The sequence below is a fragment of the Novosphingobium huizhouense genome (genome assembly GCF_020179475.1).
In the GTDB taxonomy this organism is placed as follows: domain Bacteria; phylum Pseudomonadota; class Alphaproteobacteria; order Sphingomonadales; family Sphingomonadaceae; genus Novosphingobium; species Novosphingobium huizhouense.
This window is the reverse complement of the sequence record NZ_JAILXZ010000002.1, coordinates 223886-277566: the sequence shown is the minus strand read 5'-3', so window position 1 is coordinate 277566 and position 53681 is coordinate 223886. Positions and strand designations below refer to the sequence as shown.

The 53681-nt window shown below is 67.3% G+C and carries 67 protein-coding genes and 1 pseudogene (2 of these 68 running past the window's edge); 20 read left to right on the top strand and 48 right to left on the bottom strand.

Going from position 1 to position 53681, the window contains the following annotated elements:
* Positions 1-206, top strand: the end of a protein-coding gene (gene topA, locus K3A85_RS09670) for a type I DNA topoisomerase (protein WP_225206303.1). 2413 nt of this gene lie to the left of the window's left edge; the window shows 206 of its 2619 coding nt (coding positions 2414-2619); its start codon lies beyond the left edge, outside the window; the stop codon is at positions 204-206.
* 27 nt (positions 207-233) lie between these two features.
* Here the strand turns inward: topA and K3A85_RS09665 are convergent, their stop codons facing one another.
* From K3A85_RS09665 to lepB, 5 genes are all read right to left on the bottom strand, one after another.
* Complete coding sequence (locus K3A85_RS09665) at positions 234-1781, bottom strand: hypothetical protein (RefSeq protein ID WP_225206302.1); 1548 nt, start codon at positions 1779-1781, stop codon at positions 234-236.
* 76 nt (positions 1782-1857) lie between these two features.
* Positions 1858-2625, bottom strand: a complete 768-nt coding sequence (locus tag K3A85_RS09660; RefSeq protein ID WP_225206301.1) for a bestrophin-like domain — start codon at positions 2623-2625, stop codon at positions 1858-1860.
* 75 nt (positions 2626-2700) lie between these two features.
* A complete protein-coding gene (era, locus tag K3A85_RS09655) occupies positions 2701-3594 on the bottom strand; it encodes a GTPase Era (protein ID WP_225206300.1) in 894 nt (297 codons plus the stop codon).
* 48 nt (positions 3595-3642) lie between these two features.
* On the bottom strand, positions 3643-4356 hold the full coding sequence (gene rnc / locus K3A85_RS09650) for a ribonuclease III (RefSeq protein ID WP_404822926.1): 714 nt from the start codon (positions 4354-4356) through the stop codon (positions 3643-3645).
* Positions 4329-5198 (bottom strand): signal peptidase I, encoded by an 870-nt coding sequence (gene lepB, locus K3A85_RS09645; protein WP_404822919.1) that lies wholly within the window; start codon positions 5196-5198, stop codon positions 4329-4331. Before lepB ends, rnc begins: the two co-directional genes overlap by 28 nt.
* Before the next feature lie 170 nt (positions 5199-5368).
* On the opposite strand from lepB, the gene pgi reads away from it, so the two are divergent.
* The 5 genes from pgi to K3A85_RS09620 all read left to right on the top strand — a co-directional run bounded on the left by pgi (position 5369) and on the right by K3A85_RS09620 (position 10488).
* Positions 5369-6889: a glucose-6-phosphate isomerase gene (gene pgi / locus K3A85_RS09640; protein WP_225206298.1), complete on the top strand. Its 1521-nt coding sequence runs from the start codon at positions 5369-5371 to the stop codon at positions 6887-6889.
* 4 nt (positions 6890-6893) lie between these two features.
* A complete protein-coding gene (locus K3A85_RS09635; protein WP_225206297.1) occupies positions 6894-7226 on the top strand; it encodes a hypothetical protein in 333 nt (110 codons plus the stop codon).
* 63 nt (positions 7227-7289) lie between these two features.
* Positions 7290-8660, top strand: coding sequence for a glutathione-disulfide reductase (gene gorA, locus K3A85_RS09630; RefSeq protein WP_225206296.1), 1371 nt, complete (start codon positions 7290-7292; stop codon positions 8658-8660).
* 64 nt (positions 8661-8724) lie between these two features.
* Complete coding sequence (locus K3A85_RS09625) at positions 8725-9447, top strand: SDR family oxidoreductase (RefSeq protein ID WP_225206295.1); 723 nt, start codon at positions 8725-8727, stop codon at positions 9445-9447.
* A 12-nt stretch (positions 9448-9459) separates the two neighbouring features.
* On the top strand, positions 9460-10488 hold the full coding sequence (locus K3A85_RS09620) for an SDR family oxidoreductase (protein WP_225206294.1): 1029 nt from the start codon (positions 9460-9462) through the stop codon (positions 10486-10488).
* Between the two features lie 15 nt (positions 10489-10503).
* Here the strand turns inward: K3A85_RS09620 and K3A85_RS09615 are convergent, their stop codons facing one another.
* The 8 genes from K3A85_RS09615 to crtY form a co-directional block, all read right to left on the bottom strand.
* Positions 10504-11253 carry a molybdopterin-binding protein gene (locus K3A85_RS09615; RefSeq protein WP_225206293.1) on the bottom strand — a complete coding sequence of 250 codons (750 nt, stop codon included), beginning with the start codon at positions 11251-11253 and terminating at the stop codon, positions 10504-10506.
* Positions 11250-11975 carry a cytochrome b/b6 domain-containing protein gene (locus K3A85_RS09610; RefSeq protein ID WP_225206292.1) on the bottom strand — a complete coding sequence of 242 codons (726 nt, stop codon included), beginning with the start codon at positions 11973-11975 and terminating at the stop codon, positions 11250-11252. The genes K3A85_RS09615 and K3A85_RS09610 overlap by 4 nt, the downstream gene beginning before the upstream one ends.
* A gap of 79 nt (positions 11976-12054) precedes the next feature.
* Positions 12055-12612 (bottom strand): VOC family protein, encoded by a 558-nt coding sequence (locus K3A85_RS09605; protein ID WP_225206291.1) that lies wholly within the window; start codon positions 12610-12612, stop codon positions 12055-12057.
* Positions 12609-13706 carry a 4-hydroxyphenylpyruvate dioxygenase gene (gene hppD / locus K3A85_RS09600; protein ID WP_225206290.1) on the bottom strand — a complete coding sequence of 366 codons (1098 nt, stop codon included), beginning with the start codon at positions 13704-13706 and terminating at the stop codon, positions 12609-12611. Before hppD ends, K3A85_RS09605 begins: the two co-directional genes overlap by 4 nt.
* Before the next feature lie 88 nt (positions 13707-13794).
* Positions 13795-14769 (bottom strand): phytoene/squalene synthase family protein, encoded by a 975-nt coding sequence (locus K3A85_RS09595; protein WP_225206289.1) that lies wholly within the window; start codon positions 14767-14769, stop codon positions 13795-13797.
* An 11-nt stretch (positions 14770-14780) separates the two neighbouring features.
* Positions 14781-15362 carry an LOG family protein gene (locus tag K3A85_RS09590; RefSeq protein ID WP_225206288.1) on the bottom strand — a complete coding sequence of 194 codons (582 nt, stop codon included), beginning with the start codon at positions 15360-15362 and terminating at the stop codon, positions 14781-14783.
* Positions 15359-16837 (bottom strand): phytoene desaturase, encoded by a 1479-nt coding sequence (locus K3A85_RS09585; RefSeq protein ID WP_225206287.1) that lies wholly within the window; start codon positions 16835-16837, stop codon positions 15359-15361. The genes K3A85_RS09590 and K3A85_RS09585 overlap by 4 nt, the downstream gene beginning before the upstream one ends.
* An 11-nt stretch (positions 16838-16848) precedes the next feature.
* Positions 16849-18048: a lycopene beta-cyclase CrtY gene (gene crtY, locus K3A85_RS09580; protein ID WP_225206286.1), complete on the bottom strand. Its 1200-nt coding sequence runs from the start codon at positions 18046-18048 to the stop codon at positions 16849-16851.
* A gap of 225 nt (positions 18049-18273) precedes the next feature.
* On the opposite strand from crtY, the gene K3A85_RS09575 reads away from it, so the two are divergent.
* The gene (locus K3A85_RS09575) at positions 18274-19797 is read left to right on the top strand and encodes a flavin-containing monooxygenase (RefSeq protein WP_225206285.1); all 1524 of its coding nucleotides are present in this window, start codon (positions 18274-18276) and stop codon (positions 19795-19797) included.
* Positions 19798-19865: 68 nt separating this feature from the next.
* On the opposite strand, the gene K3A85_RS09570 is transcribed toward K3A85_RS09575, so the two are convergent.
* The 4 genes from K3A85_RS09570 to K3A85_RS09555 all read right to left on the bottom strand — a co-directional run bounded on the left by K3A85_RS09570 (position 19866) and on the right by K3A85_RS09555 (position 25922).
* Positions 19866-21233, bottom strand: coding sequence for a flavin-containing monooxygenase (locus K3A85_RS09570; RefSeq protein ID WP_225206284.1), 1368 nt, complete (start codon positions 21231-21233; stop codon positions 19866-19868).
* A 34-nt stretch (positions 21234-21267) separates the two neighbouring features.
* The gene (locus K3A85_RS09565) at positions 21268-22503 is read right to left on the bottom strand and encodes a cytochrome P450 (protein WP_225206283.1); all 1236 of its coding nucleotides are present in this window, start codon (positions 22501-22503) and stop codon (positions 21268-21270) included.
* 66 nt (positions 22504-22569) lie between these two features.
* Positions 22570-23835, bottom strand: a complete 1266-nt coding sequence (locus K3A85_RS09560) for a PepSY-associated TM helix domain-containing protein (protein WP_225206282.1) — start codon at positions 23833-23835, stop codon at positions 22570-22572.
* On the bottom strand, positions 23835-25922 hold the full coding sequence (locus K3A85_RS09555) for a TonB-dependent siderophore receptor (RefSeq protein ID WP_225206281.1): 2088 nt from the start codon (positions 25920-25922) through the stop codon (positions 23835-23837). The genes K3A85_RS09560 and K3A85_RS09555 overlap by 1 nt, the downstream gene beginning before the upstream one ends.
* A gap of 328 nt (positions 25923-26250) precedes the next feature.
* On the opposite strand from K3A85_RS09555, the gene thiC reads away from it, so the two are divergent.
* The 5 genes from thiC (at position 26251) to K3A85_RS09530 (ending at position 30049) form a co-directional block, all read left to right on the top strand.
* Entirely contained in the window at positions 26251-28131 is a 1881-nt protein-coding gene (gene thiC / locus K3A85_RS09550; RefSeq protein ID WP_225206280.1) for a phosphomethylpyrimidine synthase ThiC, read from the top strand.
* Between the two features lie 110 nt (positions 28132-28241).
* Positions 28242-28469 carry an AbrB/MazE/SpoVT family DNA-binding domain-containing protein gene (locus K3A85_RS09545; RefSeq protein WP_225206279.1) on the top strand — a complete coding sequence of 76 codons (228 nt, stop codon included), beginning with the start codon at positions 28242-28244 and terminating at the stop codon, positions 28467-28469.
* Between the two features lie 6 nt (positions 28470-28475).
* On the top strand, positions 28476-28877 hold the full coding sequence (locus tag K3A85_RS09540; protein ID WP_225206278.1) for a type II toxin-antitoxin system death-on-curing family toxin: 402 nt from the start codon (positions 28476-28478) through the stop codon (positions 28875-28877).
* Between the two features lie 213 nt (positions 28878-29090).
* Positions 29091-29483 (top strand): nuclear transport factor 2 family protein, encoded by a 393-nt coding sequence (locus K3A85_RS09535; protein ID WP_225206277.1) that lies wholly within the window; start codon positions 29091-29093, stop codon positions 29481-29483.
* Positions 29484-29575: 92 nt separating this feature from the next.
* Positions 29576-30049: a hypothetical protein gene (locus K3A85_RS09530; RefSeq protein ID WP_225206276.1), complete on the top strand. Its 474-nt coding sequence runs from the start codon at positions 29576-29578 to the stop codon at positions 30047-30049.
* Between the two features lie 63 nt (positions 30050-30112).
* Here the strand turns inward: K3A85_RS09530 and K3A85_RS09525 are convergent, their stop codons facing one another.
* The 18 genes and pseudogenes from K3A85_RS09525 to K3A85_RS09440 form a co-directional block, all read right to left on the bottom strand.
* A complete protein-coding gene (locus K3A85_RS09525) occupies positions 30113-30394 on the bottom strand; it encodes a hypothetical protein (RefSeq protein WP_225206275.1) in 282 nt (93 codons plus the stop codon).
* A gap of 348 nt (positions 30395-30742) precedes the next feature.
* Positions 30743-30988, bottom strand: a complete 246-nt coding sequence (locus K3A85_RS09520) for a helix-turn-helix transcriptional regulator (RefSeq protein ID WP_225206274.1) — start codon at positions 30986-30988, stop codon at positions 30743-30745.
* Positions 30988-31233 carry a DUF2312 domain-containing protein gene (locus tag K3A85_RS09515; RefSeq protein WP_225206738.1) on the bottom strand — a complete coding sequence of 82 codons (246 nt, stop codon included), beginning with the start codon at positions 31231-31233 and terminating at the stop codon, positions 30988-30990. Before K3A85_RS09515 ends, K3A85_RS09520 begins: the two co-directional genes overlap by 1 nt.
* Positions 31234-31356: 123 nt before the next feature.
* Positions 31357-31521 (bottom strand): annotated as a pseudogene (locus tag K3A85_RS18020) (DNA translocase FtsK); the annotation flags it as partial.
* Between the two features lie 79 nt (positions 31522-31600).
* The gene (locus K3A85_RS09505; protein WP_225206273.1) at positions 31601-31864 is read right to left on the bottom strand and encodes a hypothetical protein; all 264 of its coding nucleotides are present in this window, start codon (positions 31862-31864) and stop codon (positions 31601-31603) included.
* Positions 31865-32104: 240 nt separating this feature from the next.
* Complete coding sequence (locus K3A85_RS09500) at positions 32105-33271, bottom strand: phage Gp37/Gp68 family protein (RefSeq protein WP_225206272.1); 1167 nt, start codon at positions 33269-33271, stop codon at positions 32105-32107.
* A complete protein-coding gene (locus K3A85_RS09495) occupies positions 33268-33822 on the bottom strand; it encodes a hypothetical protein (protein ID WP_225206271.1) in 555 nt (184 codons plus the stop codon). The genes K3A85_RS09500 and K3A85_RS09495 overlap by 4 nt, the downstream gene beginning before the upstream one ends.
* On the bottom strand, positions 33819-34127 hold the full coding sequence (locus K3A85_RS09490; RefSeq protein WP_225206270.1) for a hypothetical protein: 309 nt from the start codon (positions 34125-34127) through the stop codon (positions 33819-33821). Before K3A85_RS09490 ends, K3A85_RS09495 begins: the two co-directional genes overlap by 4 nt.
* Positions 34124-34858: a methyltransferase domain-containing protein gene (locus K3A85_RS09485; RefSeq protein ID WP_225206269.1), complete on the bottom strand. Its 735-nt coding sequence runs from the start codon at positions 34856-34858 to the stop codon at positions 34124-34126. The genes K3A85_RS09490 and K3A85_RS09485 overlap by 4 nt, the downstream gene beginning before the upstream one ends.
* The gene (locus K3A85_RS09480; protein WP_225206268.1) at positions 34855-35001 is read right to left on the bottom strand and encodes a hypothetical protein; all 147 of its coding nucleotides are present in this window, start codon (positions 34999-35001) and stop codon (positions 34855-34857) included. The genes K3A85_RS09485 and K3A85_RS09480 overlap by 4 nt, the downstream gene beginning before the upstream one ends.
* Positions 34998-35534 carry a LuxR C-terminal-related transcriptional regulator gene (locus tag K3A85_RS09475; protein WP_225206267.1) on the bottom strand — a complete coding sequence of 179 codons (537 nt, stop codon included), beginning with the start codon at positions 35532-35534 and terminating at the stop codon, positions 34998-35000. The genes K3A85_RS09480 and K3A85_RS09475 overlap by 4 nt, the downstream gene beginning before the upstream one ends.
* Positions 35531-35755 (bottom strand): hypothetical protein, encoded by a 225-nt coding sequence (locus K3A85_RS09470; protein ID WP_225206266.1) that lies wholly within the window; start codon positions 35753-35755, stop codon positions 35531-35533. The genes K3A85_RS09475 and K3A85_RS09470 overlap by 4 nt, the downstream gene beginning before the upstream one ends.
* Before the next feature lie 106 nt (positions 35756-35861).
* Complete coding sequence (locus K3A85_RS09465) at positions 35862-36062, bottom strand: hypothetical protein (protein WP_225206265.1); 201 nt, start codon at positions 36060-36062, stop codon at positions 35862-35864.
* A complete protein-coding gene (locus tag K3A85_RS09460) occupies positions 36059-36436 on the bottom strand; it encodes a hypothetical protein (RefSeq protein WP_225206264.1) in 378 nt (125 codons plus the stop codon). The genes K3A85_RS09465 and K3A85_RS09460 overlap by 4 nt, the downstream gene beginning before the upstream one ends.
* Positions 36436-36651: a hypothetical protein gene (locus K3A85_RS09455; protein ID WP_225206263.1), complete on the bottom strand. Its 216-nt coding sequence runs from the start codon at positions 36649-36651 to the stop codon at positions 36436-36438. Before K3A85_RS09455 ends, K3A85_RS09460 begins: the two co-directional genes overlap by 1 nt.
* A 104-nt stretch (positions 36652-36755) precedes the next feature.
* Complete coding sequence (locus K3A85_RS09450; RefSeq protein WP_225206262.1) at positions 36756-37157, bottom strand: ogr/Delta-like zinc finger family protein; 402 nt, start codon at positions 37155-37157, stop codon at positions 36756-36758.
* A 5-nt stretch (positions 37158-37162) separates the two neighbouring features.
* Positions 37163-37612 carry a hypothetical protein gene (locus tag K3A85_RS09445; RefSeq protein WP_225206261.1) on the bottom strand — a complete coding sequence of 150 codons (450 nt, stop codon included), beginning with the start codon at positions 37610-37612 and terminating at the stop codon, positions 37163-37165.
* The gene (locus K3A85_RS09440; RefSeq protein WP_225206260.1) at positions 37609-37974 is read right to left on the bottom strand and encodes a transcriptional regulator; all 366 of its coding nucleotides are present in this window, start codon (positions 37972-37974) and stop codon (positions 37609-37611) included. The genes K3A85_RS09445 and K3A85_RS09440 overlap by 4 nt, the downstream gene beginning before the upstream one ends.
* Before the next feature lie 48 nt (positions 37975-38022).
* Here K3A85_RS09440 and K3A85_RS09435 point away from each other — a divergent pair, with 48 nt between their 5' ends.
* The 4 genes from K3A85_RS09435 (at position 38023) to K3A85_RS09420 (ending at position 39924) form a co-directional block, all read left to right on the top strand.
* Complete coding sequence (locus K3A85_RS09435) at positions 38023-38397, top strand: helix-turn-helix domain-containing protein (RefSeq protein ID WP_318248079.1); 375 nt, start codon at positions 38023-38025, stop codon at positions 38395-38397.
* 345 nt (positions 38398-38742) lie between these two features.
* Positions 38743-39018, top strand: a complete 276-nt coding sequence (locus K3A85_RS09430) for an excalibur calcium-binding domain-containing protein (protein WP_225206259.1) — start codon at positions 38743-38745, stop codon at positions 39016-39018.
* Between the two features lie 17 nt (positions 39019-39035).
* On the top strand, positions 39036-39383 hold the full coding sequence (locus K3A85_RS09425) for a hypothetical protein (RefSeq protein ID WP_225206258.1): 348 nt from the start codon (positions 39036-39038) through the stop codon (positions 39381-39383).
* 10 nt (positions 39384-39393) lie between these two features.
* A complete protein-coding gene (locus tag K3A85_RS09420; RefSeq protein ID WP_225206257.1) occupies positions 39394-39924 on the top strand; it encodes a DUF2939 domain-containing protein in 531 nt (176 codons plus the stop codon).
* A gap of 81 nt (positions 39925-40005) precedes the next feature.
* On the opposite strand, the gene K3A85_RS09415 is transcribed toward K3A85_RS09420, so the two are convergent.
* The 13 genes from K3A85_RS09415 to K3A85_RS09355 form a co-directional block, all read right to left on the bottom strand.
* Entirely contained in the window at positions 40006-41037 is a 1032-nt protein-coding gene (locus K3A85_RS09415) for a contractile injection system protein, VgrG/Pvc8 family (RefSeq protein ID WP_225206256.1), read from the bottom strand.
* The gene (locus tag K3A85_RS09410; protein ID WP_225206255.1) at positions 41034-41408 is read right to left on the bottom strand and encodes a phage tail protein; all 375 of its coding nucleotides are present in this window, start codon (positions 41406-41408) and stop codon (positions 41034-41036) included. The genes K3A85_RS09415 and K3A85_RS09410 overlap by 4 nt, the downstream gene beginning before the upstream one ends.
* Positions 41409-41419: 11 nt before the next feature.
* Positions 41420-43582: a phage tail tape measure protein gene (locus tag K3A85_RS09405; RefSeq protein WP_225206254.1), complete on the bottom strand. Its 2163-nt coding sequence runs from the start codon at positions 43580-43582 to the stop codon at positions 41420-41422.
* Between the two features lie 12 nt (positions 43583-43594).
* The gene (locus K3A85_RS09400) at positions 43595-43720 is read right to left on the bottom strand and encodes a GpE family phage tail protein (protein WP_225206736.1); all 126 of its coding nucleotides are present in this window, start codon (positions 43718-43720) and stop codon (positions 43595-43597) included.
* A 14-nt stretch (positions 43721-43734) separates the two neighbouring features.
* Positions 43735-44070 carry a phage tail assembly protein gene (locus K3A85_RS09395; RefSeq protein ID WP_225206253.1) on the bottom strand — a complete coding sequence of 112 codons (336 nt, stop codon included), beginning with the start codon at positions 44068-44070 and terminating at the stop codon, positions 43735-43737.
* A 129-nt stretch (positions 44071-44199) separates the two neighbouring features.
* Positions 44200-44709: a phage major tail tube protein gene (locus K3A85_RS09390; protein WP_225206252.1), complete on the bottom strand. Its 510-nt coding sequence runs from the start codon at positions 44707-44709 to the stop codon at positions 44200-44202.
* Positions 44710-44764: 55 nt separating this feature from the next.
* Complete coding sequence (locus tag K3A85_RS09385; RefSeq protein ID WP_225206251.1) at positions 44765-45874, bottom strand: phage tail sheath subtilisin-like domain-containing protein; 1110 nt, start codon at positions 45872-45874, stop codon at positions 44765-44767.
* A gap of 13 nt (positions 45875-45887) precedes the next feature.
* Positions 45888-46253, bottom strand: a complete 366-nt coding sequence (locus tag K3A85_RS09380) for a GPW/gp25 family protein (RefSeq protein ID WP_225206250.1) — start codon at positions 46251-46253, stop codon at positions 45888-45890.
* A gap of 10 nt (positions 46254-46263) precedes the next feature.
* On the bottom strand, positions 46264-46815 hold the full coding sequence (locus K3A85_RS09375; protein WP_225206249.1) for a phage baseplate assembly protein V: 552 nt from the start codon (positions 46813-46815) through the stop codon (positions 46264-46266).
* Positions 46816-46902: 87 nt separating this feature from the next.
* Complete coding sequence (locus K3A85_RS09370) at positions 46903-47142, bottom strand: hypothetical protein (protein ID WP_225206248.1); 240 nt, start codon at positions 47140-47142, stop codon at positions 46903-46905.
* Positions 47143-47159: 17 nt separating this feature from the next.
* Positions 47160-48680 (bottom strand): hypothetical protein, encoded by a 1521-nt coding sequence (locus tag K3A85_RS09365; protein WP_225206247.1) that lies wholly within the window; start codon positions 48678-48680, stop codon positions 47160-47162.
* Between the two features lie 4 nt (positions 48681-48684).
* Positions 48685-49245: a phage tail protein I gene (locus K3A85_RS09360; protein WP_225206246.1), complete on the bottom strand. Its 561-nt coding sequence runs from the start codon at positions 49243-49245 to the stop codon at positions 48685-48687.
* Entirely contained in the window at positions 49242-50156 is a 915-nt protein-coding gene (locus tag K3A85_RS09355; protein ID WP_225206245.1) for a baseplate assembly protein, read from the bottom strand. The genes K3A85_RS09360 and K3A85_RS09355 overlap by 4 nt, the downstream gene beginning before the upstream one ends.
* A 191-nt stretch (positions 50157-50347) precedes the next feature.
* Here K3A85_RS09355 and K3A85_RS09350 point away from each other — a divergent pair, with 191 nt between their 5' ends.
* The 4 genes in view from K3A85_RS09350 to K3A85_RS09335 are tightly spaced (at most 13 nt apart) and all read left to right on the top strand, a layout consistent with a single transcriptional unit that may run on beyond the window.
* On the top strand, positions 50348-50935 hold the full coding sequence (locus K3A85_RS09350; RefSeq protein WP_225206244.1) for a lysozyme: 588 nt from the start codon (positions 50348-50350) through the stop codon (positions 50933-50935).
* Between the two features lie 13 nt (positions 50936-50948).
* Positions 50949-51170: a hypothetical protein gene (locus K3A85_RS09345; protein WP_225206243.1), complete on the top strand. Its 222-nt coding sequence runs from the start codon at positions 50949-50951 to the stop codon at positions 51168-51170.
* A 4-nt stretch (positions 51171-51174) separates the two neighbouring features.
* Positions 51175-51549, top strand: coding sequence for a hypothetical protein (locus K3A85_RS09340; RefSeq protein ID WP_225206242.1), 375 nt, complete (start codon positions 51175-51177; stop codon positions 51547-51549).
* A 12-nt stretch (positions 51550-51561) separates the two neighbouring features.
* Positions 51562-53681, top strand: the 5' portion of a protein-coding gene (locus K3A85_RS09335) for a beta strand repeat-containing protein (protein ID WP_225206241.1). Its footprint extends 1099 nt past the window's final position; only the first 2120 of its 3219 coding nucleotides appear in the window; the start codon lies at positions 51562-51564; its stop codon lies beyond the right edge, outside the window.

The following is a 53681-nucleotide window of genomic DNA, read 5'->3' as shown; positions in this document are numbered from 1 at the left end:
AAGAGGCCATCGCCTTGATCGACGCGCGCGCCGCCAAGGGCCCGGCCAAGGGCAAGAAGAAGGCTCCGGCCAAGAAGGCGCCCGCCAAGAAGGCCGCCGCGAAGGACGGAGCCGAGAAGAAGCCTGCGGCAAAGAAGCCCGCCGCGAAGAAGGCATCGGCCAAGCCCAAGGCCGCGGCCAAGGCTGCGAAAGGCGACGAGTCCTGATCCGCGCCGCTTTCGGCGGGCGTAACGTCACGTCCGCCGGCGGCGCCACAGCCCGTACTGGTGCGTGCCCATCTTCAGGCTCGCATAGTGCTCGTAGTCGCGCCGCAGGAAGTCGGCGACGATCGCCCGCGTCTCCCAGTTTGGCAGGTAGAACGGCCACCACTCGGCGGTGACCACGACATCGGGATGCGCCAGCATGATCCGCGCGACCTCGAGGTTCGGGTCGACGTCGAGCGCCTCCGCCTCGGTCCAGGTGTTGAGGTGGTTGGGAAAGGCATAGCGGCTCGGCAGGCAGCTCCCCGACATCCGGTAGAACGCGGGCTCCCCGTCGAACACGAAGGCGCAGCCGCCGTGCAGCTCCTCCTCGATCGCGCCGGCGATCCGCTCGGCCTGCGCGCGCGTGCCGTGGCGGCGGATGTTGTCGAGCAGCACGACCATGCAGGCGGCAAGGCCGAAGCCGAGCAAGGCGATGCGCCAGACGGTCGCCCCCCGCATCGTGCGCGACAGCGAAGGCGCGACCAGCACGCAGAGCGGCACCAGCACCGGCGTAACGTAATGGTCGTACCACGACCCAAAGGCGAGGAACGCGGCGAAGGCGACCGCCGCCCACCAGCGAAACAGCACCAGCGCTTCGCGGCCATCGCCCGCAAGCCGTGCCCTCGCGCCCAGCGCGAGCGCGATCCAGAACGGCGTCAGCGCCGCCAACTCGCTGGCGAGGCGCGTCCACGAGGCCATGCCGTCGGCGCGCCGGGCGAAGATCGACACGAAGTTGCTCTGGAGGAACTGCGCTTCGTGCCCGGTGGCGGCATAGGCGATGCACACGCCGAGCGTCGGGGCGAGCGCGAGGCCGCACCAGGTCGTCGCGTAACGCAGCAGGCGGCCCGGCGGCAGCCGCAGCGCCGCGGCGCGCGACAGCAGGACGAGGCCGAACCCGGCGCCTTCGAACACCACGGTGTACTTGATCTGGGCGGCAAGCCCGACCAGCGCCATCGCCTTGGCGCCCTCGGCCAGCAGTCCGGTCGCGTCCGGGCGCCGCCAGGCGCGCAGGCTGCACAGCGCCGCCAGCGCTATCGGCAGGTCGTAGAACACCGGAGCGTGGCCGATGCCGAAGCAGAACACCGGCATGAACAGGACGTAGGCGACGCCGGCGAGGCGTGCAGCGGGCGGGTCGGCGATCTCGCGCGCCAGCCGCTCGATCACCAGCGCGGTCGCCGCGCAGCTGGCGATCCCCGCCAGCTGGTAGGTCAGCACGCCGTCCCCCGGGGCGAGCAGGAACAGGCGGTAGAGCAGGAACAGCCCGAGCGGCTTGCGATCCCAGATATCGACGAACGGGATCGCGCCGGCCCGCATCTCGTGCGCGACGAGCAGGTAGAATTCCTCGTCGACGTGCAGCACCGGATTGCCGAGCTGTACCGCGTGGACGGCGAGCGCGAGGATCGCGAACAGCGCCGCCGAAACCAGCGTGGTCCGCACCAGGGCGACGCCGGGGGCAGGCGCGGTCGCTCCGGCGGCGGGTCTCAAGTCGTCGGCCGCAAGGCGCAGAACCGCAGCGGCGCTGCGGCGAAGATCGGACATCGAATACTCCATCGGCCGCCCGGGCCCCGGGGCGGCGCGGGGTTCAACGTCCGAACCGGCCGGTCCCTTCGCGCCGTCATGCAATCGACCTGGCGACCGTCTCGAGTTCGTCCTGCGGCACCAGGATCGCCCCGCCGCGCGGCCGGTCAAGGTCGAGGATCGTGACGAAGGCGCTTGCGAGCAGACCGAAGAAGATCGTCGAGGCGAGCAGGTGCCGCTTGCCCGTGCCCGACAGCGTATAGCCGAGCATCGCCGCGCCGGCGCAGCAGTAGAGCGCGAGCAGCATCAGCACTTCGACCGGCAGGCGCGCCTTGCGCGCGGCGTGGCGCGAGGTCGCGAGATCGCACATCTCGTTGTAGGCCTGCGTCAGCGAGGGGCCGCGCGTATCGGGCGGCATCGACCGCAACGTTGCGAACATCAGGTCGCCGAACCCGTCGCACAGCTTCGCTGCCGCACGGACGCCGTTCTCCCAGCGCACCTCGTCGTCGATCAGTCCGGTTTCGGCGCGGGCGCGGGCATAGGTCGCCAGCGGCAGCATCAGCGCGCCGCGCTGGCGTTCGTCGAGCAGGCCGAGCCGGCTCGCCATCGTGCTGATCGCATTGGCTTCGTCGATCACCAGCTGGCGACGCGTCTCGTAACGGCCGATCGCCAGGCTGAAGGCGAAGGCCATCAGCAGCGCGAGCAGGCCGAACACGCCCGACAGGACGTAGCTCTCGTCGCTGGTCGAGGTGTCCTCGCGGCCGCGCGCCAGCACCGCGTGCAGCACGAAGCCCAGGCCATAGCAGCCCATCATCGCGATCAGCAGCGTGCAGCCGATCAGCAGTAAGGGCGCATTGTCGATCATCGTCCGGTTCCCCCCGCCGCGAACTTGCGGCAGGCCGCGGGCAGGGTCAATCGCGGGGCGTTTGCCAAGGCGGGCTCACTTGACCCAGTCGAGCCCGATTTCCTCATAGATTTCCTTGCTCTCGGCCCAGTTCTCCTCGACCTTGACGTGGAGGAAGAGGTGGACCTTCACGCCCAGCAGCTCGGCCAGCTCCTTGCGCGCCGCTTCGCCGATCGACTTGAGCTTCGACCCGCCCTTGCCGAGCACGATCCCGCGCTGGCTGTCGCGCGCGATGACGATCTGCTGGTGGATCTCGACCGAGCCGTCGTTGCGGTGCGTGTAGCTCTCGGGCCGCACCGCGCTGTCGTAGGGCAGCTCGTCGTGGAGCTGGCGATAGATCTGCTCGCGGGTGATCTCCGCGGCAAGCAGGCGCTCCGAGGCGTCCGACACCTGGTCCTCGGGATAGTGCCACGCGCCTTCGGGCATCAGCGCGGCGAGCCGGGTCTTGAGTTCCGCCACGCCGTCGTTGGTCAGCGCCGAAACGAAGAACACCTCGTCGAAGTTGCCCAGCGGCACGAGGTCTTCAGCCGCGACCAGCAGCGGTTCCTTCGGGGTGGCGTCGACCTTGTTGAGCACGAGGATCTTGCGCTCGGGCCGGTCCTTCAGGCTCGCCAGGATCGGTTCGAGATAGTCGCGCTTCTTCTTGCGCGCATCGACCACCAGCAGGATCGCGTCGGCTTCCGATGCGCCTTCCCACACCGCGTTGACCATCGCGCGGTCGAGCCGGCGCTTGGGCTCGAACAGCCCCGGCGTATCGGCGAGGATGATCTGCGTCTCGCCTTCGAGCGCGATGCCCATCAACCGCGCGCGTGTCGTCTGCGCCTTGGCCGAGACGATCGCGACCTTCTGGCCGACGAGCGCGTTGACGAGGGTCGACTTGCCCGCGTTGGGGGCGCCGATCACGGCGACGAGGCCGCACTTTTCCGTCACGTTACGTGTATTCCGTTCTTTTGGAGGAGCTGTTCTGCGCCCGGTATATCAGCCGAAGCGCTCCATGAACATCCGCGCGGCTGCGGTCTCGGCTTCCTGCTTGCTCGATCCGCGCGCCTCGGCCTCGCCCACGCCGCCGACGCTGACGCGCACGGTGAACACCGTGGCATGGTCCGGGCCGTCGCGGCTCGCCAGCGTATAGACCGGGGGCTTGCGCCGGTTGCCCGCGGCCCATTCCTGCAGCGCCGCCTTGGGGTGCTTGCGCTGCCCGGTGCCACCGGCCATCGGCCTGGCCCAGGCCTTGCGCACGAAGGCGCGCGCCGCGTCGAAGCCGCGTTCGAGGAACAGCGCGCCGATCAGCGCTTCCATCACGTCGCCGAGGATGTTGTCGCTGTTCGCGCCGCCGTCGTCGCGCGCCTGCTTGCCCATGCGGATGTGCGGCGGCACGCCGAGCGCGCGGGCGACGTCGGCGCAGGTCTCGCGGCTGACCAGCGCGTTGAGCCGCTGCGACAGCTTGCCTTCGGCCGCGCCGGTGGTCTCGTAGAGCCAGTCGGCGATCACCAGGCCGAGCACGCGGTCGCCGAGGAATTCGAGCCGCTGGTAGTCGCATGGCTCGCCCAGCGATCCGTGGGTCAGCGCCGCGTGCCACAGCGCGCCGTTCTGCAACGGCGCGCCGGTAAGGTCGGTCAGGTAGGTCGCCGTCTCGTCGCTGGGCGCGGGGGCAGGGGCCTTGCTCAGAACAGGCCCCCGATGCGGCTCCAGCGGGCGGCGGTGAACCAGGTCCAGGGCAGGAACCAGTTGGCGCTGCCGTCGGTCGACCACATCACGATCGTCGCGCGGCCGACGAGGTTGTCCTGCGGCACGAGGCCGATCCCTGCGCCTTCGACCGCCGGGAAGCGGCTGTCCATCGAGTTGTCGCGGTTGTCGCCCATCAGGAACAGGTGGCCTTCGGGCACGATCACCGGCGGGGTGTCGTCCTGCGGGCGATAGCCGAGGTCGAGCACGTTGTAGCTCTTGCCCTCGGGCAGCGTCTCGCGGAACTGCGGGTAGTGGCAGCTTGCGGTGCCGTCCGGCTCGAGCGCCTCGAACTCGGGCGCGACGCAGCTGGTATTGGCCGAGACCGGGATCACGAAGTCCGCGATCTTCTCCTTCTTCACCGGCTTGCCGTTGATGTTCAGCACGCCGCCGATCATCTGGATGGTGTCGCCCGGCAGGCCGATCACGCGCTTGATGTAGTCGACGTCGTTGCCCGGCGGCGCCTTGAAGATCACCACGTCGCCGCGCTTGGGCTGGCCTGCGAAGATGCGCTTGGGCAGCAACGGCGCGCTGAACGGCAGCGAGTAGCTCGAATAGCCGAACGGCCACTTGGCGGCGAGCAGGTAGTCCCCGTTCTCCAGCCGCGGCAGCATCGATTCCGACGGGATGTTGAACGGCGAGAAGATGAAGCTGCGGAAGATCGCGACGACCAGCACCAGCTTGATCAGGAAGACCGGGAAGCTGTCCTCCTTCTTTTGCTTCTTCGCAGGCGCGACGGGTTCGCCGGGGAGCGGCTCGGCCGGCGCGGCGCTCTCGTCGAGCGGGCCAGGTTGGGGCTGATCGGTCATCGTCGCGGTCATGTGGAGGGGCCTTGCCTTCGTCAAGCGGGATTTCGCGGAACGCGTGGCCGCGAAATACGATTTCGCACAGGCCGCTTCGACCAACGGCAGTGCTTGGCGGACGAAGGCGGAGCGGGCATTGAGGCGCGACATCTCGCGGTTGCGAAAGGACAAGACGAATGGCGGACCCGGCACAGGCGCTCTGGCGCGAACTCGAAAGCCTCGAAACGCCAAGCCTTTCCGCGCTTTTCGGCGGGGCGGACCGGCTGTCGCGCTACTGCTCGGAACTTGCCGTCCCCGGCGGTCCGATTCGATTCGACTGGAGCAAGACCCATCTGACGCCGGCGATCGAGGACGTCATGGGCCGCATTGCGAAGGCGATGGACCTCGATGGCAAGCGCGACGCGCTGTTCGCCGGCGAGCCGATCAACAACACCGAGGGCCGCGCCGCCCAGCACAGCGCCGAACGCGGGATCGGATCGCCTGCCGCGGTGGTCGAGGCCGAGGCGCTGCACGCGCGGATGAAGGGGCTGGTCGAGGCGATCCACGAAGGCCTTCTCGGCGAGGTGAAGAGCTTGATCCACATCGGCATCGGCGGCTCGGCGCTCGGGCCCGCGCTGGCGATCGACGCGCTCGCCCGCGACGACGCCAAGGTCGCGGTCCATGTCGTCTCGAACATCGACGGCTGCGCGCTCGAAGCGGCGATGAAGGCGTGCGATCCCGAAACCACGCTGGTCGCGCTTGCCTCCAAGACCTTCACCACCACCGAGACGATGACCAACGCCGCCTCCGCGCTCGACTGGCTGCGCCAGGGCGGGGTCGCCGATCCCTACGGCCGCGTGGTGGCGCTCACCGCGAGCCCCGACAAGGCGGTCGAATGGGGCGTCGACGAAACCCGCGTGCTGCCGTTCAGCGAAACGGTCGGCGGGCGTTACTCGCTGTGGTCGTCGATCGGCTTTCCGGTCGCGCTCGCACTGGGCTGGGACGCCTTCGCCGAATTCCTCGACGGCGCCGCCGCGATCGACACGCACTTCATCGAAGCCCCCTATGGCGCCAATGTTGTGGTCCGCGCAGCCTTCGCCGACCTGTTCTACACCCAGGCGAAGCGGTGCCAGACCCGCGCGGTCTTCGCCTACGACGAGCGGCTCAAGCTGCTGCCCGACTATCTCCAGCAGCTCGAGATGGAATCGAACGGCAAGCGCGTTACGGCACAGGGCGAGCCGCTCGCGCGGCCCTCGGCGCCGATCACCTGGGGCGGGGTCGGAACCGATGCCCAGCACGCGGTGTTCCAGCTGCTCCACCAGGGCACGCACCTGATCCCGGTCGATTTTCTTGCGGTCAAGGTTCCGGGGCACGACCTCGATCCGCTCCACCACCAGATCCTGCTGTCGAACTGCTTCGCGCAAGGGGCGGCGCTGATGGCGGGCAAGGCGAGCGAAGATGGCGCGCGCGCTTACCCGGGCGATCGTCCTTCGGCGACGATCCTGTGCGACGACCTGACGCCGGGCACGCTCGGCGCGCTGATCGCGTTCCACGAGCACCGCACCTTCGTTTCGGCGATGCTGCTGGGCATCAACCCGTTCGACCAGTTCGGCGTCGAACTGGGCAAGGCGATCGCCAAGCAGATCGATGCAGGCGGCGGCGACGGCTTCGATCCGTCGACCGAAGCGCTGCTCGCGGCGGCCGGCATCGGGGCGTAACGTTATGGCGCGCAAGAACAAGTACGACCCCTACGTCGACGACGAGCCCGAAGAGCAGGCGCCGCCGCCGGTGCCCTGCTGGCTCTGCGGCCGGCCCACCGGCAGCACGATCGTCTGGCACCATCCGGTCCCCAAGAGCCGCGGCGGCCGCGACGTCGTGCCGATGCACGGCATCTGCCAGCAGACGCTGATCGCCAACTTCACCAACTCGGAGCTGCAACGCGCCGGGCTCGACGTCGACCAGCTGCTCGCCAACCCGACGGTGCGCAAGTTCGTCGACTGGGTGGCCAACAAGGACCCCGATTTCACCGCGACCATCGCCAAGAAGAAGCGCTGACCCGCCGCCACCGGCCTTGGCGGCTCTTGGAAACGCAATGTGCGCCCACAATATGCGCACGCCATGGAGAATCCGATGCCCGAGCAGGACTACGACTACGATCTCTTCGTCATCGGCGCGGGCTCGGGCGGGGTGCGCGCAAGCCGCATCGCGTCCTCGCACGGCGCGCGCGTGGCGGTCGCCGAGGAATTCCGCGTCGGCGGGACCTGCGTGATCCGCGGCTGCGTGCCCAAGAAGCTGCTGGTCTACGGCTCGCACTTCGCCGAGGAACTGCAGGACGCGGCCAACTATGGCTGGACCGTCGACAAGATGACCTTCGACTGGCCGACCCTGCGCGATGCGGTAGCCAAGGACGTCGACCGGCTGAACGCGGCCTACACCTCCACGCTCGAGAACAACAAGGTCGAGCGCTTCCTCGAACGCGCCACGATCACCGGGCCGCATTCGGTCAGGCTGGCGGACACCGGCCGCGAGATCACCGCGAAATACATCCTCGTCGCGACCGGCGCCTGGCCGGTGACGCCCACTTTCGAAGGCGCCGAGCACTGCATCACCTCGAACGAGGTGTTCCATCTGCCCGAGCTGCCGCGCAAGGTGGTGATCGCCGGGGCCGGCTATATCGCGCTGGAATTTGCGGGGATCTTCAATGCGCTCGGCAGTCACGTAACGGTGGTCAACCGCAGCGAGACGCTGCTGCGCGGCTACGACGAGACCCTGCGCGACCGCTTGCTGCAGATCACCATGGCGCGCGGCATCGAGTACAAGTTCAATTGCCCGTTCGAAAAGGTGGTCAAGCGCGAGGATGGCTGCCTCGAGGCGTACCTCAAGAACCAGCCCGATCCGCTGATTGCCGACGTGATCCTCGTGGCCACGGGCCGCAAGCCCAAGGTCGAAGGACTTGGCCTGGAGAATGCCGGGGTCGAACTGGGCGAACGGGGCGAGATCAGGGTCGACGTCCACAACCGCACGACCTGCGAAAGCATCTATGCGGTGGGTGACGTAACGGATCGCGTGCAGCTCACGCCCGTGGCGATCCGCGAGGGCCAGGCCTTCGCCGACCGCGTGTTCGCGGGCAAGGACACCCATGTCGACTACGACTGCATCCCGAGCGCGGTGTTCTCGCAGCCCCCGCTCGCCGCGGTCGGCCTCACCGAAGGCCAGGCGCGCAATCGCTATGGCAACGTCAAGGTCTATTCCTCGGACTTCCGCCCGATGAAGAACGTGTTCGGCCATCGGCCCGAGCGCGGGCTCTACAAGATGGTCGTCGACGCCAACACCGACCGCGTGCTCGGCATCCACATGATCGGCCCCGAAGCGCCCGAAATCCTTCAGGTGGCGGCAGTGGCGGTCAAGGCGGGGCTGACCAAGGCGGCGTTCGACGATACCGTCGCGCTCCATCCCTCGATGGCCGAGGAACTCGTCCTGCTCAAGTAAGGTTGCGTCTTGCAACTTACATGATAGTCTCCCCCGCGCCGACACGTGTGGGGGAGATGGTCGCATGAAGCTCGAAGGCAAACTGGTGCTGCTGACCGGCGGCACCGACGGCATCGGCCTGCGCCTGGCGCGGCAATTGCGCGACAAGGGGGCGCAAGTCCTCGTTACGGGACGCACGCCCGAACGCATCGAAGCCGCAAAGGCCGAAGGGTTCGAAGTGCTTGCCGCCGACCTCGCGACGCCCGAGGGCGTCTCCGGGCTGCTCTCGGCGGTGGCCGGGCGGCCGGTCGACGTGCTCATCAACAACGCCGGGATGGGCGTGACGCACGATTATCGCACCGCCATTCCCGATGCGGCGGCCGACGAACGCATCCTTCAGCTCAATGTCCATGCCCCGATCCGCCTGATCGCCGGCCTGATGGAAACCTTGCGCGGCCGGCCCGAGGCGATGATCGTCAACGTCACCTCCGGGCTCGCCATCGCGCCCAACACCGGCAGCGCCATCTACTGCGCCACCAAGGCCGCGCTGCGCAGCTATACGATGTCCTTGCGTAAGCAACTTGAGCACACCCGCATCCACGTGCTCGAGGTGCTGCCTCCGGTGGTCGATACGGCGATGACCGCCGACCGCACGAACAAGAAGCTCGCGCCCGAAGCCTGCGCCGCCGAAATCGTCCGGGCGATGGAGCGCAATGCCGATGAAGCCAATGTCGGCCAGGTCAAGTTCCTGCGCCGGGTCTACTCGATTTCGCCGGCGCTCGCCCGCCGGATCATGCTCGCGTTCTGAGGGGGAGTATCGATGAGCCAGACCGTTCTCGTCAGTGGAGGCAGCGGCTACATCGCCGGCTTCCTGATCCGCCAGCTGCTCGATGCCGGCTGGACCGTCCACACAACCGTGCGCAACCTTGCGCGCGAGGCGGAGCTGCGCCCGCTGCTCGGCGGCACGCCCGAAACCCTGCGCTTCTTCGCTGCGGACCTCACCTCCGACGCCGGCTGGGACGAGGCGACCGCCGGGTGTACGCATGTTGCGCATGTCGCCTCGCCGTTTCCGCTCCACGTCCCCAGGGATCCCGAGGAACTGGTCGGCCCGGCGCGCGACGGGGCGCTCCGCGCGCTGCGTGCGGCGAAGAAGGCCGGGGTCAAGCGCTTCGTCCAGACCTCGTCGTTCGCGGCGGTGGGCTACGGGCACCCCGCCAATCGTTACGTGGCGGGGCAGGTGTTCACCGAGGCCGACTGGACCGTGCTCGAAAACCCCGATGTCGCCCCCTACATGCGCAGCAAGACGGTGGCCGAGCGCGCCGCGCGCGACTGGATCGCCGCCGAGGGCGCAGGCATGGAGTACGTCTCGGTCAATCCGGTCGCGGTGCTCGGTCCGGTGACGAGCGGCGACCTGTCGACCTCGATCGAACTGGTCAAGCAGCTGCTCGAAGGGGCGATCCCGGCGCTGCCCGACGTCGGCTTCGGCATCGTCGACGTCCGTGACGTTGCGGACCTCCACGTCCGCGCGCTGACCCAGCCCGGGCTCGACGGCGAACGTTTCCTCGCCACCGGCCCGTTCCTGACCTTCGCCGAGATCGCCGCGATCCTCAAGCGCCGCCTCGGCGCCGAGGCGCGCAAGGTGCCCACGCGCCGCCTGCCCAACCTGATCGTGCGGCTGGCCGCGCCGTTCAGCGGCTCGATCAAGCAGATCGCGGGCGAACTGGGCAAGGTTCGCGCCGGCTCCTCGGCCCACGCCCAGCAGCGCGTGGGCTGGACGCTGCATCCGGTCGAGGACACCATCGTCGATACCGCGCGCAGCCTGATCGACCTCGGCATCGTCAAGGTGTGACGTTGCGCCGGGGGCTCAGATCCCGGCCCACCACTGGTAGCCCTTGCGATCCTCCCAGTAGCCGCCGCCCCCGCCGTGAATGCCGGCGAGGGTGGCGACCGCCTCGATCCGCATCACGTACTTCGCCTGCTTGTAGCCCAACTGCCGTTCGACCCGCAGCCGCAGCGGCGCGCCGTGGCCGACCGAGAGCGGCTGCCCGTTCATGTGGTGGGCGAGGATGGTCTGCGGGTGGAAGGCTTCGACGAGGTCGATGCTCTCGTAATAGGGCGTGCCATGATAGTCGTCGGCGCAGTGGAACACCACGTAACGGGCGTTCGCTGACAGCCCGGCGGCTTTGAGCAGCAGGATCAGCGGCACCCCGGTCCATTCCCCGATCGCGCTCCAGCCCTCGACGCAATCGTGGCGGGTGATCTGGGTGCGCGCGGGCATCGCCTGCAGCTGAGCCAGGCTCAGCGACACGGGCCGCGCGACCATGCCGTCGACGACCAGGCGCCAGTCGGCAAAGCCCCGGGCCATGTGCGCCTGATAGGCGGCGTCGCCCGGCACGCGGGTGCCGTTGACGCGGAAATTGGGCGACAGGTCGGCGCGGGTGAACTCGGGCGCCAGCGCGGTGCGGTCAGTGACGAGACGCTGCGCGCTCATCGTCGCCTTCTCGCCGTAGCCGAGCACCGCCTTCACCGTCGGCGAGGCGACGATGCGGTCGCATCCGGCGAGCAGCAGCCCGGCGCCGCCGACCAGCGCGTTGCGGCGGGTGACGATCGTCATCGTGCCTTCTCCTCGGGCAGGCGGTACCATCCGGTGACCATAGAACGCAGTTCGTTGACCGGCCCGGCCAGCAGCACCATCAGCAGATGCACCGCGATGAACAGGGCAAGGCCCGCCGCGCAAAGGAAGTGGATCGAGCGCGCCGACTGCCGTCCACCGAACAGGTCGAGCAGGACGGGGAAGGCCGCGTTCATGGCCGGGCTCATCGTCAGGCCGGTCAGGATCACCAGCGGGATCAGCACCAGCACCACCCCCAGGTAGGCGATCTTCTGCAGCGGATTGTAGCGGCGCGCCGCCTCTCCGGTGGGAAAGCGCAGCCGCGCATGTTCCTTGATGTCGTGCCACAGGTGCGCCGGCGCCCGCTCCTCGCGGGTGAGCCACAAGTCGCGCGTCAAGTGGCGCGAGGCGAGCGCATAGGCGAGGAACAGCACGATCCCGATTCCGAGCACCCAGGCGAAGAAGAAGTGCCATTGCCGGGCGGCGGCGAGGTCGTAGCTGCTGGGGATCGTGACCAGCGGCGGGAAGGGGTCGTCATAGCCCGGGAACTTGGGCAGTTCGAGCCAGGCCTTGTCGGGGTTGGCGCCGTACTTGCCCCAGTAGAGCCGGGGATGGGCGTTGAGGATCATCATGCCGCTCATCAGCATGACGAAGATGGTGAAAGCGTTGAGCCAGTGCCAGATCCGCACCGGCAGCTTCGTCCGATAGATCAGCTTGCCGTCCACCGCGTCATCTCCCGTCGCCCGGCGCGGAAGATGCCACGTAACGCGTGTCCAGCCTAGTCCTTGCGCCCAGTGCTTGCGCCTAGTCCTTGCGGTTATGCGTGTGGAGCCAGTCGGCGTGGCGCGGGGCCTTCTTGGTCTGCGACCATTCCTCGAGCATGGGGCCGGCGACGCGGGCCAGCTCGGCGTACTGCTCGCTCGTGCCGATGTCCGTCGCCAGTTCCACCCGGTGGCCGTTGGGGTCGAAGAAATAGATCGACTGGAACACCCCGTGGTGCGTCGGGCCGAGCACGTCGACGCCGTTCGCCTCGAGATGTGCCTTGGCGGCGAGCAGCGCATCCATGTCCGCGACGCGGAAGGCGAGGTGCTGGACCCATTCGGGGGTATTGGGATCGCGACCCATCGCAGGCTGATTCGGCAGCTCGAAGAAAGCCAGCACGTTGCCGTTCCCGGCATCGAGAAACACGTGCATGTAGGGATCGTAGGCCCCGGTCGAGGGCACGTGATCCTCGGCGAAGGCGGTCACGTAACGCATGCCGAGCATGCGCTCGTACCAGTCCACCGTCTCCTTCGCGTCGCGGCAGCGGTAGGCGGCGTGGTGGATGCCGCCCAGCTGCACCGGATGCGCCGCCGCGGTCATGCCGCCGGCTCCTCGACCTTGAGCGCGCCGCGCCGGATCTGGTCGGCTTCCATCGACTTGAACAGCGCGGTGAAGTTGCCCTCGCCGAAGCCCTCGTCCTTCTTACGCTGGATGAATTCGAAGAACACCGGCCCGATCATCGTCTGCGAGAAGATCTGCAGCAGCAGCCGCGGATCGCCCTGCTCGGTCGAGCCGTCGAGCAGGATGCCGCGCTTCTGCAGCTCTTCGACCGGCTCGCCGTGGCCGGGCAGCCGCTCCTCGAGCATTTCGTAGTATGTAACGGGCGGGGCGGGGGCAAACGGCGCGCCGAGCGCGGCCAGCTTGTCCCAGGTCGCCAGCAGGTCGTCGCAGGCAAAGGCGATGTGCTGGATGCCCTCGCCGTTGTAGGCGCGCAGGTATTCCTCGATCTGCCCGCCGCCTGCCTTTCCTTCCTCGTTGAGCGGAATCCGGATCTTGCCGTCGGGCGCGGTCATCGCTCGGCTGGTGAGGCCGGTGTATTCGCCCTTGATGTCGAAGTAGCGGATCTCGCGGAAGTTGAAGATCCGCTCGTAGAACGCGGCCCAGTGCGCCATGCGACCGCCATAGAGGTTGTGCGTCAGATGGTCGATCACCTGCAGCCCGGCGCCCACCGGGTGGCGCTCTACCCCCGGCTCCCAGACGAAGTCGATGTCGTAGATCGAAAGCTCGCCGGCCCCGGTATCGTAACGGTCGATCAGGTAGATGATCGAGCCGCCGATGCCGCGGATCGCCGGCAGGCGCAGCTCCATCGGCCCGGTGCGCACCTCGACCGGCTCGGCCCCGCGCTCCAGCGCCTGCTCGTAGGCGGCGCGGGCATCGCGCACGCGAAAACCCATGCCGCAGGCCGAAGCGCCGTGCTCGGCCGCGAACCAGGCCGCCGGGCTCTTCGGCTCGTAGTTGGCGATCAGGTTGATCCCGCCCTGCCGCCACAACGTAACGGCCTTCGAGCGATGCCGCGCGACCAGCGTGAAGCCCATCGCGGCGAACACCGGCTCGAGCACGCCAGGTTCGGGCGCGCAGAACTCGACGAATTCGAAGCCGTCGAGCCCCAGCGGATTGTCGAACAGGTCGGCCATCGCGTCTCTCCCAATTTGGTTTCTTATGTAACCAATAATCGCCGCCCGGTCAAGGAACCCGCATCGCCCCCGCATCGCCTCCGCGGGGTCAGGGCGTGGGCAGGCCCTGGCGGGTTGCATGTGCAACAAGCGTACGCCGGTTGTGCCGTCGCAGCAGCGCGCCCTCGTGGCAGCCGCGCGGCACCGGGCGCAGCGCGCGCAGGCCGGCGCGCGCGATCCACTGCAGCTTGCGCGCGTTACTCACGACGGTGCGGCTGTCCCACGCCGCGCTTCCGCGCCGCTCGACCTCGCGCGCGATCTCGCCGTAGATCCCCGCCGCGGCGAGGATCGCCCAGCGCTGGCGCGGCCGCAGCCGCCCCGCGCCGATCCGCGCCGAACACTCGTGCGCCTGCGCCATCCGGCACATCCGCCGGGCGAGCAGGGCCATCGCCTTGCGGTGGACCGGCTTCATCTGCTCGCCCGGCGGAATGTCCATTTCCGCCAGCCATTCGAGCGGTACGTAACAGCGCTGCGCGGCGTCGTCCTCGGCGAGGTCGCGCGCGATATTGGCGAGCTGGAAAGCAAGGCCGAGGTCGCAGGCGCGGTCGAGCGTGTCTTCGTCGTGCGGGGCGACGCCCATCACCACCGCCATCATCACGCCGACCGCGCCGGCAACGTGCCAGCAGTAGCGCATCAGGTCGGCTTCGCTGCGCGGCTGCCAGTCGGCGGCATCGAGCGCGAAGCCGTCGATCACTGCGCCCGCCATCTCCAGCGTGAGGCCGGTCTCGCGCGCGACCAGCCCGAGCGCGTCGAACGCCGGGTCGCCCGCCGGCATGCCGGCAAAGGCGAGCGCAGTCTTCTCGCGCACCGCCGCGAGCCGTTCCGTAACGCCGTCAGCGGACCCGAGCGCGCCGCCATGGTCCTGGTCGTCGATCAGGTCGTCGCAGCGCCGGCACCAGGCGTAGAGCAGCCAGACCCGCTCGCGCGTCTCCCGGTCGAACAGCGCGCTGGCCGCGGCAAAGCTTTTCGAGCCCTTGCGGATCGAATCGCGCGCCGCGGCGACGAGGCTACTTCGGTCTTCCATCGCCGGCGACGTTACAGGTCGTCGCGCGACATCGCAAAGATCGGTCGGTGCGGCACGTGCGCCGCCATCCGCGCCAGCAGCAGGTCGAGATCGGGTTCGGCGATCAGGATCCCGGCGTGCGCCTCGCGCACGAAGCCGGTCTCGATCATCCGCCGGTTGAACGCCAGCAGCTCGTCGTAGAAGCCGAAGGCGTTGAGCAGGCCGACCGGCTTGGCATGATAGCCGAGCTGCGCCCAGCTCACCGCTTCCCACAGCTCGTCCATCGTGCCAACGCCCCCGGGCAGCGTCAGGAATCCGTCGGACAGGTCGGTGAAGGCCTGCTTGCGCTGGTGCATCGTGCCGACGATGTGGAGCTGCGTGCAATCGTGGTTGGCGACTTCGGCCCGGTCGAGCGCCTCAGGAATCACGCCGATCACTTCGCCGCCCGCCTCGAGCGCGCCGGCCGCGACCGCGCCCATCAGCCCGAGCCGGCCGCCGCCATAGACCACCCCGATCCCGCGCGCCGCCAGCGTCGCGCCGACCGTCCGCGCCAGCGCCACGTAACGCCCGTCGGCGGGCGAGGCCGAGCCGCAATAGACCGCGATGCGCTTCACAAGAGGTCCTCGAGCATGATCTTGGCGGTCGCCTTGGCGCTGCCGACGACACCGGGAATCCCGGCGCCTGGATGGGTTCCCGCGCCGACCAGGTAGAGGTTGGGGATCTCGTCGTCGCGGTTGTGCGCGCGGAACCAGGCGCTCTGCGTCAGCACCGGCTCGAGGCTGAAGGCGCTGCCGAGGTGCGCCGAAAGGTCGGTGGCGAAGTCGCTGGGCGCGTAGTGGAACTTCGTTACGATACGGCTGTGGATGTCGGGAATCAGCCGGCGACCGACTTCGTCGAGGATGCGCTTTTCGAGCAGCGGACCGATCTCGTTCCAGTCGACCGGCAGCTTGCCCATGTTGGCGACGGGGACCAGCGCGTAGAACGTGCTCATCCCCTCGGGCGCCATCGACGGATCGGTCACGGTCGGATGGTGGAGGTAGATCGAAAAGTCCTCGGGCAGCACGCCGTGGCTGTAGATGTCGTCGAGCAGGCCCTTGTAGCGCGGTCCGAACAGGATCATGTGGTGCGGGATGCCCGGCCAGGTGCCTTCGATGCCGAAGTGGACGACGAACAGGCTGGGCGAGAACTTCTTGCGCTTCAACGCCTTGGCCTGGCGCGCCGCATGGGTGTTGTCGCCCAGCAGGTCGCGGTAGGTGTGGATCAGGTCGCCGTTCGAGGCGATCGCGTCGAAGCTGCCCTGCCAGCCGCTCTTCGTCTCGAGCCCGGTGACGCGGTTGCCGAGCGAATGGATCTTCGTCACCGCATCGCCCAGCTGCACCGTGCCGCCGAGGCGCTGGAAATGGCGCACCATCGCATCGATCAGGCGATTGGTGCCGCCCTTGGCCCACCACACCCCGCCGTCCTTCTCCAACTTGTGGATCAGCGCGTAGATCGAGCTGGTCTTCATCGGGTTGCCGCCGACCAGCAGCGTGTGGAAGCTGAACGCCTCGCGCAGCTTCTCGCTCTCGATGTACTTCGAGACCATCGAGTAGACCGAGCGCCACGCCTGGTACTTGGCGAGCGCGGGCGCGGCCTTGATCATGCTCGCGAAATCGAGGAACGGAACCGCGCCGAGCTTGACGTAGCCTTCCTCGAAAACACCTGCGGAGTAGTCGAGGAATGCTTCGTAACCCGCAACGTCGCGCGGATTTACCTTGGCGATCTCGTCGCGCAGGCCGGTCTCGTCGTTCGAATAGTCGAAGTTGGTGCCGTCGGGCCAGTTGAGCCGGTAGAACGGCATCACCGGCATCAGTTCGATGTCGTCCTCCATACGGTGGCCCTTGAGCGCCCACAGTTCCCTGAGGCACGGCGGATCGGTGATCACCGTCGGCCCGGCGTCGAAGGTGAAGCCGTCGCGCTCCCAGAAGTAGGCGCGGCCGCCGGGCTTGTCGCGCGCCTCGACCACCGTCGTCTCGATCCCCGCCGACTGCAGGCGGATGGCGAGCGCGAGCCCGCCGAACCCTGCACCGATCACGCAGGCCTTCTTCATCGTCGTGTCCCTCATTTCGTGCGTGTGCCGGCGAGCGAGAGCGCCTGGGGCTTGTCGCCGAACCCGCCGAGCACGCGCATCGCGGCGAGGACGGGAACGGGAGGCTTGCCGGAAAGAATGCGGATCTTGTCGAAGGCGGTGCTGCGCCCGGCGTAGAACCGCTCGACCAGCTTCTCGTCGAGCCGGTAGAACCGCTCGAGCACCTTGTAGCGGTCGACCGGCGCCGCCGCGCCATAGAGCATGGCCGTCAGCTGGCGCAGATAGCTTGAACGTTTCCAGTGCTTTCGGGCGTAATCTTCGGAAAACCTGGCAAGCTCCTCGCCGCCGCAGTCGGCGCGGCGCACCACCGCCAGGGCATAGCGCACCGCATCGGGCAGCGAATAGCTGGTCACCGCATGGAACAGCCCGGCGCGCGCCCCGGCGCGGGCCATGTCCTTGCCGGTCGAGCGCCAGAAAGCGTCGAAGTCGCCGCCCGAGACCACCGGCAGCACGCCCTGCTCCTCGGACACGACCCCGGCGATCGTCCATCCGCGCCGCCGCGCATAGTCGTCGATCCGCTGGCTCAGGACGTCCTGGTCGATCGTCGCGCTGTCCGAATAATAGGTGTCCTCGATGAAGATCTCGTCCTCGGCGAAGGGCAGGACATAGACGAAGCGGTAGCCGTCGAGCTGCTCGACCGTCGCATCCATGATGATCGGGCGGTCGACCCCGTGCGGCACCGACAATTTCAGGCGCCGTCCCACGAACTTCTGCCAACCGCCTGTGAGATGACCGAGATTGCGGATGCCGCGGGCATCGATCACGGCGCGCGCAGCGATCTGCGTGCCGTCGGCGAGCGTTGCCGAGCGCGCATCGGCGGCAAGCACCCGCGCGCCGGTCAGCAGGGCGCTCGCGGGCAGGGCGGCGCGCAGGGCGGCGTCGAACCGCTCGGAGGTCATCGCATAGTAGCTGGTGCCGAGCGCGCGTTCGAAGGCGGGAAACCGCACCTCGTAGCCGGGCCAGGCCGCCTCGACCGCGTCTGCGAGCAGCGCGCGCCCGTCGCGGCCGACGTCGCTGCCGAAGAACGACCAGACGTGGTTGCCGCCGAAATGGGTGTCCTGCTCGGTCAGCAGCAGCGAAAGGTCGGGGCGGTGCCGCGCGAGCGCGAGCGCGATCAGGCCCCCGGCAAGGCCGCCGCCGAGAATGGCGATGTCACAGGGCCGCGCGCTCATCGTCCCGGCGTTAGGGACAAGCGCCGAAGTGCGCAACTGCGGGTTTGCCGCGGGGTGGCGCGCGGGCACCAAAGGGCAGGGCCGGCGAGGGCTCGATGCGGTTTTTTACTCGGTCAACGAAAATGCCTGCCGAATCCGGTTTCGATTTGATATTGGTCAAGGTGTCCTAGACAACGCAGACGGCACAACGCCGCTATCACGCGATAACCGACCGGAGAGAGCGATATGGCACAAGCAGATCAGGCCCAGCATTTCGATGTGCTGATCGTCGGAGCAGGGATCTCCGGCATCGGATCGGCCTATCACCTGCAGGACCAGTGCCCGGGCAAGACCTACGCGGTGCTCGAGCGGATGCACACCTTCGGCGGCACCTGGGAAACGCACAAGTACCCCGGCGTGCGCTCGGACTCGGATCTCTACACCTTCGGCTATCGCTTCAAGCCCTGGACCGACGCGCCGATCGCCAGCGCGCAGGCGATCCTCGACTACATGGGCGAGGTGATCGAGGAAAACGGCATCGGCCAGCACATCCGCTACGGCCACACCATCACCGGCTGTTCGTGGTCGAGCGCGGACAACCTGTGGACCGTTACGGCACGCACCGAAGACGGGCAGTCCCACGTCTTCACCGCCACCTTGCTGTGGATGTGCCAGGGCTACTACGACCACGAGACGCCCTACATTCCGCCCGAATGGCAAGCGAAGAACCTCGATGCCTACAAGGGCCGCTTCGTCCACGCCCAGCTGTGGGATCCGAACATCGACTACGAAGGCAAGCGCATCGTCGTGATCGGCTCGGGCGCGACCGCCGCCACCGTGGTCCCCGCCTTCGCCCAGAAGGCGGCGCACGTAACGGTCGTGCAGCGCTCACCCACCTACTTCTTCTGCCACCCCAACCAGAACGAACTGGCCGACCGGCTGCGCGAGATCGGGGTCGACGAGCCGACCGTGCACCGCATCGTGCGCATGCAGGTGATGCATGACCAGGCGGTGATGGACAAGCGCTGCGTCGAGGAGCCCGACGTCGTCGTCGAGGAACTGCGCGCGCTGGTCCGCGCCTATGTCGGCGAGGATTTCCAGTTCGAGCCGCACTTCACGCCCAAGTACCGCCCGTGGCAGCAGCGCCTCGCGTTCTGCCCCGATGCCGACCTGTTCCAGCTCGCCGCGCAGGGCAAGGTCACGATGGTCACCGACACCATCGACCACTTCACCGAGACCGGCCTCGTCGTCAGCTCGGGCGAGGCGGTCGACGGCGACATCATCGTCGCCTGCACCGGCTTCAACCTCAAGGTCCTGGGCGACATCCCGTTCGAGGTCGATGGGCAGAAGATCAACTGGGGCGACACCGTTACGTACCGCGGCATGATGTTCACCGGCGTTCCCAACATGCTGTGGGTGTTCGGCTACTTCCGCGCCTCGTGGACCCTGCGCGTCGACATGCTCGGCGATTTCGTCTGCCGCCTGCTGCACCACATGGATGAACGCGGCGCCCGCAAGGTCGAAGTCAAGCTGCGGCCGGAGGACAAGGACATGGAAATCCTGCCCTGGATCGAGACCGAGAACTTCAACCCGAACTACCTGATCCGCGATCTCGACAAGCTGCCCAAGCGCGGCGACAACGAAGTGTGGCGCCACAACCAGAACTACTGGGCCGAAAAGGACGCGATCCCCGCGATCGACCTCGATGGACCGGAATTCTGGTACGACAACCAGCCCGCCGCGGCCGAGGTGCTCGAAGCCGCCGAATAACCGTCACGTTACGCAAGAAAAAAGGGGCGGTCCGCAAGGCTCGCCCCTCTTCTTTTTGGCGAAGGCGGTCAGGCCGCTTCGGCGACCGCCGCCCGCGCTGGGACGGGCAGCGCATTGCCTTTCGCCGCCGCCCGCTTCGCCCCGCGTTCCAGCTCTTTCCTGAGCGCGCGGACGTAGTGGTCGAAGTCCAGCTGGATGGTGTGCCGGCGCGCCTGGTAATAGCTGCCGGTGTAGAATTCCTCGTCCGCCTTGATCACCTGGTGCATCTCGTCGGCGGACGGCGGCGCGTATTGCCCCGCGAGGTAGGCCGCGACCAGTTTCGACTGCTGCTCGGCAAAGTTGACCAGCGTCGGCAGCGGCTGCGCAAGGCCCATGTAGAACAGGTCGGGCACCTCGGGCTTCATGATCCGCTTGTAGAGCGGCGGCGGACGGTTGTCGGCATCGGCGCAGAACGAAGGCTCGTCGAAGAACGGGAACTTGATGTCGTAGCCCGTCGCCCAGACGATCACGTCGATCTCCTCGCGCGTGCCGTCGGTGAACACCACCGCGTTGCCGTCGAGCCGCTCGATGCCGGGGCGCATCACGATGTCGCCCGATCCTGCGCGCAGCAGGAACTCGCCCGACACGGTGCCGTGGCTCTCGAACGGTTCGATCTCGGGCTCGGGCAGGCCGTAGTCGCTCATCCGGCCGACGAGGTTCTTGATCATCCGCGATCCAAGCCACTGGCGCAGGCTCTTGGGCATCCACGCCGGGGCCGGGTTCTTGTCGAGCGGCTGCCCGCGATAGTACTTCGGGAAGATCCACACGCCGCGCCGCGCCGAAACGAACAGGCGCTGCGCCATCGGCCGCTGCGACAGCTCGCTGGCGATATCCATCGCGCTATTGCCGAGCCCGACCACGAGCACGCGCTTGCCGATGCAGTTCACCGGCTCGAACGGGGTGCGATAGTGGTGCGAATGGATCTGCGGCCCGTCGAAGTGCCCCGGATACTCAGGGATCCGCGCCGCCCAGTGATGGCCATTCGCCACCACCAACGCGTCGTAACGTAACGTCTCGCCGGTCGACAGGGTCACCTCCCAGCCGCCGCCCGAAAGCCGCTTTGCCTTCTCCACCCGCGTGTTGAAGCGGATCGACGGGCGCAGGCCGAAGTGGTCGACGTAATCGTGGAAGTATTGCAGCAGCTGTGCATGGTGCGGATAGTCCGGCCAGTCGGCCGGCACCGGATAGTCCTCGAACGCCAGCCGCCACTTCGAGGTATCGATGTGCAGGCTCTGGTAGCAGGACGAAACCCCGTTGGGGTTGTTGTAGTACCAGTTGCCGCCGATGTCGTCCGAGGCTTCGTAGATGTCAAACGGAATGCCGTAGTCCTTGAGCCGCTTGGCGGTGGTGAAGCCGGAACACCCGGCGCCGATGATGCACACTTTCGGCAGGCTCATGGCCGCAAATCTCCCGTAACGTTATGGCTGGTTGTCAGTCGGTCTCGATCTTCACCGGCATCGCGGTGAAGCCGTGGAGGAAGGGGCTCGCAAGGCGGGTCGGCGCGGCCTGCGGCACGATCCGCCAGCGCCGCGCGACGATCTCCTCGATCAGCGCGGTGATCTGCACTTCGGCGAGCCGCGCGCCGACGCAGCGATGGATGCCGTGCCCGAAGGCGACATGGCGGCGGGCATTGTCGCGCGTCACGTCGAAGCGCTCGGCGTCCTTGAACACCGTCTCGTCGCGGTTGCCCGAAATGTACCACAGCACCACCTTGGCGCCTTCGGGCAGGTGCTGCCCCGCAAGCTCGGTCGCGCGCGTGGTGGTGCGGCGCATGTGGGTCACCGGCGATTGCCAGCGGATGATCTCCTGCGCGGCATTGACCGCAAGCGTCGGGTCGGCGCGCAGCTTGTCGAGCTGCTCGGGATACTTGTGCAGCGCCTCGACCAGGCCGCTCATCGAATTGCGGGTGGTGTCGTTGCCGCCCACGATCAGCAGCGCGATGTTGGCGATGCGCTCGGGCGGGGTGAGGTTGCCCATCGCCTCGGAATGGACCATCCGGCTCAGCAGGTCGTCGCGCGGCGCTTCCTTGCGGCGGGCTTCCAGCTCGCGGTCGAAGCGTTCCAGCATCTGGCCCATCTGGACCAGGAACTCGGCGCGATAATCGTCGTTCAGGTTGTCTTCCGAAACGCCGCTGCCCCAGTCGGACCAGCGCTTGATGTCGGGCCATTCCTCGAAGGGCATGTCGAACAGGATCAGCAGCATGCCCAGCGTCATCGGGATCGAAACGCTGTCGACCCAGTCGAACGTCTCGCCCACCGGCAGCGCGTCGAGCAGCATCGTCACCCGCTCGCGCACCAGCTTTTCCAGCTTGACCATCTGACTGGGACCGAAGGCCGGCGCGATGACCTTGCGCTGCGCGGTGTGGACCGGCGGGTCCATCGCGATGAAGTTGGGGAAGGGGTTGTCGTTGACGTTGTCGGCAATCGTGATGTTGCCGCGCTCCCACGACGAGGAATAGGTCTCGGTGTCGAGCTCGACCTTCTGGATCAGGTCGTGCGTGACCACCGACCAGTAGGCGCCGAACGGGCTCTCCTCGCGCAGGCTGACAGGCATGTTGGCGCGCAGCCAGGCGAAGGGCTCGCGCCAGGTGTCCTCGGTATAGAGCGCGTTGACGCTGACGTCGTAGGGATTGCGCGCGGTTTCCTGCGAGGAAACGACAGATGCCATGACAGTGTCTCCCAGGGCCGCATCGATTCTGGTCGGCCTTGACCGGGACTATCGTTAATCGGCCAATTAAAGTCCAGCGGGCTTTGGCGCCGGGCGAGACCGCGGCACGGTTTTGCGTCGCCGTCCGGCCCGTGCCGACCGCTTCTTCATCCAGATCACCACGCCCGTTACCGACAGCATCGTCACCGCCAGCCCTAGCACGCTCACGAACACGCGATAAGGCAGACCGAACACCTGCGCCATGTGCAGCGCGGTCAGCCAATTGGTGAAGGTGTTGGCACCATTCGCCCCGCTCGGCAGTTCGACGCCGCGCACCGCGCCGCTGTCGCTGTCGAAGGCGATTCGGGTGCCGCCGCCGTGCTCGCCGATGTCGGCGCTGGTGGTGAAGCCATAGACATAGAGCCCGCTCGTCGGCACGTGCCAGATCCACCGCTCCCCATCGTTGCGCAGGGTCAGGTCGTGCTCTTTCGCCAGATCACGCGCCAGTACTTCGCCCCGCGCCGTCGCGGCGCTGAAGTCCAGCCTCGGCGCGTTGCGCGGCGCGGGCAGGGCGTTGCGCACGAACACCGCGCGCACGTCCTCGGCGCCGAACAGCTTCATCACCGGCGCGTGCACCTGCGGCAGGTTGAACGACACGCTCGACCACGCGAACACCAGCAGCAGCGGCCAGAGCCACAGCCCGCCCGCGCGGTGCAGGTCGAAGTTCAGCTTGTAGGCGTTTCTGCCCCGCCGCACCTGCCAGCTCGGCCGCCAGCGCGTCCAGAACGGCGCGCCCGGTGCGCGGGGCGGCAGGGTGAGGAAGAACCCGACGAAGCAGTCGATCGTCCACACGATCGCCGCCACCCCCATCACCAGCAGCCCGGCCGTGCCCGCCGCCAGCGTGTAGTGCAGGCGATAGACGAACGGCATCAGGTTCTTCGCGCCCTGGCCGATGTCGCCCCATTCGCGGCGACCCAGCTCGGTGCCGGTCACCGGATCGAGGAACAGGTCATCCCAATCGGGCACGCCTGGCCCGTGTTCGCGCTCCAGACCGGTCACGGGATCCAGCCAGTGCAGGTGCAGCCGCAACGAATGTCCCGGCTCCACCGTCAACGGCAGGAAATCCACCGCAGCGCCGGGATAGCGCCGCAGCACTTGCGCCCGGATCTCCAGCGGATCGGGCGTGCCCGGTGTCTGCGACAGGTGCAGCTCGGGCGCGGTCAGCGCCTCCAGCTCCTCGATCCACGGCATCAGCGCGCCGGTAAGGCCCGCCACAGCCAGGAACAGCGCCAGCGACAGCCCGGCCCAGCGATGCGCGATGACCCAGAACGGGCGCCCCGGCAGCCCGGTCATCAGAACGACAGCCGCACCGAACCCAGCACGCTGCGCGGCGCGGCGTAGAACGCCTGGTCCCAGTACAGGCTGGTCAGGTGCTTGTGGTTGGTCGCATTGGCCACATTGACGTTGAACGCCACGTTTTCGGTCAGGTCATAGCCCGCCTGCAACTGCACCGTGGCATAGGACGGCTGCCGGATCGTGCCGAGCGCGTTGGTGATAGAGACATCGTCCTGCCAGCGCAGCCCCGCGCCCAGGTGCACCTTCTCCACCGGGCTCCAGCGCACCAGCAGGTTGGCCGTGGTGCGCGGCACATAGGTGCGCACGGCATTGCCCCCCTTGTCCTTGATCGAAAGGTGGGTCACGCCGCCTTGCACGCTGAGGTTCGAGGTGATGTTGCCGCCTACCTCCGCTTCCACGCCGGTGCTGCGCACGTCGATCCCGCGATAGAGCGTCTGGCCGAGCGTGGCGTCGAAGCCGGCCGCTTCGGCAAGGTTCGACTGCTCCGAGCGGAACACCGCGATCGAGCCGAACAGCGCCTTGTCCGCGGTCTGCGCCTTCACGCCGCCCTCCCAGCTCTTGCCCTTCGCCGATCCCAGCGGGGTCAGCGCGGTCGAGATTTCCTTCTGCGGCGAGAAGATCCCGCTGTAGCTCGCATAGAGGTTGACGCCCGGCACCACGCCCCAGGTCAGCCCGACGAACGGATTGGCCCCGCTTTCGCGCCGCCCGGCGCTCACCCCGAAGGTGAACCCGTCGGTCCGCACGTTCAGGTAATTCACCCCCAGCACGAGGTTGAGCCGCTCGGCCAGCGACAGGTCGGTCGCCGCGCGCAGGCGCCACTGGCGGTCCTTGATCCGCGCGCTGACCACGGCATCGCCGAACGCGGGGTAGGGGACTTCGGTGCCGTTCCAGCTGTCGACGTCGCCCGGCAGCGCACCCCAGGCCGGATCGGTCGTCGGCACCGGATAGCTGAGATAGCCGAAGCTCGCGTCGGTATATTGGGCGCCGAAGCTGATCGCCTGTTCGCGCCCCAGCAGGCGGAACGTGCCGCGCACCGAGCTGTCCGAGATCCAGCCCCGCGCGGTCGAAAGGTAGCCGCCGGGATAGCCATAGAGCCCCGCGCCGGTCTCCGCATCGGGCGCGCCATAGACATAGAACAGCCGCGAAGGTTCGTCGGACACGCGCCGGGTCACGTGCTGGCGCGCGGTCCAGCCCGGCGCGAATTCCCACGAAAGTTCGCCATAGGCGGTCTGGTCGGTGCGCTTCCAGTAGGTCCAGTCCTGCGTCGTGGAAGCGCCGGTGTCCCATTCGAGCTGGTTGCCAGCGGCATCCTGCAACGGCAGAGCGCCCCACAGCACCCCGCGCGAGGTGCCGGACTGCCGGATATAAGCCGCCGACAGTTTGAGCGTCTCGGTGATCTGCCCGTCGAGCACGGCCTGCACCACCGACCGCTTCGACCGATAATCGCGCAGGTACGAATCCGCGTTCTGCACCGCGCCGGTGACGCGGATCGCCCAGCGCCCATCCCTGGTGATCGGCGTGTCGAGGTCGAACTCGCCGCGCACCTTGCCCCACGATCCTGCCGAGAGTTCGGTGGAAACGTGGCGTTCGCCGGTCGGGTGGCGGCGGTGGTAGTTGATCGTGCCCGAAGGATTGCCCACGCCCGCCATCATCGCATTGGCGCCGCGGATCACCTCGATCGAATCCCACGCCACCGTATCGACCGCGCCAATCGTCGGGCCCCAGAAATTTGGGATCGCGATGCCGTCGACCATCGCGTCGCTGATGTCGAAGCCGCGCGCGTTGTAATAGGTCCGGTCGGTCTCGGCCTGCTCGACGTTCACGCCCGTGACATAGCGCAGCACCTCGTTGGTCTCGTCGAGGCCGAAGGTATCGAGCGCTGCGCGGTCCACCACGGTCACCGCCTGCGGCGTATCGAAGATGGTGAGGGGCAGCCCCGTTGCCCCGGTCGAAACCTGCTGCGCGGCGCGGCCGATCACGGTGATGCGCTCGGCCTCGCTCGCCTCTTCGGCATGGGCGCTGGCGGACCACGACGCGAGGGCGGAGAGGGCGGCGGTAACAAGGAGGCTGGAACGAAACTGCACGATTGAACTCCCGTCGGTGATGGCGGCGGCTTTAATGCGAGTGATTCTCAAGAGTCAATGCAATTAGGAATCATTCTCATTAAAGGGATTCACACCTCGCCTTTCTAGGCAGTTGCCCCTGCGGCGCCCGCGGCCTAGAAGGAGGCATACCCCGGGGAGCCAGTGGGGTCCGGGCGGGCGCTCATCGTTGAGCGATCGCGAGGACCGAACGGCTGAGAGGGGCTGGTCACGCAGCCCGACCCGTCGAACCTGAACCCGTTAGCACGGGCGGAGGGAAGGGCCGGCTTCACCCGCGCTCGGTCCGTCCGCCTTTCAAGAGGACACGCGCATGGCCGACATCAACTCCAGGCTGGAAATCGGCGTCACCACCGGGCCGATCCGCGGCAGCCGCAAGATCCACGTGGAAAGCGCCCGCTTCCCCGGCCTCACCGTCGCCATGCGCGAAATCTCGCTCGAACCTTCGAGCGGCGAACCGCCGGTGCGCGTCTACGACACCTCGGGCCCATACACCGACACCAACGCGGCCATCGACATCGCCGCCGGCCTGCCCAAGCTGCGCCGCGACTGGATCCTCGCGCGCGGCGACGTCGAGGATTACGAAGGCCGGGCGGTGAAGCCCGAGGACAACGGACTGAAGGGCCCGGACCGCTCGGCCGGCGTCCCCGCATTCCCCAACGTCGTCAAGCGCCCGCTGCGCGCGAAGGCGGGCGGAAATGTCAGCCAGATGCACTACGCGCGCCAGGGCATCATCACGCCCGAGATGGAATACGTCGCCATCCGCGAGAACCTCGGCCGCAAGCAGGCCAAGGAAGCGCTGGTCCGTGACGGGCAGGATTGGGGCGCTTCGATCCCCGATTACGTCACGCCCGAATTCGTCCGCGACGAAGTGGCGCGCGGCCGGGCGATCATCCCCAGCAACATCAACCACCCCGAAAGCGAGCCGATGGCGATCGGCCGCAACTTCCTCGTCAAGATCAACGCCAACATCGGCAACTCGGCCGTCGCGTCGGACGTCGCGTCCGAAGTCGACAAGATGGTATGGTCGATCCGCTGGGGCGCAGACACCGTGATGGACCTGTCCACGGGGCGCAACATCCACGACACGCGCGAATGGATCCTGCGCAACAGCCCCGTGCCGATCGGCACCGTGCCGATCTACCAGGCGCTCGAAAAGGTCGGCGGCGTGGCCGAGGATCTCACCTGGGAAATCTTCCGCGATACGCTGATCGAACAGGCCGAACAGGGCGTCGATTACTTCACCATCCACGCCGGCGTGCGCCTGCCCTACATCCCGCTCGCCGCCAAGCGGATGACCGGGATCGTCAGCCGTGGCGGCTCGATCATGGCCAAGTGGTGCCTGGCGCATCACAAGGAATCGTTCCTCTACGAACGTTTCGACGAGATCACCGAGATCATGAAGGCCTACGACGTCGCCTATTCGCTGGGCGACGGGCTGCGCCCCGGATCGATCTACGACGCCAACGACGAAGCCCAGTTCGCCGAACTCTACACCTTGGGCGAACTGACCAAGCGCGCCTGGAAGGAAGACGTTCAGGTGATGATCGAAGGCCCCGGCCACGTGCCGATGCACAAGATCCGCGAGAACATGACCAAGCAGCTCGAAGCCTGCGGCGAAGCGCCGTTCTATACGCTGGGGCCGCTCGTCACCGACATCGCGCCGGGCTACGACCATATCACCAGCGGCATCGGCGCGGCGCAGATCGGTTGGTACGGCACCGCGATGCTCTGCTACGTCACGCCCAAGGAGCACCTCGGCCTGCCCGATCGCGACGACGTGAAGGTCGGCGTGGTCACCTACAAGCTCGCCGCCCACGCGGCTGACCTCGCCAAGGGGCACCCGGCGGCGCAGGTGCGCGACGATGCGCTGAGCAAGGCGCGCTTCGAATTCCGCTGGCGCGACCAGTTCAACCTGTCGCTCGATCCCGATACGGCCGAACAGTACCACGACCAGACGCTTCCGGCCGAAGGCGCCAAGTCGGCGCACTTCTGCTCGATGTGCGGGCCGAAGTTCTGCTCGATGAAGATCAGCCAGGAAGTCCGCGAATTCGCCGCCAAGCAGAACGCACCCGTCGCAAGCTTCGTCGCCAGCGAGGCCGAGGCCGAAGAGGGCATGAAGGCGATGAGCGCGAAGTACGACGAGATGGGCCGCGAACTCTACATCGGCTCGGGCGGTCGCGAACACGACTGACGCACGGCGCACGGGGCGGCGCCACGACGATGGTTGCCGCCCCCAGTTGCCTGCCGGTCCGCGCGAGCTTGCCGGTTGCTCGCGCCCGCCCGCTGCGTTATAACGCCCGTATGAACGCCCCTCTCAAGATCACCAGGATCGGCAACTCGGCCGGAGTCGTCCTGCCCAAGGAACTGCTGGCGCGGCTGCGGGTGGGGGTGGGCGACTCGCTTTACGTCACCGAAAGTCCGGACGGTATCCGGATCACCGCGGCCGATCCTGATTTTGCCGAGAAGATGGCAGTGGCCGAGCGGGTGATGCGCGAAGATCGCGACATTCTGCGTGAACTGGCGAAGTAGTATCCCGTGACCTTACGACTGGAGCCGGTCTGGCTTGACGGCCGGATAGCGCTTGCCATTCATGACCGGCAGCTTGCCGAGCATGGCGGCCCAAGCGGCGTGCGTGATATGGGGGCGCTGGAATCCGCGCTCGCGCGGCCGCGCAACCAGTGGGATTACGGGGAAGACGATTTCTGCAGGCTGGCCGCCGGTTATGCTTTCGGGATCGCTCGGAACCATCCGTTCACCGACGGCAACAAGCGTACGGCTTGGGTCATTGCGCGCACTTTCCTTGTTCTCAACGGGGTCGAGATCACGTTCGTGGCGATCGAGGCCGTGGCGGCGGTGCAGGCGCTCGCCGCCGGGGAGCTTTCCGAGGAGGAACTGGCCGACTGGTTTCGCCAGCGGGTCCACCATGCGCCCGATTGACGCATATTGCGTACGCATGTTGCGCCCACAACAAAAACCGGCGCTGTCCTACAGGCTGGAGCGGCGCTATAAGCGCGCCATGGTTGGTCCGCTCCTCCCTGAAATCGCGTGGTTTTGCCGAAGGCCGGCAGGCGGCCGGGACGGGCCCGGAATTTTGTCCCTGGACTGTGTAAACCCCGTCAACCCCGCTGACCCGAATCGGGTTTGCGAGCGATGAGCGCAGTGGCCGTCGAACTCGCGGTGCGGAGCGCGCGAGCGGCGTTCAACCGCGCGCTCGAGCAGGGCGATCTCGCGGCGATCGGCCCGCTGCTGACCGATGGCGTCGTGCTCGTCACCGGCAGCGACAGCGCGGTCATCGCCGGGCGCAAGGCGCAGCTCCTCGCCTGGAAGCGCGAGTTCGCGGCGAAGCCGCGGACGATCTACCGCCGCACCACGCAGGGCGTCACGGCCTCCGCCATCGCGCCGATCGCGCTCGAACAGGGGACCTGGGAGGGGACCGTGGCGGGGGAGGGGACGCTGCTCGCCGGCGGTCTCTACAGCGCGAAATGGCGGGAAAGCGCCGGGGTGTGGCGTCTCGTTGCGGAGATATTCGTCACGTTGCGCTGAACGGTCGGCGGGAACCCGCCGTCGGGTCATCCATTGCCGTGCTGCACCGGGCGCGGCGTTGCGTCCGAACTCAAGCCCAAGGAGCAGGCGCCATGAACAAGGCCCTCATGCTTTCCGCCCTCGCCGCCGCCACGCTGACGACGGCCTGCACCGACACCTACGGCTATGGCAGCCGCCCCGGCTACGCCAGCGACGGCTACGCCGGCGATTGGGGATACTACGATCGCAACGCCTACGATCGCTACGGGCGCTACGACTACAACAGCCCCGATCCGAGCTACGGCGGCTACTACGCCGATCGCTACTATCGCCAGAACCCGCGCTACCGCGAACGCTACCTGACCTACAACGACCGGGTCTATCGCGGGCGCGACGGCCGCTACTACTGCCGCCGCTCGGACGGCTCGACCGGCCTGATCGTCGGCGGGCTTGCCGGTGCTGCCGCCGGCGCGCTGATCGCGCAAGGCGACAGCAAGCCGCTGGGCGCGATCATCGGCGCGATCGGCGGCGCCGCCGTCGGCGCAGCGGCCGACAGCAGCGGGCGCAGCAACGTGCGCTGTCGCTGATACGAAGAAGGGCCTCTCCCCGATCGAGTGGGGGAGGCCCTCACGGATGTGATGGTCGCCGGTTCAGCCGGCGCTGGTCGGTTCCTCGTCACCGCCATCGCTCACCGCGAAGAACAGCCCGAGGCCTACGGCGACGACAGTTACAACGATCAGGTATGGAAAGCTTCCGGCTTGCGCACTGCGCTGACCCTTGAGCGGCGCGAGCGAGCGGTGAAGCTTGGACGCGACAGGCGCCGCCGGCAACGAGGCGCCCGAGCGAGTCTCGCCCGCAACGGCGACGCCCGGCAGGACAAGGGCAGTAGCAAGTACGGCCGCAAGGCACGTACGAACGGTTTGCTTGAACATTGAAGGGCCCCCTGTCACTGCGCAGTGCAACGTAACGAATTACATAACAGAACCATATCCTGCCAGAATGGTGCAAAATGCAAGATTGAATTTACCCGCTAACGTCCGCCCGTCCCCGCATGAAAATCTCTAATGGCTCGATTTGATTAGGGAAATTTCGTCCCGGATCGGGAGCAAGGCTATCTATTAAAATGATGTGACCGACATCGATTAACCGTTCGCAGCTGCGAAATCGAAGGCGATTGTGGCGGACAGGGTGGAATTCGAACTTCATCCGTTTGCACTCCGGAAAACCGTGTATCTTGACCTCCCCGGGGTCGTTAGTGCCCCCGGGAGTGCCCCCTGAATTCACGCGTTGTTGGGTGGGCGGCTCAGCTTCCATTCGTCGATTTCGCTCTGCAGCCAGGCGACCGCGCGGAGGCCGATGCGGCGAGGGCGTGGGAAGCTGTCGGCCTTGACCAGGCGGTTGATGGTGGCGTCGCTGAGGCCGGTCTGGCGGATGACCTCGGGCTTGCGGAGCAGCGGGCTCACCTGGATATGGCCATACTCGCCGGGGGCACCGATGGGGCTGCTGTCGTGGGGCTGGCTGGCCATCAGTCGATACCCAGCGCGCACTTGTAGGTTTCGAGGATGGCTTCGCGCTCGCGGCGATCGTCGGGCTTCATCTTGCGAAGCCGCACGATCTCGCGCATCAGGCGCGCGTCGTAGCCGGTGGCCTTGGCCTCGTTGTAGACATCCTTGATGTCGTCCCCGATCCCCTTCTTTTCCTCCTCGAGGCGCTCGATGCGTTCGATCAGGAGGCGCAGGCGATCGTCGGCGCTGCGACGTCCGGTCGGCAGTTCGACCGGGATGGTGAGCTGCGCGGTGCCATCGGCAGCGCGGCGGATCCGGGCGCCGCGTTCCTGCAGCGCGACGGCGACAGCCTCGATCCGCCGGGCGTCAGTGATCGATGCGAGGATCTCGCGCCGGCCGACATGATCGGGTGCACCGAGGACGCCTTCGGCTTCCATGCGCTCGATCAGCTTGCTGGCCGCGTTATAGCCGATGCCGAGCTGGCGCTGCAGCCATGAGGTGGAGGCCTTGGCGTGGTGGAGCACCAGCGCCTTGGCCAGCTCGTAATCGTCCATGTTCTCGAACTCGGCCGAGACATCGGGTTGCAAGGTTTCGGGCGGAGTGGGGGCATTCATGGGGCGGCTCCTCGGCGGGTCAGAGATCGAGCCACCAGGGCCGGTTCTCGTCGGCGCTGGTGGGGGTGGGTTCAGGGGTGGCAAAGGACGGGGCCGGGCGCGGCCGCGCGGCAGCGCGCTCGGCAAGGCGGCGATCGGCAGCTTCCCAGCGTTGCCGGGCCTCGCGTTCGCGCATGATGTCGCGGGCGCGAGCCGGCGTGACGCCGAGCTCCATGCCGGCGATGAAGGCTTCGCGGGCGGCGCGGAAGCGGCGGGCGAGGGGAAGGGCGCGGCGGCTAGCCATGGCGGCTCTCCTGTCGCTGGCGCCATTGGGAAGCGTGATCAGGGCACAGGTCTTTCCCCGGCGCGGGCGAGTGAGTGCAGCTGGCGCAGATCGGCTTGTCGCAAGTGCCGGAGCGGCGGCTTGGCACCTTCCAATCGCAGAGCAGGGGTGCGCGCTTGCCGCAGCTGACGCAGCGCGCGGCGCGGCCGCTGGTGCAGACGATGGCCCGCGTACCAGTGCCGGTCTCGACGACGGTGCAGGTCATGGCTGCACCTCGGGCATCTCGTTGTGCTCGATGCCATCGAGCAGGCGACCGGCGGTTCGCTTGCCGACCTTCATCATGGTCATCGCGCGCTTACCGGCAAGAAAGGCGCCGAGCTCGAACATCGCGCGGCCGTCAAAGCGCTCGCCATCGGCGTGCAGAACACACTGATCGACCTTGCACCGGCGCGATGCTTCAGGATCGCGCTCGGGTGCCGGGTGGTAACATCCGTCGATCAGCTTTTCGGTCATTTCGCAGATCGGAGCCCACTCGCCCCACTGCTTGAAGTGGAACGGCACGCCAGCGTCGGCGCACTGATCGCGCAGGGACCGCGCCCAATCCGGGTGCATCGGGCGGGCGTTCGGGCCGCTCTCGCCCCCGACGATTACCCAGTCGACCGCAGGTGCATCCATCGCCTCCGGTCCTTCGCAGCAGCCTGGGCAATAGACCGAAGATTCGAGCGCGTCGTAACGAGGGTCGCCCTGCAGACATTCGCAGCGCGGCCAGTGTTCCGGCCAAGGGATTGCCGTCAAATCCACCGGCCCGAGCAGCGGCTCGCAGGACAGGAAGCGCACGGCGGCGGGGGTGGCGAGCAGATCGGGAATGCGCTCGTCGGCGCGCGCCTGGTCCTCGACCGAGACGCCTAGCCAGACGTTGGGGAGCGGACGGGCCTTGTCCATCGTCGTCCGCTCGTCGATGCCGAGCAGCTTGATGCAACGGTCATTGACGGAGAGGTCGCACAGATCGCCCATAGCGATCAGGATACCTGCCCCGGTCATCGCGCGGTCCTCAACGTAGCGCCGCATCCGGGCGCTGCGCTTCGTCAGGATCATGTGCGTGTGCTGCGGCGTCAGCGCGGCGACGGCGAAGATGCGGTCGATCCATTCGTCTGGCACGCTGTCGTGAAAGGTGTCGCCGTGCGCGTTCCAGAAAATGCGGCGCGGGCGCTTCCACTTGAGCGGCTGAAGGAGCGCCTTCTCGTTGAACCGGGTCACGCCCGTCCAGACCATGCCGCCCTTGCTCTGCACCGTCAGGCCGCGCCGCGCATCGACCCGATGCGCCTGCTTCATCGCATAGCAGTTGGTGCAGCCGGGGCTGGTGACGCTGCAGCCGTCGATTGCGTTGACGGTTGCGTCGGCCCATTCGATCTTGGTGCGGTCGCTCACGCCGCACCGCCTTCGCGCAGGCGATTGACCTCGGCGTTGTGCGCTTCGATCGCGGCCATCAGCTCACTTTCAGGGACCGCCCGCAGCCGCGTTTCATCAGGCTCGAAGCCGTCTTCGGGGAAGCGCGGCAAGCGCAGGAAGGTGCGCTTGACAGGATGCAGCACCTGAATTTCGCTCGGGAAGTAGATGTAAGTCCCGTCCATCGCGCACAGCGGGGGGTTGTAACCATAGCTTGCTGCGAGAGCGCTGGCCTTGGGCTTCCGCGGAAGGTCGGCGATCGTCGCCGCAGCAGCCTTGCCGACCTTGGTGCTCTTCAGGGGCACGGCTTCGATACGCCCCTTGTCCGCGCCAATCTTTCGCCAGCCTTGAGGCAGAGTTTCAAAGAAGACCGAGGCCACGCCGCCGGCTTGGCTGGGCCGGAAGCCGCTGGCGCCGATGCCTTCGACATAGGCCCAATGCGCAGCAACGGCTGCCTCATCTGCAGCATAGTGCAGGTTGAGCAGATCGAGGTCGCCAATGACCTCATAGGTTGTGACGAAGACCTTGCTCATGCTGCGCCTCCCGTCATGCGGACGGTGGCGCCCTTGAACGCGCCGCCGCAGACGACGCCGTGCACTTCGCGGCCGAGCGGGTTCACTGCGGTGAAGCGGAAGCCCCAGGAATCATCCTTGCCGCAGCGCCAGAATTCCCGATCGCCGATGCGGACGTCGGTGAAGCCGTAGTCTTCGACGTCGCGCGCAACTTTGGCGCGATCGGGGCCGCAGCCGGCGAGGGCGAGGGCGAGCAGGGTCACGGCAAGCGCGGCCGAGGCGACCTGCAGGCGGCGCAGGGTGACAAGCTTTCTGTTGGTGATCACAGCAAGGATCCTTCCATGGCGGTGGAGAGGGGGAGGGCGTAGGCGGGGTAGTCGCCCGGCCGATCGAGGCGCTTGAAGGTGCCGGGGGCGATCCAGCGGTGCCGGGTGTCGTGGCAGCCCGGCATCCACACGATCCAGGCGTAGCTGGTGGCGCTGCTGACCTTCCGCGGCTTGCCATCTTCATCGAGGTTGAAGGGATCGGGCGCGCCCTTCCGGATCAGCCGGCCCTTGAGCAGCGGCACGCGCTCGCTGAAGGTCAGCACGTAGGCCGGGGCGACCGGCGGTGCGAAGAGATCGGGGTAGCGGCTCTCGCCTTCGGTGAAGGCGCTGCGCACGAACATGGCGACGCCGCGCCGCGCCCGGGTGAGCGCCTTTTCCACGAACCGCGCGCCGACGTTGTAGGGCGGGTTGGTGATGATCCAGTCGGCCTCGCAATATCTCGGGGCATCGCCGAGGAAGTCGTAGATCCCGTGATCGTCGCCATAGCGATAGACATCGGTGGCAGTGACGCTCTCGAAGTACTCGGCGAGCGGGCGCGCCATGTGGCCTTCGCCGCAGGCCGGCTCCCACGCGCGGAACATGTCGAGCGGTTCGCTGCAGCGTTCGATCAGGAATTCGCAGAGTGCGCGCGTCGCCCAGGGCGGCGTGGGGAAGTAATCGAGCTGATCGGGCACATCGTCGCGCAGGCGGCGCTGCATGACGGCGGTGGAGCAGTTCTGGGCGCCCCTCACAGCAGCTGCTCCTGCACCGGCGGATTGGCGGCGAGATCATGGCAGGCACGGCAGCGCCATGGTCCGCGCGTACCATCGAGCGAGAAGGTGGGATGCAGCGCGCCGCAGGCGCAGCGCGCGGGCTTCCAGGCCGGGGCAGTCACGCGGCGGCTCCCGATGGGAAGGTCGGGATCTCTTCGTGGAGCGCGAGGGTCATCAAGCGGATGCGGACCGATGTAAGAGCACGGCCGCTCCGGCGGGCGATTTCGGCATAGGAAAGGCCCTGCGCCTCGAACGCCAGCAACGCGCGATCTTCGTCGGCAGTGAAACGGCGCTGCGGTTTGCCCGCGCGGACACCGTCAACGCGAGGCTCGGTCGGCACAGGGTGGCGACGCTGGCGAGGCGAGATCGCACCGTGCTTAAGGCACTGGTAGTGCACTGCACCGGGCGAAACGCCGTACCTTCTGGCAAGGCGTTGGTAGGACCATCCCCGCTCACGACGCTCGACCAGATCATCGATCTGCTCGCTCGTAAGGCGAGTGGAGGGCTTGCTAGCCTTCCCCTTGAGCGCGGTGACCGTGCTGGTCGAAATGCCCAATTTGGCGGCGATATCGCCGTTGCTGAGCCCTTGCGCCTGCAAGGCGGCGACAGCTGCCGTGCGGCTCGGATAACCGAGCGTGGGCTTGGCGTGGCTCACAGCGCGGGCCTCCGCCGAGCGTAGGCCTTGGCGCGCTGCAGGGCGCGCCAGTCGCGCATGTAGGCGCGGTGCTCGAGGCTGGCGAGTTCGTCGGACTCGGCCGGGGCGAGCGCGCGCTGGGTTTGCAGGGCGAGGAGGGCCGCGCGGCGTTGGCGCTGGTGGGCGATCGGCATCTGGCGTCCCATCAGAAGCCCCCAAGCCAGATCGACGCCCAGCCCCATCCGGCGCCAGCGAGTGCACTTGTGGCAAGCAGCGCCACAATGCCGGCCGGGCCGGCGAGCAGGCGGCAGGCGGCGTGCCGCAGGCCGCCCTGGTCTCCCTCGCGCATCATGCGAAAAGCCCCGGGCACAGGGCAGGGGCGCAGCCGGCCCCCATCCAGAGCAGCACGACAAAGGCAGCGGTGAAGCCGAGCACGCCAGCGATTTCGGCGCCGGTGAGTGCGACGTCGCGGTTGCGGTCGATCTGCAGTTCGAGTTCGTCGAGGCGGCGCTGCTCGGCGATCTCCGCGGCGGTGAGCAGACGGTTCATGCCGCAGCGCTTTCTTGCGCGCGAAAAGCGAGCATCTGCTCGGCGCAGAAGATCAGGTGTGCTGCGCTCGCCAGGACGCAATCGATCATCACAGCATCGGGCAGGCGCCCTGCCGGTTCGAGCATGGCGCGGACGTTGTTGATGTGGTCGGCTCGGCCGGCAGGAGCGCGCAACCAGCGCGGGCGGGCTTCGTCGAGCATGTCGAGAACGGCATGTGCGGCGGGCGTAATCCCCTGCCGAAGGTCGCTTTTGCCCTTTTCCTCAGCCCCATAGAGCGCATCGAAGTACGGCTTCATTCGGATGCGCCAAGCGCGCGCCGAGGCAAGACCTTCGGTGTATTCCTGCCCCCACAGGTAGCTGCGACCGGCGCCCATCACGCGGCCCTCCGTCCGGGCGCGCGCAAGGTGCGCTGCGGGATGCCGGCGCGGGTGCAATCGCCGCACCAGGCGGACCCTTCGCGGGTGGACCAGCCCACGGGCACGTTGGCATCGGGCGACTGGTGCATCGCGCCGCAGCCGTTGCATTCGAACGACAGGAGCTGGACGGCGGGCGGCTTGGCGGCGGAACGCGGCCGGGCAGTTGCGGGCATCGGCAATTCCTTTCGGGCAAGACTTTCCCGCGGCCGGAAGCGAGGTCCGGCGCGGGCGGTTGAATTTTCGGCGGGCTAGGTCAGGCTGCGATCAGAAGATCGGATCAGCCGGGCGCTTCGGGCGGTGGAAGCGGCGGCGGATCAATCGGGTTGGGATCGAACAGGCCAGGCTGCGCGGGATCGCGCGCGGCCATGGCTTCGAGCACGTCCTGGCGCGCCATGGGGCGCAGCGGCAGGTTGACGCGGGGATCGGGGATGGCGCTGGGCGAAAGGCCGTATTCGTAGCTCTCGCTGGCGCGCCAGGTGTGGCCGCAGGCGACGTTGCTGCAGGCATAGTGGATCACGCGGTGCGTATCGCTGACCGACTGGCTGCTGCGCTTGTCGCCCACGGCGCGACAATGGGGGCAGCGCAGCTTGCCGGTGCGCGAAGGCTGCGCGCCCATGAGGAGCGCATCGCCGGGAACCTCGGTTCCTTCGAAGCCAGCAATGGGAAAGTGCCCCCCCATGGCGCTCAGCCCTCCTTCTCGTGCTTGTCGATCGCGGCGAGCGCGTGGCGCAGCGCCTCGATCGCTTCCTCGGCCTCGGCGCGGGCGCGGCGGCGCACGGCGGGATCGTTCGAGCCGACCGCATCGATCAGCGCGGCCACCGCCTCGCCGCTTTCCTTGGCGGCACAGGCGGCGGCGCGCGCCATGCCGGGCGCGGAATGGAGGTTGGCGGCAATGCCGAGCCGTTCGCCGTAGAGGTGGTAGAACGGCGCGATCGTGGCGCCGTGTTCGAGACAGGCGCGATCGAGCCGCTCGGCGTCGATCATGCGGATTTCGCTTTCGGTCTCCATCTCGGACCAGTTGCGCGCGGCGCGTTCGCGCACGCCGCAGATATGCGCGACGCGATCCCACCCGATCAGCCCGGCAACGCGGGTGAGCGTGAGCTGGTAGGTGAGCGGTTCGCGACGCTTGGTCACGCGGGGCTCCGGTCGAAGGTGGGCCGGTCGAAGGCGGGCCGGTCGAAGGTGGGGCGGTGCGAAACGGCGGCGCGTTCGCAAGTGACGGGCGAGAGGCCGAGGTCTACGCCGCGAAACACAGGCCTCCAGGCGGGGCCGGGGCCGAGATCGGCGGGGTAGATATCGGGGCGAAGGTGATGGCGCGGAACACCGGTGGCGGCTTCGATCGCGAGGACGTGCTCGCCAGGAAGACGACCGCCACCATTGAGCCACTTCCAGACCGAGGGCTGAGAGACCTTGAGTAAGCGCGCGGTGGCCGACTGCCCGCCGAGGATTTCGACAGCGTTAGCGAGAGCCGCAACAGGAGGGAAGGTTTCACCCATACGTGCATCTATAGAAAAAGCGTTAACCCGGTCAAGCGGTAAAACGTTATGGCTCCCTATTACTTTTCCGATAGGCTAGCGCCAATGACATTGGGCGAGAGAATCTCTGCACGGCTTGAGCTGCTGGGCATGTCGCAGTCCGAGCTGGCGCGACGGGTCGGAGTGGCCCAATCTTCGATCAACTCGCTGATCCATCGAAATAAGGTCGGCAGCAAATACCTGCACAAGATCGCGCAGGTGTTGCAGACGACGACCGCATACCTGACGGGTGAAATCGATGATCCGTCGCCCGATGCGCCGCCGCCGGGGCCACACATGACGCCCGAGGAAACCGAATTTTTGCGCAAGCTGCGGCGGCTGTCGCCGGCCGACCGGGAGACCATCGAGCGCCTGACGAGGTCGCTCGGCCGCGCCGGCGATTAACTCTTTTGCAAGATTTGTAAGGGTTTTTCCTGAAGCATTTGTGGAAGTCACTCCACATTTGCGGAAAAAGACCGTGGCAATCGACCCTGTTAGTAACGAGGAACTGCAAATCATTGAGCAGTTTAGGAAATTAAGGCCCGAATTGCGAAAGGTTTTGTTACAATTATTGGACGAACTGGCAATAATCGAATCGGTTCAAGTGCTTGTCGATTTGGATTAGAGGCAGGCAGTGAACCGGCCAAATGCCGGGCGCTTTCCCTTCGGGCGCAGTAGAAGGGGACATACCATGTTGATCTTTTTCAAGTTGCCATTTCGCTATGACCACCCGGAAGGCGGGCCAGCACGATGAACCGCAGAGCATTTGTTGCGGGATTTCTTGGAATGGCGCTTTCTGCCACCATTTCAACGGCGCAGGCTAAGGGCCGGAAGTCCGGCGCGACGGGAAACAGCCGCCGGCGCGCGCACGGCGGCGCTGCCGGCGGACCGCGGGGCGGGGGCGACGACGCCTATTACCCGAACTGTTCGTCGGCAAGAGCTGCGGGCGCCGCGCCGATTCGCGCGGGAGATCCGGGCTATTCCCGAAAGCTTGATCGCGATGGCGATGGCATCGCCTGCGAATAGGACATCGAAAGGGGACCATGATGTTACTGTTGCTATTGGCTAGCGCGGCATCGCCGATCGACGCATGTGCGCAGGCCGTCCATAACGACTTGCCAGCGGCTGCCATTGCCTGTCGCGTACCTCAGCCAAAGCTGGAGGAGGGCGCAGATCCCACCGACCCTTCAAGCTACACCACCGGCGTAAGCGAGGCCTGCGCAAAGGCCATTGAGGCCGGGAGGATGGCAGGAAAATCCGCCGCCGGTCCGATCCCGCCCGTCGCCCGCACGGGACTTGTCAGGGATTTCGACGCGAAGTTGGCGGCATGCAGAGCGCCGGCGAAGAAGGATTATCCGCCTGAGGTTCCTACCACAAACCTTTGGGATTGAAGGGGGCGAGATGAAGAAATGGATTTTCGGCGGAATTACTGCTGCCGCGCTGTTCTTCACAGGGTGGTATACACTGTCCCCGGGGATGGCGATGGCGAGCCTGCGCGATGCCGTGAAGGAAGGCGACAAACAGGAATTACAGGAGCGAGTGGATTTTCCCAAGATCCGCGATTCCCTGAAGTCGCAATTCAAGGCCAAGCTTGCCGGTGAGTTGGCGGATCAGAACAAGGGCGAAGCGAATGGTTTTGCGGCGTTCGGCGCGATGTTGGCGATGTCGATGGTCGATGGCCTGATCGACGGCATCGTCACGCCGGATGGCATCAAGACGCTGATCGAGAAAGGCCGTTTGAAAGAGGACAGCGGCGGGGCGCAGCAAACCGGCAAGGAAGTCGATTGGAAGATCGAGCATCAGGGCATCGAACGCTTTCGTGCCGTGCCGTCGGGAGCCGACCATCCCCCGGTTCTCGTGTTTCAAAGGGACGGGCTGAGCTGGCGCCTAGTGGATATCGAAGCTCCAGCGGAGCAGCCCCCAACGAAGTAACAAAGAAGCCCCCGGCATTGCAGTGCCGGGGGCTTCATGTCGTTCGGTGACGCGCGCAGGGTGTAACGATCCGCGCGTGAATCAACCTGCTATCTCAAGGGTTAGCCGGGTGCTCAGGCCGCGCGCGTCCATGCTGTGCTCGGCGCTGGCGACGCGCCACTTCTGGCCATCGATGTGGCCGCGAAACCCTTCGACGGTCACAGGGGTGCTGGGGGCGATGGCGGTATCGCCGAACGCGAGCTCGAGTTCGAGCGAGGCGCTCGCGCGCTTGATCCGGGCCGCTTCGGATTGGGCGGCGGTCTTCGCGTCGGCCTCGCTGGCATAGACGCGCTTCAACCGGCGACGGGGAGCGTTGGCGTTGCCGGTGCCGTGCTGGACTGTCTTGCGCTTGCCTTCGTCCTGGTCGTGCCACTGCGCCTCTGCCCCGCCTTCGCCCTTTTCGCGCTGGGCGCGCCGCCAGCTGGCTCTGCTGCACTGGTCCCGGCGGACGGTGACGGCGGGGATCGGCCGGCCGGTGGCGCTGGTGCTGCTGCCTCGCGGGGCGAAGATCAGCGCGCCGGCCTTGACCGTGGCGGTGGCATCGAAATGCCGGCCGAGGTCCCGCAGCAGCTCCATGTCGGGCTTGTTGTGCTGCTCGGCAGCGGCGACGGGCTTGCCGGCCAGATCGGGGTGGCAGCGCGGCTCCAGGTCGTTGTCCGCCGCCAGCTGCTCGATCAGAGCGCCAACGGTGGTGTCCTTGAAGGTACGCGTCTTGCGGGTGCGGATCGGGCCCTTGAAGTCGGCGCTGCGGGCGGTGACAGTGATCTGGTCGGGCGGCCCGGACCAGCTGAGTTCGTCGACGACGAAGATGCCCTTCGGCACCAGGCCGACGCGGACCTCGGTGCCGCGCTCCCAGCCCAGCTCGACCGTCAACTCGCTGCCCGCCTTGGGCGGCGCGAACTTGCCGTCGCTGTCGTCGACGACGATCTCGACTTCGTCGGCCTCCTCGCCGGTGCCTTCGCGCAGGCGCAGGCTGATCAGGCGGGGCGCGAAGCGCGCGGTGAGGTCCGCGCCATCGAGCGTGACACGCCAGGCCGGGCGGGCCTCGACGAAGGCGGACGCCGCGCGCTTCATGTGACGCGGCTCAGCTCGAGGGTGAAGTCGGTGCGGCGCGGCGCACCGGTATCGATGAGGTTGCCCTTGCGCTCGGACAGCCGGTCGATGGTAAACTGGCCGAGCACTTCGCCGCGGCCGTTCATCAGCGGCCAGGCTTCGCCCTGCTCGGCCATCTCGGCCAGGCGCTCGATCGCGCCATAATCGCCTGCGAGTTCGGGCACCAGCGAGCCCGACAGCACGATGCGATCGTCACCAGGGCCAGTGAACTGGCTGGCGGCCCGCGCGCCGAAGCGCGCCGCGCGTTCGTGTCGCCAGTCGCGGTCGCGGTCGATCCCGTCGGGCAAAAGGGTGTCGGTGCTGAAGACGAACATGCCGAGGGCCATGAGCATGAAGCGTACTCCTAGAAGTCGGCGGTAAGGCCGCGCCGCCGGGCGCTGCCCTGCCTTTGTTCGAGCAGGCGCGCGACGCGATCGGCGAGGGCATTGGCGTCCTCGCCCGGGAGCTGGTGGATGTGGATGGTGATCGGACTTCCACCGCCCGCACCGCCTGCCGCAGGCGCCGCGAGCGCCGGGGCAGACAGGCCGATCGCGCCTGCGCCCGCCACCGCTGCGGCCATGCGCCCCATGGCGCGCACGGGGCGCGCGCCGTGCCGATCGAGGCCGAGCGCGAGGCCGCCGGCGACATGCCCGCCCATTTCCATCATCAGGCGCGAGGGCGACTTGATCCCGAGGAAGGCCTTGAACTGCGCGATGCCGTTCTGCGCCATGATCACCAGCTTCTTGCCGAGGCCGAACGGATCGATCGCTGCGAGCAGGCCCTGCATCATCATCGAGCCGATCGAGCGCAACTGGCCGGGCATCGACTGCAGCACGCCCATGACCCACGCCTTGCCCTGGGCGAAAGCCGCCTTGATCTTGTCCCAGTTGGCATAGATCAGGTAGGCGGCGACGCCGATCGCGACGACGATCGCCGTGATGGCGAGCACCATGGGATTGGCAAGCATCATCGCGCCGGCGCGCGCCACGCCCTTGCCGAGGAAGATCGCCGCGGTGCGCAGCACGCCGAACGCGGTAGAGGCGGTGGTGAAGATCGTGCGCGAACTGGCGATCAGCTTGAGCGCGCCGCCGAAGGTGAACTGGAACGCGCCTAGGGCGACCTTGCCCGCCACGAACGCGGCGACGATGGTCACGAGCGTTTGCGCAAGCTGCGGGTTTGCCTGGGCCCAGCTGCTGACCGCCTCGGCCCCTGCGGCTAGGTGCTGGATCGCGGGCGTCAGCAGCGGCAGCAGCTTGGTCCCGACAACGATCCCGAGCGTCTGCAGCGCGCCGAGCATCGACTTGACGTTGACCGATCCGTCACGCGCCTCGCGCATGGCGAAGTCGGCATCGACGGTGCCGCCGCTCCGGCCGATCTGATCGCGGATGTCGCGATAATCCTTCAGGTTGAGGATCAGCGCGCGCACGGCCGACTGGGCCTGCATGTCCTCGAACGCGAAGGACAGCTTGGACAGGTCGCCGCCAGTCGCCTTTTGCGTGATCGCCGCAATGGCCTCGAGCGGGGACTTGCCCTCGGCGGCCGCGCGCTTCAACGCCGCGGGCAGATCGACGCCGAAGTTCTTCTTGAAGGCGTCGATCGTGCCCTTTGCGTTGATCTTGGCGAGCAGATTCTCGATGTTGTTCGCCGCCTCCTCGCTTGTGCCGGCGCCGCGGCGGGCGATCTGCAGTGCCGCGGTAAGGTCGCTGATCGCGCCGAGGCCCGACTGGCCAAGGCCCTGCATCTGCGCCGTGAGGCTCGGGAAGAAGCGGGCCATGTCCTTGATCTCGAACGCGCCGGCCTTGCCGCCCGCCGCCATGATGTCGAGCGCGGCGCCGGTCTGTTCGATCGGCACCTTGAGGTTGGCGAAGTTCGCATTGCTGGTGGCGGCGAGATCGCCGATCTCGGCCTTGTAGGCGGTGGCGGCGCGGCCGATCGGGCTGACCATCTGTTGCGCCTGCCGGGGATCCATGCCGAAGCCCGCCAGCATATCGACCGCGCCGCGCAGATCCTCGGGCATCTGGTGGGTGGCCTTGGCGGCGGCGAGGATGTTGCCGGCCATGCGATCGGTCTCGGCATTGGTGAGCGCGGCCTTCTGCTGGATGTCGACCATGCCCGAGCTGAAGTCCATCGCCCCCTTGGTCGCGAGCACCAGCGGCGCGGCGAGCGCGAGCCCGCCGGCGACGTTGCTGGCCCCGCTGTCCTGCAGGCTGCCACCGCGCGCGGCGATGCGCCGGGTGTCGGCGGCGAAGCTGTTCAAGCCCTTCTGCCGGTCGATCTGATCGTTCACCTTGGCCAGCGCGGCGGCGAGTTGCTTTTCCTTGTCGATCAGCGCCGTGACGTTGCCGGTGCCCTTGGCGATCTCGTAACGCACATCGGCCATCTGGCCCTTGAGGTCGCGCGCCTGCCGGAACATCCCGCGCAGCACCTGGTCGCCGCTCTTTCCCAGGCCGATGATGTTCTTGATCGCGCCCGACAGCTTGTCCTGCCCGACGAACGAAACGATCAGCGAAAGCTTGTTGTCGGACATCGGGCAGGGATCCTATTCGGCGCAGTTCATGGCGTTCCAGCGGTCGATGGCGAGCGCGTTCCAGGTGAGCAGTTCGGGCAGGGACATCGCGCCGAGTTCGGACAGGGGCCAGTGAAACACGGCGGCGATGTTGGCGATCAGCCCTTCGACTTTCAGCCCCCGAGTGCCTGCCGGATCGCCGCCTTCTGGCTCGCCGTCATGAAAAAACCCATGATCGTGCCCGCCACCTCCGCGATGTCTTCGGCCTCGAGCGCGGCGGCTTCATGTGCGGTGATGTAGGGCTGCGCGATGCGCGGCAGAAGCGTGATGACCGAGGCGACATCGCCGGTCATCAGCGACTGGATGTTGAGCCCGCGCAGGTCGCCTGCCTTGGGCTTGCGCAGCGAAAGCGCAGCGACGGCCGGGCCTTCCTGCCGTTCGATCGGCGCGTTGAGGGTGACGGTTTCGGTGGTGGTGGCCGCGACGGGCGCAGCAGTGGTATCGGACATGGTGCGGGCCTTGCTTTGCGGGCCTTGGTGGTCTCCCTCCCGGCGCGCCCGCCAGCCACCGGGAGGAAGTTGGGCAGGCGGGCGCGGCCGGGATCCCCCAACCCCAACGCCCGCCAATTGCTGATGACGTTATCCGCCGATGGCTGCGCGGATCTCGGCGTAGCGATCGGCGCCGAACACGCGGAAGATCATGTTGATCATGTCGATCTCCATCCATTCCACGCCATCGACGGTGAGGCGGAAATAGCTGCAGCCGTACTTGTACTTGTGGCTGGTGTTGTCGCCGGTCTTGGCGTTGCCCCAGTCGATTTCCTTGAGCCGGCCGAGCACGGCGACCTCGACCGCGCGGACGGCGCCGGTCTGGTCATCCTGGTAGGCGCCGGCGAAGCGCACCAGCGCGGCGTCGGTGGCGCTGGCGCCGAAGCTGCGGATCGCGGCCTCGATCAGGCCGCCCATGGTGACGCCCATCTCGATCTTGTCGAGGCCCATGTCGATATCGACCGGGCCGAGCATGCCGCCGCCGCGCCAGTCGTCGGTCTTGAGCGCGATCTTGGGAAGTTCGACTTCCTCGACCGTGCCGAGGTGGCCCTGGCCATCGATGAAGCAATCGAGCTGCTTGAGCTTGCTGGGGAAACCCATTGTTTCGCCTTTCGAATTTCAGTGCGGGGAGGGTGGCCGGCGATGTCTGCGGGGATCAGGCCGCGATCTGGCTGGCGAGGTCGGCGTAGTAGCGGTCGGTGATCCGCTGGTTGAGCTCGAGCCCTTCGAGCGGCGCGGCCGGGGTGAAGTCGTAGTCGATCACCAGCTTGCCGGCCGCGAGATCGGTGGCGCTGTTGAGCGCGGGATCGTACCAGGCCTTCGCGCCGATCAGCCGCTCGGTGCTGACCAGCTTGCGCAGGCGCGCGTTGATCGTGTCGAGCACGTCGCGCACCAGGCGCGCGGTCATCGGCTTGTCCTGCGCCCAGGCGAGGCCGTAGGCGATCTCGTCGGCGATGATCTGCGACGTGCGCGTCGCGCTTTCGAAGGCGAACAGCGGCTCGTCGCTGCGCGTGCGGTTGCCCCAGAAACGGAAGCCGCCGCCGAAGCGCACCAGCGTGGTGATGCCGGCGGCATTGAGCGTCGTGGCATCAGACGCCCCGCCTTCGAAGTCGAAGCTGACGTCCTGTGCGATCCCGCTGACGCCGGCGACGACAACGTTCGACAGCGTCTTGTGCCAGCCCTGCTGCTCGTCGATCTGCGCGCGCAGGCCGATGGCCCTGGCGACGGCATCGCCGGCAAAGCTGCCGGTGAAATTCGGCCAGATCAACATCAGCTCGCGATCACCGAACTGCGCGGCGTAATTCGAAGCGGCGTTGACCGTGTTACCGATCGCCCGGGCATAGACCATGCCGCGCAGCTTCTTCGCGACCACGACGAGGGCGGAGGCGACTGCAGCGGTGTCGAGACCGGGCGCGCCGATGATCCTGGGGCGAAAGCCGAGCGCCATTTCCGCGCCGAGCAGCTGGTTGACGCCGGCGATGGTGTTGGTGTCCTGCGCGCCGGCGTTCGGATCCGGCGCGACCCGAACCAGGACGACGGTAGCGTCGGCCTGATCGGCGATCGCGGCCAGGGCGGCAGGCAGCGTGCCCGTTGCGCCGATATTCGAAAGGGCACGGCGGATATTGGTGACGAGGACGCGCGCACCGACCGGAAACATAGCGTTGTCTGCGGCCGGCGCGGTACCGACGAGCCCGATGATGGCGGTGGCGGCGGCCGCGATCGGTCGCGTGCCGGCAGTAAGGATATTGGTCTTGATGCCGTGCATGATGCGGCTCCTGTCAGGTGGATGTGCGGGAGAGGGGGACGGTCAGGCGCGTCAACGCGTTGACCGCGACGTCGGTGCGGTTCGCCTCGATCACGGCCGATGCCTGGCCGGAAGCGAAATCTCCGGTGAAGGTAACGCGGCGCACGGTGACGCGCGGCTCCCAGCGCGTGATGGCCAGCGCCACGGCCATGGCGAACAGCAGCAGGTTCGCGCGCGTGGCGGGCCGATCGATCAGGTCGGCCAGCAGGCAGCCGTAATCGCGCAGCATCAGACGCGTGCCGAGCGGCGTGGTGATGATGTCGCCGATCGACTGGACCAGGTGCTGGTCGCCGGTGAGCGCCTTGCCGCTGGCGCGATCCATCCCGGTAAGACCGGTCATGCCCCGATCCTCATAGCGGCGCGCCAGTCTGGCCTGTGCCGGTCTGCACGCCGCCGTGCTTGTGGCTCTTGAGACTCTTGCCGGCCGCGGCGACGTCATCGCTCGCAGTGAGCTTGCCGGTGAGGGCGATGTCGCCCTTGATCGCGATGCCGCCGTCGGCGTCGACCTCGATCGTGGCTCCGGCGGGGAGCTTCACCGATAAGGCGTGCGCCTCGGGGTCGTAGCTGAAGACGGCGCCATCATCGAAGCGCACCAGCTCGGCGAGGCTGTTGCCGGCCGGGGGGTAGGCGTTGCAGCTGACGCCGCGCAGCGCGACCGCCTGCCCGATCTCTCCCGCCGGGCAAAGCAGCACGACCTGCTCGCCAACGCTGGGCGGCGACCAGGTGCGGGTGGCGCCGGCGCGCGGTTCGATCCAGCGGATCGGGGGCGTGGTGGCGTCGCCGCTGGCGCCCTCTTCGTCGATCGTGACGACGCAGCGCCCCGCCGCGAGATCGACCGAGGCGACCGATCCGAAGCGGATCAGCTGGTCGGGGTCGGTCGGGGTGCTTTCGGGCGTGCGCATGACAGCAGGATCAAAGCCACGCGCGAGAGCGCGGCGCGAGAGGCCAGCATTGTAACCACGCCCAGGACAATCGCAGCTTCAGAGCTGCTATTCCGCGGCGGGATGCGCGTCCGGTTCCGGTAATGAGGGATCGCACAGCAGGCCGAGCGCCCATTTCTCGACGACGCCCGCTCCCACCTCGTCAATGCGAGCGCGGGTGGCGTCGGCATCGTACTGGCCGTTGACGAGGACAGCGCGAACATCGCGCGCGTGCCGCTTTTCGCCGTCGCTGAAGGTTACAGGGACAGTGCCGGCGCCCGGGTCGAACTTGCCGATGATGATCTTCACTTGCCGTTCCTTCCTGTTCAGTAGCCCTTGGCGCGCCAGCGCACGCCGGCGTTCTCGCCGCTGGCGCCGCTGGATGGGTCCTGCAGGAAGATCGTGACGCCGTTGACAGAGCGGGTGCCGTCAACCTCCTGCGGATAGTTGTCGTAGTCTCCGACGCCAGGGATGATGGCGGTCATCTGCAGGTCATAGTCGGTATCGGTGAAGGGGATCGGGAAGGTGAGGGTAAGCGTTCCCTGTCCGCTGCGACCGGCAAGCCTGCCCTGCTGCTCGATTACCGAGCCGCCGGCGCCGTCGGGGGATTTCCACCAGCGGCCGCGCGCGTTGCTGCCGGTGCTGAAGTCCGCGGCGGCGGCGAAAGCGGTGGCATGCTTGCCGTCAAGCAGGTCCGCATCGAGCCCGGACCCCGAGCCATCATTCGCCGCGTGCCATACGACGGCACCACCAATAGCCAGCGCGATCGCTGTGAGCGCGCCGGCGCCGTCTCTTCCGCCGAGCCGCAGCACGCGCGAATTACCATCGTAGAATGCGTGCGCCCGGGATCCGTCGTCGTAGCTTTCGTTGTAGGGCAAGACCTCGAAATAGCCATCAAGGTGGCGCAGTTGACCCTGGAGCCGCCCGGCGGCAGCGAGGCTCGCGACCTGGCTATAATTCCCGGACAGCCGCTCGTCGGGCAACTTGCCAAGGGCATTGCCCAGATCACGATAGAAAGCGCCATGCTGACCATCGAGCAGGTCGGCATCGAGGCCGGATCCCGAACCATCGACAGTAAGCAGCCGCGCGAGTGAGGCGGCCGCCGTGACCAGCGCATCGACATAGCTTTTCCGAACAGCATGGGCATTCGCCGTCGGGTCGCCGGGTAGCGACAGCGGCCCTGCCATGATGTCCCCAGCCTTGTCGACCGGGTCATAGCCGAGCCGCGCGGCGATGTCGGCGTAATAGGCGCCCTGCTTGCCGTCGAGCAGGTCCGCATCGAGCCCGGACCCCGATCCGTCCTGGCCGATCAGGAGGCGCAGTAGCGCCCAGGCCAGCGTATCGGGCGTGACCGCGCGGTCGGGGATCACGCCCGCCGCCGCTTCGGAACGGGTGGCCAGTTCGACGAGGCCGGGGGTCGAGGTAGTCGCGATCGGATCGGTGAAGTTGGTTGCGCCGAAGCTTATCGCTGCGGCGCTGACATCGGCGAGGGCCACGTCGATCGCGATCAGTGCAGTGGAAAGGGCGGTCTTGGAAAGAATAGCCGCCGTCTGCCCGTAGAGCGCGAAGAGAGTGCCGTCGCCAAGGTACAGGGCGAAGCTGCGCAGCGCGTAGGCGTCGGCGCTGTCGTCGCGCAGCGAGATATGGATCTTGTCCGCAGCGACGTGCGCCGCGCCGATTGAGCTGAGGCGCTTGATTTCGCCAGGCAGCGCAGTTGCGGCAGGCGCCGCGGTCACAGCGGTCGCCGAAATCCCGATTTCGGTGATGGTCACGGCATTCGTGCCGGTGTTCGCTGCGTTGATCAACGCAGCGCGGCCGGCGTCAGTGATGATGAGGTCTAGGGCCATGGAATCAAGATCCCGCTGCTGGGCAAATCATCTGAAGTCTGGCGCCGATGACCGGTCTGGCGAGCGCTCTCAAGCCGATGGCGCCAGTTGCGGTCTGAGCCATCACGAAATCGAAGTGGCTGCGCAGTGGCTTGGTCGCAGAGATTTCGGCGATCACTGCATCGACCAATTTCGAGGATGGCGCTGCGGAGCCATCGCTGGGCAACTCGAGCGTGAGGGAAAACGTGTGCGGGGGGCCGGGGGGCGACTGCTGCCACCACTCGTTGATCGTAATCGATCCGCCGAAAGTCGCGACGATCCGGCGGACGGAATCAATGGTGCCCTTGCGCCGCTGCACGGCGATAGCGTCGGCCACGCGGGCCCTACGCGTCCTGATCGGCCAGTCGGGATCCCATTGGTCCACCGACAGGCCCCAGGCGAGATAAGGCAGAAGCCTTGGCGGGCAAAGCCGCGCCGACCACAAGCGACGCAGATCGGAGTTGATCCCGGCAAGCCTGACAACCGCCAGATCTTCGAGCGCGCGCTCGAGCAACGTCGCGCCCGGCGGCAAGAGGCTCGCGGTCATGTTGCCGTGCCGCCGTCGGTGAGAGTAACCGAGGTGCACCAGCTAGCCGCGTCCGGGTCGACCACCAGCGATGATGAGGGCTGCGTCAGGAGCACATTCTGGACTCCTGGCACGAATAGGGAACCGATGATTCCTGCGCGCATGACATCCCGCCCTAGCCGGTGCGTCTCGGCAATGTAGGAGTCGAGCGCGCGGCGCGCTTCGGCGACGACCAGCGCCTTGTCCGGCCCGGGAAGAAACGTCAGTGTCGCGTTGATGGCGTAGCTGACGATCTGCGCCGATTGCACGATCACCTGGTCGGTGATCGGACGAACCGTCTCAGCATGCAAGGCGGCCGTGACGGCTGCGATGAGGTCAGGCGACGCCGCGCCAGAACCGATGCGCGAAAGAACCGTGACCACGACCTGTCCGGGCGCTGGGCTCGTCGCGCTAGCGTCGAGCACATCCGGAGACGCGGACAACGCATGGAAGATGTAACCGCCGGCAGGGCCCGCGGTCGAATAGCCTTCGGGCGCCAGCACGATCCGGCGGCGAAAGTCGGCGTCGGATTCGAGCACTTCGGGCGTGCCGGCAAGGACATCGGCGGGACGCACCACCCAGCGTTCGACCTGGAACAGCGCGCCGAGCGCATCGAGATCCGCACCGGTTGCGTGGGCGACCATCACCGCGCGGGCGGCATCGTTGACACGAGCGCGCAACTGCAGTTCACGCCAAGCGAACAGCTCAAGCAGCTTCACGACCGGATCGCTTTCGATCGCCGCGTCGAAGGGGATGCCGGCCTCTTCACACAGGGCTTCGAATTGCGACAACGCCTGGGTGCGGATCGTTTCAAAGTCCAGCGGCTCGACGACGTCCGGCGCGGGCAGGCGGGACAGGTCGACCCCTGTAAAGCTGTCAGATGCGATCGGCATGGCAGGCAGATGACGGGCCCTCCCTCGCGCGCTCAACGCCCGCGCGTTGTGGCGGCACGCGCCACAACAGCGGCGGATCAGACGACGTTGTGACGCGCAGGTCCACAACCCGGCGGCGATGAAATCCGGGCGCGCGTGCGGCAGGGGATGGGAGGTGATCTCTTCGTTTTCCTGCCGGAGCCGCGCTGTCGATGGCCGCGATCGAAACTGACCGTCCAAGGTTGCGCAAGGGCACGCTTGCCGCACTCGTGGGGCTGACCAGCGCCGGGCTGCTGCTGACGTCGATCCCCGGCGAGGAGAGCGGGCGCAAGGTCGACGTCACGATCGCGGTCGACGGCACTGCCACCGTTCGCCACGTCAGCGGCCAGCAGTACCTTCAAGCCTATCGCGACATCGCGGGCATCCCCACCGCCTGCGACGGCCTGACCAAGGGCATCCGCATGGGCCAGCGCTACAGCGAGGCGCAGTGCGCGGCGATGCTCGAGGCGGAGCTGGTGCGCCATGCCGATGGCGTGATGCGCTGCACGCCGGGCCTCGCCCTGACGATCCCCGGCCGCGACCGTGCGCGCGCCGCAGCAATCAGCCTTGCCTACAACATCGGCGTCGGCGCCTGGTGCGGCAGCACCGCCGCGCGCCGGATCAACGCGGGCCAGATCCGCGAAGGCTGCGACGCCATGCTTGCCTGGGACAAGGCGCGTGTCGACGGCGCGCTGCGAGCTGTGCGCGGCCTGACTTTTCGCCGCCAGCGCGAGCGCGCGCTGTGCCTGCAAGACGCCTGAGGAGGCAGAGACCATGGCCGTTTATTTCAAGCATCGATTCAAGCACGGGTCGCTCGATCTGTTGCCGGGGCTGCCGCTGGCGTTCGAGGACGATCGCGCCGAGGAATACTTCATTTGCGCCGGGGCAGCCGATGCCACGGCGGACGCCCCTGTCGTCACATATCCTGCAGGGTCGGTCGAGATCGATACCGAGACCGTGTTCGCGGGCACCGAAACCCGCGTGCTGGGAGATTGACGCCATGGGTAAGTCGATCAACAGTGTCGTTCTCGACCAGTCGCTGGCCTATATCCGCGCCAACACCACGCGGATGACGATCTGCAGCGCCGAGCCGACCACTTATGCGCAGGCCAACAGCACGTTCGCGCTGGGATCGGTCGCCATGGCGCCGGGCGATTTTACGCTTGCCAATGGCGACGTTTCCGGTCGCAAGATCACCGTCGCAGCGAAGAACGGCAACTCGGTCGCCGTGGCGGGCACGGCCACGCACGTCGCGCTGCTCGACGTCGCCAACTTGACGCTTCTGCTGGTGACGACCTGCGCCAGTCAGGCGGTGGCGAACGGCGGCACGTTCGACGTCGCTTCCTTCAAGGACGAGATCCAGGCTCCGACCTGAGGCTGACCGGCTATGGCCACGTATTACTGGGTCGGCGGTTCGGGGACGCTGAGCACTTCGAGCAACACCAACATTTCCCTGACCAGCGGAGGTGCGGGCAACGCTGCGGTGCCCGCGACCGGCGACACGATCATCGTCGACGCCAACAGCGGCACGGGGACGATCACTCGCAGCGGGACGCTGACCCTAGCGAACCTTACCCTGACGCCCAGCGCAAGCAATCCGATCACCTTCGCCGGCACCGGTACGACCACGGTTCGAAACGGTCTTACCGTCAATGGGAACGTCACCTGGACGAACACAGGCGGCCTGACCCTGGGCAACACGAGCACGACCTGCAGCGTCAACGTCACGCCGACGATTACTTCTCCGGTGACCGTGTTCAACTCGGCATCGGCGGGTGTGGCGCTGGCGCGGGATCTTACGACAAGCTCCAGCTTCACGGCCACCAACGGCACGGTCAATCTCGCCGGCTTCCGTCTGACGGCTTCGAGCCTGTCCCTCGCGCCTAGTTCCTCGCTAGCTATTCAGTTCGGAACGACCGGCTCGCTGGCATCGGCGAGTATCCCCAGCCTGGTGGCCGCGAACATTTCGGTCACGGGCACGCCGCGGGTCGTCCTGACAGGGGCGCCGACGAGCGGCACCCGAACTGTCCCGGCAATGCCCTCGGGCACGGTTGTGACGGTCAGCGGCGGGACGGACACGGTGGCCTTCGCATCGTCACCGCAAGTGCTCGGCGGCCTGGTTACTACCGGCTTGACCGGAGCGCTCACCGGCTCGATTTCGCTTGGCGCTGCGCCAACGCTGGGTTCGCACAGCACCTCGGGGCTATCGGTGACCACCACTGGCAGCTTCGCGCAGTCGTTCGGCGCGCTGGCTGGCCTTACCATTTCGTCGGGCACGCTGACGCTGACGCCCTCGGGCACGATCGCGAGCGCGACCATTTTGAGCGGCGCGACACTGGCGACGACGGCAGCATTGACCGCCACGGCGATGACGGTGAACGGCACGGCCTCGCTCGGCGGCAACCTGTCGGTCACCAACACGCTGAGCATCGGCGGGACATTGACGCGCAACGGCTTCGCCGCGAGTGCGGGCACGCTGCAATACACCTCGGGCTCGCGAGCCTTCGACGGCTCGATCGGCTTCACGAATGCGACGGTGGCCGGGGCAAGTGTGAGCCTGTCGGGCAACCTGGCCGTGCCGGGCACCTTCACCGTTGCCAGCGGGTCGGTAGCGCTGGGCGGCTTTACGCTTTCCTGCGCTTCTTACGCGAATGTCGGTAGCGGCGGCGATGGCGTCGTCAATTTCGGCTCGGGCGGCAAGATTTCGGCGAGCGTTGGCCTGACCGGAGCGTTCGGGTCGGAAGCGGGAACGGGCAGCTATGAACTGCTCGGGGGCGCCGGCAACGTCTCAATCGCCGGCGTTTTTACCCTGCCCATCACCGTCTCGACCAGCGGTACCGTCACCTGCAACGCCTCGGTCGGCCCGGTCAACCTTTCGAGCTGCACTGGCCCGATCACTGGCACCCTGGCAGCCGGCGGCGCGGCGGTCCTGGGCAACCACAGCTCCGCGTCAGGCCTCACCGTCAACGGTATCGGCGGGTCGATATCGACGCCGTCCGGCCTGACCGTTGGCGCCGTCTCGATCTCGACCGGCCTCACGCTGGCGAGCGACCTGATTGCGGGCGCCACGACAATTCGTCCGGCTGCCGTCCTGACCCTCGCCGGTCGCACTTTCTCGGCCGCGAGCTTCAGTTTTCAGTCGTTTAACCTCGAAGTGAACTCGGCCGCTGCGCTGGCGACGCTCGCGTTCGGGTCGGGCGGCGTGCTGCGTGTGCGCGACGGGCAGTTCGACGCGGGCAGCATAACCGACAACACCGGCGCGGCGATGACCGTCGTCACCGCGACGGGCACGGGCACGATCGAACTTGCGGGCGGATCGTCAAACCTGTTCGCGGCGCGCAACAACCTCGGCGCGGCGGCAAGTCTCTCCGGCGTCACGGTGACGGTGGCATCGAGCGCCGCGGCGACCATCGACGCGAACGGAGCGCAGCTGGGCGGCATCAGCGCATCCGTCACCGGAGCGACGCTGCGGCTCAAGGGCACCGGATCGAGCGCGACGCGGGTCGC

Excerpts from the sequence above, each read along its gene's own strand:
- K3A85_RS09460 (WP_225206264.1), bottom strand. The coding sequence starts at position 36,436 with ATGGGCGCCGGTCGCAGCTACCTGTGGGGGCAGGAATACACCGAAGGT.
- pgi (WP_225206298.1), top strand. The coding sequence starts at position 5,369 with ATGGCGGACCCGGCACAGGCGCTCTGGCGCGAACTCGAAAGCCTCGAA.
- K3A85_RS09385 (WP_225206251.1), bottom strand. The coding sequence starts at position 45,874 with ATGCACGGCATCAAGACCAATATCCTTACTGCCGGCACGCGACCGATC.
- K3A85_RS09560 (WP_225206282.1), bottom strand. The coding sequence starts at position 23,835 with ATGACCGGGCTGCCGGGGCGCCCGTTCTGGGTCATCGCGCATCGCTGG.
- K3A85_RS09405 (WP_225206254.1), bottom strand. The coding sequence starts at position 43,582 with ATGTCCGACAACAAGCTTTCGCTGATCGTTTCGTTCGTCGGGCAGGAC.
- K3A85_RS09360 (WP_225206246.1), bottom strand. The coding sequence starts at position 49,245 with ATGACCGCGAGCCTCTTGCCGCCGGGCGCGACGTTGCTCGAGCGCGCG.
- K3A85_RS09545 (WP_225206279.1), top strand. The coding sequence starts at position 28,242 with ATGAACGCCCCTCTCAAGATCACCAGGATCGGCAACTCGGCCGGAGTC.
- K3A85_RS09660 (WP_225206301.1), bottom strand. The coding sequence starts at position 2,625 with ATGATCGACAATGCGCCCTTACTGCTGATCGGCTGCACGCTGCTGATC.
- K3A85_RS09455 (WP_225206263.1), bottom strand. The coding sequence starts at position 36,651 with ATGCCCGCAACTGCCCGGCCGCGTTCCGCCGCCAAGCCGCCCGCCGTC.
- K3A85_RS09415 (WP_225206256.1), bottom strand. The coding sequence starts at position 41,037 with ATGAAGCGCGCGGCGTCCGCCTTCGTCGAGGCCCGCCCGGCCTGGCGT.
- K3A85_RS09635 (WP_225206297.1), top strand. The coding sequence starts at position 6,894 with ATGGCGCGCAAGAACAAGTACGACCCCTACGTCGACGACGAGCCCGAA.
- K3A85_RS09440 (WP_225206260.1), bottom strand. The coding sequence starts at position 37,974 with ATGGGTGAAACCTTCCCTCCTGTTGCGGCTCTCGCTAACGCTGTCGAA.
- K3A85_RS09350 (WP_225206244.1), top strand. The coding sequence starts at position 50,348 with ATGGCCGCGATCGAAACTGACCGTCCAAGGTTGCGCAAGGGCACGCTT.
- K3A85_RS09435 (WP_318248079.1), top strand. The coding sequence starts at position 38,023 with ATGGCTCCCTATTACTTTTCCGATAGGCTAGCGCCAATGACATTGGGC.
- K3A85_RS09375 (WP_225206249.1), bottom strand. The coding sequence starts at position 46,815 with ATGCGCACGCCCGAAAGCACCCCGACCGACCCCGACCAGCTGATCCGC.
- thiC (WP_225206280.1), top strand. The coding sequence starts at position 26,251 with ATGGCCGACATCAACTCCAGGCTGGAAATCGGCGTCACCACCGGGCCG.
- K3A85_RS09605 (WP_225206291.1), bottom strand. The coding sequence starts at position 12,612 with ATGACCGCGGCGGCGCATCCGGTGCAGCTGGGCGGCATCCACCACGCC.
- K3A85_RS09525 (WP_225206275.1), bottom strand. The coding sequence starts at position 30,394 with ATGTTCAAGCAAACCGTTCGTACGTGCCTTGCGGCCGTACTTGCTACT.
- K3A85_RS09565 (WP_225206283.1), bottom strand. The coding sequence starts at position 22,503 with ATGGCATCTGTCGTTTCCTCGCAGGAAACCGCGCGCAATCCCTACGAC.
- gorA (WP_225206296.1), top strand. The coding sequence starts at position 7,290 with ATGGAGAATCCGATGCCCGAGCAGGACTACGACTACGATCTCTTCGTC.
- K3A85_RS09365 (WP_225206247.1), bottom strand. The coding sequence starts at position 48,680 with ATGGCCCTAGACCTCATCATCACTGACGCCGGCCGCGCTGCGTTGATC.
- crtY (WP_225206286.1), bottom strand. The coding sequence starts at position 18,048 with ATGAGCGCGCGGCCCTGTGACATCGCCATTCTCGGCGGCGGCCTTGCC.
- K3A85_RS09615 (WP_225206293.1), bottom strand. The coding sequence starts at position 11,253 with ATGACGATCGTCACCCGCCGCAACGCGCTGGTCGGCGGCGCCGGGCTG.
- K3A85_RS09355 (WP_225206245.1), bottom strand. The coding sequence starts at position 50,156 with ATGCCGATCGCATCTGACAGCTTTACAGGGGTCGACCTGTCCCGCCTG.
- K3A85_RS09570 (WP_225206284.1), bottom strand. The coding sequence starts at position 21,233 with ATGAGCCTGCCGAAAGTGTGCATCATCGGCGCCGGGTGTTCCGGCTTC.
- K3A85_RS09620 (WP_225206294.1), top strand. The coding sequence starts at position 9,460 with ATGAGCCAGACCGTTCTCGTCAGTGGAGGCAGCGGCTACATCGCCGGC.
- K3A85_RS09380 (WP_225206250.1), bottom strand. The coding sequence starts at position 46,253 with ATGACCGGTCTTACCGGGATGGATCGCGCCAGCGGCAAGGCGCTCACC.
- K3A85_RS09495 (WP_225206271.1), bottom strand. The coding sequence starts at position 33,822 with ATGAGCAAGGTCTTCGTCACAACCTATGAGGTCATTGGCGACCTCGAT.
- K3A85_RS09395 (WP_225206253.1), bottom strand. The coding sequence starts at position 44,070 with ATGTCCGATACCACTGCTGCGCCCGTCGCGGCCACCACCACCGAAACC.
- K3A85_RS09585 (WP_225206287.1), bottom strand. The coding sequence starts at position 16,837 with ATGAAGAAGGCCTGCGTGATCGGTGCAGGGTTCGGCGGGCTCGCGCTC.
- hppD (WP_225206290.1), bottom strand. The coding sequence starts at position 13,706 with ATGGCCGACCTGTTCGACAATCCGCTGGGGCTCGACGGCTTCGAATTC.
- K3A85_RS09505 (WP_225206273.1), bottom strand. The coding sequence starts at position 31,864 with ATGGCTAGCCGCCGCGCCCTTCCCCTCGCCCGCCGCTTCCGCGCCGCC.
- K3A85_RS09535 (WP_225206277.1), top strand. The coding sequence starts at position 29,091 with ATGAGCGCAGTGGCCGTCGAACTCGCGGTGCGGAGCGCGCGAGCGGCG.
- K3A85_RS09625 (WP_225206295.1), top strand. The coding sequence starts at position 8,725 with ATGAAGCTCGAAGGCAAACTGGTGCTGCTGACCGGCGGCACCGACGGC.
- K3A85_RS09530 (WP_225206276.1), top strand. The coding sequence starts at position 29,576 with ATGAACAAGGCCCTCATGCTTTCCGCCCTCGCCGCCGCCACGCTGACG.
- K3A85_RS09390 (WP_225206252.1), bottom strand. The coding sequence starts at position 44,709 with ATGGGTTTCCCCAGCAAGCTCAAGCAGCTCGATTGCTTCATCGATGGC.
- K3A85_RS09665 (WP_225206302.1), bottom strand. The coding sequence starts at position 1,781 with ATGTCCGATCTTCGCCGCAGCGCCGCTGCGGTTCTGCGCCTTGCGGCC.
- K3A85_RS09465 (WP_225206265.1), bottom strand. The coding sequence starts at position 36,062 with ATGAACCGTCTGCTCACCGCCGCGGAGATCGCCGAGCAGCGCCGCCTC.
- K3A85_RS09520 (WP_225206274.1), bottom strand. The coding sequence starts at position 30,988 with ATGGCCAGCCAGCCCCACGACAGCAGCCCCATCGGTGCCCCCGGCGAG.
- K3A85_RS09420 (WP_225206257.1), top strand. The coding sequence starts at position 39,394 with ATGAAGAAATGGATTTTCGGCGGAATTACTGCTGCCGCGCTGTTCTTC.
- K3A85_RS09410 (WP_225206255.1), bottom strand. The coding sequence starts at position 41,408 with ATGCTCATGGCCCTCGGCATGTTCGTCTTCAGCACCGACACCCTTTTG.
- K3A85_RS09430 (WP_225206259.1), top strand. The coding sequence starts at position 38,743 with ATGAACCGCAGAGCATTTGTTGCGGGATTTCTTGGAATGGCGCTTTCT.
- K3A85_RS09595 (WP_225206289.1), bottom strand. The coding sequence starts at position 14,769 with ATGGAAGACCGAAGTAGCCTCGTCGCCGCGGCGCGCGATTCGATCCGC.
- K3A85_RS09345 (WP_225206243.1), top strand. The coding sequence starts at position 50,949 with ATGGCCGTTTATTTCAAGCATCGATTCAAGCACGGGTCGCTCGATCTG.
- K3A85_RS09340 (WP_225206242.1), top strand. The coding sequence starts at position 51,175 with ATGGGTAAGTCGATCAACAGTGTCGTTCTCGACCAGTCGCTGGCCTAT.
- K3A85_RS09470 (WP_225206266.1), bottom strand. The coding sequence starts at position 35,755 with ATGGGGCTGGGCGTCGATCTGGCTTGGGGGCTTCTGATGGGACGCCAG.
- lepB (WP_404822919.1), bottom strand. The coding sequence starts at position 5,198 with ATGACCGATCAGCCCCAACCTGGCCCGCTCGACGAGAGCGCCGCGCCG.
- K3A85_RS09425 (WP_225206258.1), top strand. The coding sequence starts at position 39,036 with ATGATGTTACTGTTGCTATTGGCTAGCGCGGCATCGCCGATCGACGCA.
- K3A85_RS09450 (WP_225206262.1), bottom strand. The coding sequence starts at position 37,157 with ATGGGGGGGCACTTTCCCATTGCTGGCTTCGAAGGAACCGAGGTTCCC.
- K3A85_RS09575 (WP_225206285.1), top strand. The coding sequence starts at position 18,274 with ATGGCACAAGCAGATCAGGCCCAGCATTTCGATGTGCTGATCGTCGGA.